General features: G+C 39.7%; 61 protein-coding genes and 2 pseudogenes (2 of these 63 running past the window's edge). 18 read left to right on the top strand and 45 right to left on the bottom strand.

The window, feature by feature from the left end:
- From PBV53_RS07295 to PBV53_RS07285, 3 genes are all read right to left on the bottom strand, one after another.
- Positions 1-882: the beginning of an FAD-binding and (Fe-S)-binding domain-containing protein gene (locus PBV53_RS07295; RefSeq protein WP_270096490.1), read on the bottom strand. 2,166 nt of this gene lie to the left of the window's left edge; only the first 882 of its 3,048 coding nucleotides appear in the window; it begins with the start codon at positions 880-882; its stop codon lies beyond the left edge, outside the window.
- A 110-nt stretch (positions 883-992) separates the two neighbouring features.
- Positions 993-1,610, bottom strand: coding sequence for a 4Fe-4S binding protein (locus tag PBV53_RS07290; RefSeq protein WP_270096489.1), 618 nt, complete (start codon positions 1,608-1,610; stop codon positions 993-995).
- Complete coding sequence (locus PBV53_RS07285) at positions 1,611-1,958, bottom strand: MarR family transcriptional regulator (RefSeq protein WP_270096488.1); 348 nt, start codon at positions 1,956-1,958, stop codon at positions 1,611-1,613.
- Positions 1,959-3,050: 1,092 nt separating this feature from the next.
- Between PBV53_RS07285 and PBV53_RS07280 the strand changes: the two genes are divergently transcribed.
- Positions 3,051-4,043, top strand: a complete 993-nt coding sequence (locus tag PBV53_RS07280; protein ID WP_270096487.1) for a hypothetical protein — start codon at positions 3,051-3,053, stop codon at positions 4,041-4,043.
- Here PBV53_RS07280 and PBV53_RS07275 read toward each other — a convergent pair.
- The gene (locus tag PBV53_RS07275) at positions 4,018-4,887 is read right to left on the bottom strand and encodes a hypothetical protein (protein WP_270096486.1); all 870 of its coding nucleotides are present in this window, start codon (positions 4,885-4,887) and stop codon (positions 4,018-4,020) included. The genes PBV53_RS07280 and PBV53_RS07275 overlap by 26 nt on opposite strands.
- A 268-nt stretch (positions 4,888-5,155) precedes the next feature.
- The gene (locus PBV53_RS07270; RefSeq protein ID WP_270096485.1) at positions 5,156-7,573 is read right to left on the bottom strand and encodes a retron St85 family RNA-directed DNA polymerase; all 2,418 of its coding nucleotides are present in this window, start codon (positions 7,571-7,573) and stop codon (positions 5,156-5,158) included.
- Between the two features lie 697 nt (positions 7,574-8,270).
- Here PBV53_RS07270 and PBV53_RS07265 point away from each other — a divergent pair.
- The gene (locus PBV53_RS07265; protein ID WP_270096484.1) at positions 8,271-8,642 is read left to right on the top strand and encodes a VOC family protein; all 372 of its coding nucleotides are present in this window, start codon (positions 8,271-8,273) and stop codon (positions 8,640-8,642) included.
- Between the two features lie 42 nt (positions 8,643-8,684).
- Here PBV53_RS07265 and PBV53_RS07260 read toward each other — a convergent pair whose 3' ends face one another.
- The 14 genes from PBV53_RS07260 to PBV53_RS07200 all read right to left on the bottom strand — a co-directional run bounded on the left by PBV53_RS07260 (position 8,685) and on the right by PBV53_RS07200 (position 17,044).
- Positions 8,685-9,254 carry a YdeI/OmpD-associated family protein gene (locus PBV53_RS07260; RefSeq protein WP_270096483.1) on the bottom strand — a complete coding sequence of 190 codons (570 nt, stop codon included), beginning with the start codon at positions 9,252-9,254 and terminating at the stop codon, positions 8,685-8,687.
- Complete coding sequence (locus PBV53_RS09660; RefSeq protein ID WP_369123349.1) at positions 9,251-9,418, bottom strand: hypothetical protein; 168 nt, start codon at positions 9,416-9,418, stop codon at positions 9,251-9,253. Before PBV53_RS09660 ends, PBV53_RS07260 begins: the two co-directional genes overlap by 4 nt.
- A gap of 273 nt (positions 9,419-9,691) precedes the next feature.
- Positions 9,692-9,883, bottom strand: coding sequence for a hypothetical protein (locus tag PBV53_RS07255; RefSeq protein WP_270096482.1), 192 nt, complete (start codon positions 9,881-9,883; stop codon positions 9,692-9,694).
- A gap of 229 nt (positions 9,884-10,112) precedes the next feature.
- Positions 10,113-10,514: a hypothetical protein gene (locus tag PBV53_RS07250; protein WP_270096481.1), complete on the bottom strand. Its 402-nt coding sequence runs from the start codon at positions 10,512-10,514 to the stop codon at positions 10,113-10,115.
- 24 nt (positions 10,515-10,538) lie between these two features.
- On the bottom strand, positions 10,539-11,096 hold the full coding sequence (locus PBV53_RS07245; protein WP_270096480.1) for a hypothetical protein: 558 nt from the start codon (positions 11,094-11,096) through the stop codon (positions 10,539-10,541).
- Positions 11,097-11,165: 69 nt separating this feature from the next.
- Entirely contained in the window at positions 11,166-11,570 is a 405-nt protein-coding gene (locus PBV53_RS07240; RefSeq protein ID WP_270096479.1) for a pyridoxamine 5'-phosphate oxidase family protein, read from the bottom strand.
- A 524-nt stretch (positions 11,571-12,094) separates the two neighbouring features.
- Entirely contained in the window at positions 12,095-12,382 is a 288-nt protein-coding gene (locus tag PBV53_RS07235; RefSeq protein WP_270096478.1) for an ArsR/SmtB family transcription factor, read from the bottom strand.
- A 613-nt stretch (positions 12,383-12,995) separates the two neighbouring features.
- On the bottom strand, positions 12,996-14,102 hold the full coding sequence (locus tag PBV53_RS07230; protein ID WP_270096477.1) for a winged helix-turn-helix domain-containing protein: 1,107 nt from the start codon (positions 14,100-14,102) through the stop codon (positions 12,996-12,998).
- A 26-nt stretch (positions 14,103-14,128) separates the two neighbouring features.
- Entirely contained in the window at positions 14,129-14,539 is a 411-nt protein-coding gene (locus PBV53_RS07225) for a flavodoxin family protein (protein WP_270096476.1), read from the bottom strand.
- Complete coding sequence (locus PBV53_RS07220) at positions 14,536-14,991, bottom strand: (2Fe-2S)-binding protein (RefSeq protein ID WP_270096475.1); 456 nt, start codon at positions 14,989-14,991, stop codon at positions 14,536-14,538. The genes PBV53_RS07225 and PBV53_RS07220 overlap by 4 nt, the downstream gene beginning before the upstream one ends.
- A gap of 56 nt (positions 14,992-15,047) precedes the next feature.
- A complete protein-coding gene (locus PBV53_RS07215; protein WP_270096474.1) occupies positions 15,048-15,374 on the bottom strand; it encodes a TfoX/Sxy family protein in 327 nt (108 codons plus the stop codon).
- 35 nt (positions 15,375-15,409) lie between these two features.
- Complete coding sequence (locus PBV53_RS07210; protein WP_270096473.1) at positions 15,410-15,847, bottom strand: hypothetical protein; 438 nt, start codon at positions 15,845-15,847, stop codon at positions 15,410-15,412.
- Between the two features lie 85 nt (positions 15,848-15,932).
- Positions 15,933-16,436 carry an SRPBCC family protein gene (locus PBV53_RS07205; protein ID WP_270096472.1) on the bottom strand — a complete coding sequence of 168 codons (504 nt, stop codon included), beginning with the start codon at positions 16,434-16,436 and terminating at the stop codon, positions 15,933-15,935.
- 155 nt (positions 16,437-16,591) lie between these two features.
- The gene (locus PBV53_RS07200; RefSeq protein ID WP_270096471.1) at positions 16,592-17,044 is read right to left on the bottom strand and encodes a DUF3795 domain-containing protein; all 453 of its coding nucleotides are present in this window, start codon (positions 17,042-17,044) and stop codon (positions 16,592-16,594) included.
- Positions 17,045-17,340: 296 nt separating this feature from the next.
- On the opposite strand from PBV53_RS07200, the gene PBV53_RS07195 reads away from it, so the two are divergent.
- Complete coding sequence (locus PBV53_RS07195) at positions 17,341-18,009, top strand: winged helix-turn-helix domain-containing protein (RefSeq protein ID WP_270096470.1); 669 nt, start codon at positions 17,341-17,343, stop codon at positions 18,007-18,009.
- A gap of 64 nt (positions 18,010-18,073) precedes the next feature.
- Here PBV53_RS07195 and PBV53_RS07190 read toward each other — a convergent pair whose 3' ends face one another.
- Positions 18,074-18,571 carry a flavodoxin gene (locus tag PBV53_RS07190; protein ID WP_270096469.1) on the bottom strand — a complete coding sequence of 166 codons (498 nt, stop codon included), beginning with the start codon at positions 18,569-18,571 and terminating at the stop codon, positions 18,074-18,076.
- A gap of 519 nt (positions 18,572-19,090) precedes the next feature.
- Here PBV53_RS07190 and acs point away from each other — a divergent pair.
- The gene (gene acs / locus PBV53_RS07185) at positions 19,091-20,980 is read left to right on the top strand and encodes an acetate--CoA ligase (protein ID WP_270096468.1); all 1,890 of its coding nucleotides are present in this window, start codon (positions 19,091-19,093) and stop codon (positions 20,978-20,980) included.
- 306 nt (positions 20,981-21,286) lie between these two features.
- Here the strand turns inward: acs and PBV53_RS07180 are convergent, their stop codons facing one another.
- Both PBV53_RS07180 and PBV53_RS07175 read right to left on the bottom strand, forming a co-directional pair.
- Complete coding sequence (locus PBV53_RS07180; RefSeq protein ID WP_270096467.1) at positions 21,287-21,943, bottom strand: flavodoxin family protein; 657 nt, start codon at positions 21,941-21,943, stop codon at positions 21,287-21,289.
- 84 nt (positions 21,944-22,027) lie between these two features.
- Positions 22,028-22,303: an MTH865 family protein gene (locus PBV53_RS07175; protein ID WP_270096466.1), complete on the bottom strand. Its 276-nt coding sequence runs from the start codon at positions 22,301-22,303 to the stop codon at positions 22,028-22,030.
- Positions 22,304-22,493: 190 nt separating this feature from the next.
- Here PBV53_RS07175 and PBV53_RS07170 point away from each other — a divergent pair, with 190 nt between their 5' ends.
- From PBV53_RS07170 to PBV53_RS07160, 3 genes are all read left to right on the top strand, one after another.
- Positions 22,494-23,246 carry a winged helix-turn-helix domain-containing protein gene (locus tag PBV53_RS07170; protein WP_270096465.1) on the top strand — a complete coding sequence of 251 codons (753 nt, stop codon included), beginning with the start codon at positions 22,494-22,496 and terminating at the stop codon, positions 23,244-23,246.
- Positions 23,247-23,689: 443 nt separating this feature from the next.
- Positions 23,690-23,959: a winged helix-turn-helix domain-containing protein gene (locus tag PBV53_RS07165; RefSeq protein WP_270096464.1), complete on the top strand. Its 270-nt coding sequence runs from the start codon at positions 23,690-23,692 to the stop codon at positions 23,957-23,959.
- Between the two features lie 178 nt (positions 23,960-24,137).
- Complete coding sequence (locus PBV53_RS07160; protein WP_270096463.1) at positions 24,138-24,269, top strand: hypothetical protein; 132 nt, start codon at positions 24,138-24,140, stop codon at positions 24,267-24,269.
- Between the two features lie 35 nt (positions 24,270-24,304).
- On the opposite strand, the gene PBV53_RS07155 is transcribed toward PBV53_RS07160, so the two are convergent.
- Both PBV53_RS07155 and PBV53_RS07150 read right to left on the bottom strand, forming a co-directional pair.
- Entirely contained in the window at positions 24,305-25,444 is a 1,140-nt protein-coding gene (locus tag PBV53_RS07155; RefSeq protein WP_270096462.1) for an RNA-guided endonuclease InsQ/TnpB family protein, read from the bottom strand.
- A gap of 312 nt (positions 25,445-25,756) precedes the next feature.
- Positions 25,757-25,960 carry a hypothetical protein gene (locus PBV53_RS07150; RefSeq protein ID WP_270096461.1) on the bottom strand — a complete coding sequence of 68 codons (204 nt, stop codon included), beginning with the start codon at positions 25,958-25,960 and terminating at the stop codon, positions 25,757-25,759.
- 182 nt (positions 25,961-26,142) lie between these two features.
- On the opposite strand from PBV53_RS07150, the gene PBV53_RS07145 reads away from it, so the two are divergent.
- Both PBV53_RS07145 and PBV53_RS07140 read left to right on the top strand, forming a co-directional pair.
- Positions 26,143-26,376 (top strand): hypothetical protein, encoded by a 234-nt coding sequence (locus tag PBV53_RS07145; RefSeq protein ID WP_270096460.1) that lies wholly within the window; start codon positions 26,143-26,145, stop codon positions 26,374-26,376.
- A gap of 243 nt (positions 26,377-26,619) precedes the next feature.
- Positions 26,620-28,560, top strand: a complete 1,941-nt coding sequence (locus tag PBV53_RS07140; RefSeq protein WP_270096459.1) for a PAS domain-containing sensor histidine kinase — start codon at positions 26,620-26,622, stop codon at positions 28,558-28,560.
- 346 nt (positions 28,561-28,906) lie between these two features.
- Here the strand turns inward: PBV53_RS07140 and PBV53_RS07135 are convergent, their stop codons facing one another.
- Entirely contained in the window at positions 28,907-29,074 is a 168-nt protein-coding gene (locus tag PBV53_RS07135) for a hypothetical protein (protein WP_270096458.1), read from the bottom strand.
- A 98-nt stretch (positions 29,075-29,172) separates the two neighbouring features.
- Positions 29,173-29,352, bottom strand: a complete 180-nt coding sequence (locus PBV53_RS07130) for a hypothetical protein (protein ID WP_270096457.1) — start codon at positions 29,350-29,352, stop codon at positions 29,173-29,175.
- A 270-nt stretch (positions 29,353-29,622) separates the two neighbouring features.
- Here PBV53_RS07130 and PBV53_RS07125 point away from each other — a divergent pair, with 270 nt between their 5' ends.
- From PBV53_RS07125 to PBV53_RS07105, 5 genes are all read left to right on the top strand, one after another.
- Positions 29,623-30,081, top strand: coding sequence for a pyridoxamine 5'-phosphate oxidase family protein (locus PBV53_RS07125; RefSeq protein ID WP_011499207.1), 459 nt, complete (start codon positions 29,623-29,625; stop codon positions 30,079-30,081).
- Positions 30,082-30,126: 45 nt separating this feature from the next.
- A complete protein-coding gene (locus PBV53_RS07120; RefSeq protein ID WP_270096456.1) occupies positions 30,127-32,064 on the top strand; it encodes a hydantoinase/oxoprolinase family protein in 1,938 nt (645 codons plus the stop codon).
- Between the two features lie 135 nt (positions 32,065-32,199).
- Positions 32,200-34,005 carry an indolepyruvate ferredoxin oxidoreductase subunit alpha gene (iorA, locus tag PBV53_RS07115; protein ID WP_270096454.1) on the top strand — a complete coding sequence of 602 codons (1,806 nt, stop codon included), beginning with the start codon at positions 32,200-32,202 and terminating at the stop codon, positions 34,003-34,005.
- Positions 34,002-34,592 carry an indolepyruvate oxidoreductase subunit beta gene (locus PBV53_RS07110; RefSeq protein ID WP_270096453.1) on the top strand — a complete coding sequence of 197 codons (591 nt, stop codon included), beginning with the start codon at positions 34,002-34,004 and terminating at the stop codon, positions 34,590-34,592. The genes iorA and PBV53_RS07110 overlap by 4 nt, the downstream gene beginning before the upstream one ends.
- Positions 34,593-34,654: 62 nt before the next feature.
- Entirely contained in the window at positions 34,655-35,494 is an 840-nt protein-coding gene (locus tag PBV53_RS07105) for a DNA-3-methyladenine glycosylase family protein (protein ID WP_270096452.1), read from the top strand.
- A 9-nt stretch (positions 35,495-35,503) separates the two neighbouring features.
- Here the strand turns inward: PBV53_RS07105 and cca are convergent, their stop codons facing one another.
- Complete coding sequence (gene cca / locus PBV53_RS07100) at positions 35,504-36,844, bottom strand: CCA tRNA nucleotidyltransferase (RefSeq protein ID WP_270096451.1); 1,341 nt, start codon at positions 36,842-36,844, stop codon at positions 35,504-35,506.
- A 259-nt stretch (positions 36,845-37,103) separates the two neighbouring features.
- Between cca and PBV53_RS07095 the strand changes: the two genes are divergently transcribed.
- Positions 37,104-37,634 carry a ferritin gene (locus tag PBV53_RS07095; RefSeq protein ID WP_270096450.1) on the top strand — a complete coding sequence of 177 codons (531 nt, stop codon included), beginning with the start codon at positions 37,104-37,106 and terminating at the stop codon, positions 37,632-37,634.
- Between the two features lie 6 nt (positions 37,635-37,640).
- Positions 37,641-38,000 (top strand): carboxymuconolactone decarboxylase family protein, encoded by a 360-nt coding sequence (locus tag PBV53_RS07090; protein WP_270096449.1) that lies wholly within the window; start codon positions 37,641-37,643, stop codon positions 37,998-38,000.
- 60 nt (positions 38,001-38,060) lie between these two features.
- Here PBV53_RS07090 and ahbC read toward each other — a convergent pair whose 3' ends face one another.
- From ahbC to PBV53_RS07060, 6 genes are all read right to left on the bottom strand, one after another.
- Entirely contained in the window at positions 38,061-39,269 is a 1,209-nt protein-coding gene (gene ahbC / locus PBV53_RS07085; protein ID WP_270096448.1) for a 12,18-didecarboxysiroheme deacetylase, read from the bottom strand.
- Positions 39,270-39,306: 37 nt separating this feature from the next.
- Positions 39,307-40,107, bottom strand: coding sequence for a uroporphyrinogen-III synthase (locus PBV53_RS07080; RefSeq protein WP_270096447.1), 801 nt, complete (start codon positions 40,105-40,107; stop codon positions 39,307-39,309).
- A gap of 30 nt (positions 40,108-40,137) precedes the next feature.
- Positions 40,138-40,890 carry a uroporphyrinogen-III C-methyltransferase gene (cobA, locus tag PBV53_RS07075; protein ID WP_270096446.1) on the bottom strand — a complete coding sequence of 251 codons (753 nt, stop codon included), beginning with the start codon at positions 40,888-40,890 and terminating at the stop codon, positions 40,138-40,140.
- A gap of 206 nt (positions 40,891-41,096) precedes the next feature.
- A complete protein-coding gene (locus tag PBV53_RS07070; protein ID WP_270096445.1) occupies positions 41,097-41,495 on the bottom strand; it encodes a DUF1699 family protein in 399 nt (132 codons plus the stop codon).
- Positions 41,496-41,652: 157 nt separating this feature from the next.
- Entirely contained in the window at positions 41,653-42,933 is a 1,281-nt protein-coding gene (gene hisD, locus PBV53_RS07065) for a histidinol dehydrogenase (RefSeq protein ID WP_270096444.1), read from the bottom strand.
- Positions 42,934-43,015: 82 nt separating this feature from the next.
- Positions 43,016-45,256, bottom strand: coding sequence for an ATP-dependent DNA helicase (locus PBV53_RS07060; RefSeq protein ID WP_270096443.1), 2,241 nt, complete (start codon positions 45,254-45,256; stop codon positions 43,016-43,018).
- A gap of 117 nt (positions 45,257-45,373) precedes the next feature.
- Between PBV53_RS07060 and nth the strand changes: the two genes are divergently transcribed.
- The gene (nth, locus tag PBV53_RS07055; RefSeq protein WP_270096441.1) at positions 45,374-45,985 is read left to right on the top strand and encodes an endonuclease III; all 612 of its coding nucleotides are present in this window, start codon (positions 45,374-45,376) and stop codon (positions 45,983-45,985) included.
- A gap of 94 nt (positions 45,986-46,079) precedes the next feature.
- Here nth and PBV53_RS07050 read toward each other — a convergent pair whose 3' ends face one another.
- From PBV53_RS07050 to PBV53_RS07040, 3 genes and pseudogenes are all read right to left on the bottom strand, one after another.
- On the bottom strand, positions 46,080-47,384 hold the full coding sequence (locus PBV53_RS07050; RefSeq protein WP_270096440.1) for a TrpB-like pyridoxal phosphate-dependent enzyme: 1,305 nt from the start codon (positions 47,382-47,384) through the stop codon (positions 46,080-46,082).
- An 81-nt stretch (positions 47,385-47,465) separates the two neighbouring features.
- Positions 47,466-48,392, bottom strand: a pseudogene (locus PBV53_RS07045) (IS5 family transposase).
- Positions 48,393-48,574: 182 nt separating this feature from the next.
- Positions 48,575-49,144 carry a calponin homology domain-containing protein gene (locus tag PBV53_RS07040; RefSeq protein ID WP_270096439.1) on the bottom strand — a complete coding sequence of 190 codons (570 nt, stop codon included), beginning with the start codon at positions 49,142-49,144 and terminating at the stop codon, positions 48,575-48,577.
- Positions 49,145-49,595: 451 nt separating this feature from the next.
- On the opposite strand from PBV53_RS07040, the gene hmgA reads away from it, so the two are divergent.
- Positions 49,596-50,840 carry a hydroxymethylglutaryl-CoA reductase (NADPH) gene (gene hmgA / locus PBV53_RS07035; RefSeq protein ID WP_270096438.1) on the top strand — a complete coding sequence of 415 codons (1,245 nt, stop codon included), beginning with the start codon at positions 49,596-49,598 and terminating at the stop codon, positions 50,838-50,840.
- 6 nt (positions 50,841-50,846) lie between these two features.
- Here the strand turns inward: hmgA and PBV53_RS07030 are convergent.
- The 9 genes and pseudogenes from PBV53_RS07030 to PBV53_RS06990 all read right to left on the bottom strand — a co-directional run.
- A pseudogene (locus PBV53_RS07030) lies at positions 50,847-50,963 on the bottom strand (IS5 family transposase); the annotation flags it as partial.
- A gap of 145 nt (positions 50,964-51,108) precedes the next feature.
- Positions 51,109-51,897 (bottom strand): ABC transporter ATP-binding protein, encoded by a 789-nt coding sequence (locus PBV53_RS07025; RefSeq protein ID WP_270096437.1) that lies wholly within the window; start codon positions 51,895-51,897, stop codon positions 51,109-51,111.
- 1 nt (position 51,898) lies between these two features.
- Positions 51,899-53,020 carry a FecCD family ABC transporter permease gene (locus PBV53_RS07020; protein WP_270096436.1) on the bottom strand — a complete coding sequence of 374 codons (1,122 nt, stop codon included), beginning with the start codon at positions 53,018-53,020 and terminating at the stop codon, positions 51,899-51,901.
- A 99-nt stretch (positions 53,021-53,119) separates the two neighbouring features.
- A complete protein-coding gene (locus PBV53_RS07015; RefSeq protein ID WP_270096435.1) occupies positions 53,120-54,337 on the bottom strand; it encodes an ABC transporter substrate-binding protein in 1,218 nt (405 codons plus the stop codon).
- A 59-nt stretch (positions 54,338-54,396) separates the two neighbouring features.
- Positions 54,397-55,011: a hypothetical protein gene (locus PBV53_RS07010; protein ID WP_270096434.1), complete on the bottom strand. Its 615-nt coding sequence runs from the start codon at positions 55,009-55,011 to the stop codon at positions 54,397-54,399.
- A gap of 36 nt (positions 55,012-55,047) precedes the next feature.
- A complete protein-coding gene (locus PBV53_RS07005; protein ID WP_270096433.1) occupies positions 55,048-55,194 on the bottom strand; it encodes a hypothetical protein in 147 nt (48 codons plus the stop codon).
- Positions 55,170-55,811: an ATP-binding protein gene (locus PBV53_RS07000; RefSeq protein ID WP_270096431.1), complete on the bottom strand. Its 642-nt coding sequence runs from the start codon at positions 55,809-55,811 to the stop codon at positions 55,170-55,172. Before PBV53_RS07000 ends, PBV53_RS07005 begins: the two co-directional genes overlap by 25 nt.
- Positions 55,808-56,659, bottom strand: a complete 852-nt coding sequence (locus tag PBV53_RS06995) for a class I SAM-dependent methyltransferase (RefSeq protein ID WP_270096429.1) — start codon at positions 56,657-56,659, stop codon at positions 55,808-55,810. The genes PBV53_RS07000 and PBV53_RS06995 overlap by 4 nt, the downstream gene beginning before the upstream one ends.
- 915 nt (positions 56,660-57,574) lie before the next feature.
- Positions 57,575-57,671, bottom strand: partial view of an ATP-dependent DNA ligase gene (locus PBV53_RS06990; protein WP_270096428.1) — the 3' portion only. The gene runs 1,589 nt beyond the window's last position; 97 of the gene's 1,686 nt are visible here — the last part of the coding sequence; the start codon falls outside the window, past its right edge; its stop codon occupies positions 57,575-57,577.

Below are 57,671 nucleotides of genomic sequence, written 5' to 3'. Positions count from 1 at the left end.
ATAAATGAAGTTACAAATATATGACTTAGGCAATTCCGGTCTGTCCTCGACAACCGGTTCCCCATGATGGGTAGAAAATGGCATTTCATTTTTCATGCCTGCCCAATCGGGATTTATAAATGCGATAGACCACAGCGGCACTTTTGCTTCTTTTACCGCCTGGAGAGCTTTCTGCATGGATGCCGGATCAGCAAATTCCGCAGAGATTATAGCGGTATCTTCTTTATTTCGTATATTAAGGGTGATCTGTGTGATGATGCCTATGGTACCCATACTTCCAATGATGGCATCCATCTCATCGCCTGAGAAATCCCTGATCTCACCGTTTGGCAATACTGCCCTTGCAGAGATCATTGTATCCTGGGACCAGCCGTATTCATAGCTGCCATAACCGATACCGTTCTGTGCAAGCCAGCCACCGACCGTTGCTGCCGGAGCACTTGAAGGCATGGCACATACGGAGAGGTTCTCTTTGTTGAGCTTTCTTTCAAGGCGTTCCCAAACGAGACCTGCTCCAACGGTCACTGTCATGTTCTCAGTATCAATGGATACAATATCATTCAGCAGATTGACGTCTGCAACGATACCACCTTTTGTAGGAATGACACCACCATAACCGGATGATGCACCTGCACGGGGGACAATAGGAATAGAATATTTTCGCGCGAATTCCATCAGTTTGACAATATCATCCTCATTACGCAATTTTACAATTGCTGCAGGATCGGTATTGCCTAACATCATCTTTGCCATTGAAGGCAATGCACCGACATCATGGCAGTAGAAGTGTCTTTCTCTTTTGCTTAAGTTCACACGGTCGCCAAATATGGCGGCAATTTCTTCCTGCTGAGAGGAATTCAGATCTGCTGTGTTTATTACCATATGTTCTCCCCCTTATAGGTTGGGTAGTCATTCAATATAAACTTTTTAAACATGATATGGAGATCTTGTCCAATTTAAAAAAAAAGAAATTGGAAACAAATCATCTCCAATTAAAATGACAATGAATCCTTGGGACAGATCTCAATGCATCGACCACATTTGATACAATCCGGGTTATTTCCGATATCACGAACCTTAAGTTCCATCGGGCAGACCTTTTCACATTTCTTGCAGTCAATGCATGACTCATGATCCATCTTAAGCTGGTATTTCTTACCGCCGATAAACCTCTGCATCGTTCCCATTGGGCAGAAGTTACACCAGGACCTTGTGTTGAAGTAGCCTCCAAGCATTGTACCAATGACTGTGGTCACCAGACATATTGACACAAAGATCATACCAATAAGTTCAATGGTATTCTGTGCTGCAATCGTTACTGAAATACGGTACAACATGAAAGCCATCATGAGACTGAATACCGGGATCCTGACCCACATACTTGACAGGACCTTGGGGATCTTTCTTTTCTTTGATATCTTGATGATACCGTAATCGAAGTAGCTCCCACGTGGACAGAGATTTCCACAGAACCAACGGCCTCTGAAAATACTGCTAATGAACAATGTTCCCATGACAAGGAGCATGAAGTAACCAAGCATCGGATACCAGAGACCTGCAATGGAGACTATGAGTACCGATGGACCAAGATAAGGGGTTATTTTAAGCATTTACCAATCCTCCAGTTCCTGTTCCACTTTTGCCGCCCATTTGCTGACAATTCCCATTATCAGTCCCTTGATCTCTTTCTTGTTGTTTATTTTGTAAATGAATGAATAACCGCCTCCGTCGAGATTATTCTGTGATCGTGTGAGTATACCTTTTTCATGCAACTTCTTGACAGACCTCTGTACCGTTGAAAGGTCGAGTTCCACAAGAATTGCAATCTGTTCCGTTTTGCTCCAATTATCGGGTTCTTCAAAGAAGTACTCCAATACTTTCATGTCAGCCCGTGTCAGGTTCAGAGCACATTTAATCACATCTTTAATTTTGAATTCTTTACATGCGAAGTCTATCATTGAATCACCGCCATTAATTGTCAGTACTGCTACATTATCGCAGCCGTATATATACGTGGTTAAGTACTGAGAAAAGAAGGATGGTTTTGGCAGTACCGTGGATAACTGTGTTGATCTGGCAGTTTTTCAAATTATGAAATTATGAGATGGAATACGATATAAAAATAAGAGAAACGATAGCAATCGAATTACTTTTAATATTAACAGTTCTGCATTATGAATGTTAATATTAAGATTTGAATGGGATAAATGGATTCAAATCTAATCACTCGCACAGTAAGTCGGAGATATAGATAAGTTGAAAAAACGGAACTCTTAAAATAAAAACAACAATTGCTTAAACCTATTTAGTAACTTTTTTTGAAATAGCTATATACCCACACTATTGTGCGATAATCTCCTTCTCTTCACCATCGAGATATTTATTCTCGATCAAGTTCTGAATATTTTCTGACAAGATGAACAAGTTTTCATTAAGATCCATCTTATCACTCCGTTTTTAAGTGTGCTTTACTTATTACGTTTTGTAGAGAACAGTCTATCTCTGTACACACCATCACGCATATCCTGTAATGCTGCACTGTACACAATAAACGCTCCAACCAAAACTATAGTCCACTGTATTATGTCTGGCCAGTTCATCGACTGTACTACCATATAGATATTAAAATAGATTGCGGTTTATTTTAGAAGTTCCCTTAGTCTAGGCATCGACACACCATTGTGCGGGGATATAGCTAATTTCGAAAAGTGTACGCCAGATTTATAGGGAGTTCGGATTTCATCCCTCACACAATTTCTAGGGGATATAGGTAACTCTATTTTTTTGTACGGGTTTATGTATGATGCTTGCACAACCGATACTAAAGTATATAAAAAAAGTAACTCTATTTTTTGTACGCAAATATTTTAACCAGATCTTATTCAAATTTATATTTTGAAGTTTGTAGAAATACCCGCTTTAACCGAATAATATCATTTATTCCGAAAATTCATGTGTTGTCCAAAAAATATGGTATTTATTGGACAAAGCATATATTTTAAAAAAGTATATATATGATATGTTCACCTGTTAGGTCGGAATAATCGACAATGAGTAAAATATATATTAAGCTTAAAAATTTTGTATACAGCACATATTTAGATGCTTTAAAAGATCATTTTAAAGCTATTATAGCATTTATTATTTTAGCTATTGCTGTAACACTTAAGGAATATATTTACAAAATACTTACCTACGAAATACACGTTTGGAAGGTAATTACGTTTGTTCTAATTTTAGTATTAATTTATATGTTAACCATATATTTACTAAATCATGAGAAATGTATTCTAAATAGACACGGTTTTATTTGGAAAATTAATCTTATTGGCAATAAAATAATATATCTCAGTGATCCTCTATGCCCAAATTGCGATTGTGATCTTTTAGAGACATCCAACACAACTTCAGAAAAAACACTCATGTGTACAAAATGCCATAAAGTTTATGGAATAAACCCGCCTTCTATAAAAAATCTACAAGATAGTGTAAAGCAAATTGTTAAATCTGACTTAAAATCAAATAAAAGTTTAGACGTCAACTGGTCTATTTACTTCAACAGGTTTATTTACGATTACCCATCGAGCAAATTATCTATCAAAAACAAAGGAATATTTGATGTTGACGATGTTACTATTACCATAAATGTCGAAGCAGATGATAAAAGAGACTTTGTTAAAACATACGAGTTGGGAATAATAGGCTCGGAGTCATCCAAAAAAGTTTCTGAAAATGATCCAATGGGAGAAGTGTTAAAAATACTTTCAAAGTGGAATCTACTTCGTGTATTTGAACATAAAAGACCAATCAAATCTACTGATGATTTTGGCGAAATATCAGAAAAAGATGAATTTTATTATACTCGTTATGCCATGAAAGAATTCACAGCAAAACTTTTTGTCGATATAACTTATTCCATCAAAAATAAAACAAAAAAACAAAATCTCATTTTCCACCTTAAACCTAAATTCATTGACTTGAAGTCATGGCATGATAACTATGACCATACAAATTGCATTATTGATATTGTAAAAATTGATTAATGGTCATATTAGTAAAAATCTTTCTAACATTCCTAGCTTTTAAATTCAAACTTCCTTCTTTTGCTTTTTTCTTCAAATAAGCCAAAGCACTCCTATGTTTAATTCCAATTTCTCTTGCTTTCTCAGGAGTAAGCTTCAAGATATAATCATAAACTAACTTCTCATTAATAAACTCCTGAGCCTTCTTCACATCCAATTCCTGTTCATCAATATTGTTAGCTTCCTTTCCAATATAAATCACAGAATCAGCATGAACATGCTTTCTCTCAAGAACACCAATATCCCCATCAAACTTATGCTCAAGATGATCTACATATTGCATAATTGTCCTGCTCAACGGTTTGAAATAATGAGATCCTTCTTTAAGCTCTCCAGTTGCATAATCAATAAACGGTTCATAAACAATACTCTGAGGATCATTTGAGAAAGGAGATAAAGGCTTGACTGCCTTGCCATCATCTTCAGTAACTTGAAACCCAACATGATAGAAATTGAACGGTTTAATCTGATCTTTCCATTCTTTCTCTTTATTGATAGCATCAAATCTGTGCAACACGTTTGCAGTTGAAACAGTGAGCCTTGAAATAGCATACACGTTTGAATACTTCTCTTCAATATCCAATTCAGAGATCATTCCATAATGAAGTTTAACAATGTCTTCCCATATCTCAGCCTGCCAATCCTCTACATCCTTTGGAAATGGATTTGTTAAATGTCCAAGTCCATGCAATTTGAAAGATCTCTCCCCTTCCATGAACTTAATCTTTCCATTCTCAAAAGTATAAAGTGCATACCGTTTTGAAGAGATTCCATAAAACCACATATCGTCTTTTTCAGGCTTCAATTAATCAATATCAAGGCTATAAGGATTGAGGGGTTGAAAATAATCAATGACCTCCTGAGCATGTTCAGGAGTGGCTTCCATGTATGATAATGGTTACTGAAAAACTTCCATTAACTTTCACAAAGTAAAAGTGCTGCCTGTCGGGAAAGTATATATCAAGAGCAAATTTCAGATTGAATATTAATGAAAAGTTGTTTTCCTCTCAATATTCACGTTATGTAGGGGTCGGAAATGTGAGAAGAAATTAATTTTTGGATAAGCTCATGAATTAAAACTCAATTAATTTCTTATCTATATTTGAAACTGGTTTTATTTCTTCAGCTGGATCAGCTGGCATTGGATTCTGAAGTGACTTATGGATTAAGTTGAAATCAGCAATAACAAATCCTTCTTCTCCTTTTCTTAGTTTGCATAATTTATTTTGGCGATCATTTTCATCTTTGAAACCTCTTCTTACAAGGGCACCCTGAGATTCAGGGCGAATTAAACCAAATACTGAAGTTCCTCCATAAAGAGATGTATTTGATATAACAATGTATACAGCACTATTAGTAGTGTGGTTATGTGCATCGTCATAGAATCTTTCTGTTGCTGAATTATAAGAAGGAATAAAAATAATGTCTGGTTTTTGGTTTCCTCGAAGCCTATCTCTTAAATTTAAAAAATCTCTGCAAATGAGTATAGAAATTTTTCCAACCTTTGTATTATAAATATATAACTCACTCCCAGGGACCATATTTTCGTCCGTTATTCCTGGGTTCTCAAAAGGTGAAGGGGTTATTTTCATTTGTAAAGGAATAGATATGTTTGAATCAACTATCAGTTTACAAACATTGTGATTTTCGTTATCATAGTAACTCCCTGCTACAATCACCATATCCGTATATGTATTTTGGATGCCTTCAATCCAATCTTCGCGTACACAAAGTTCTGGCAAGCAAACAATATCAGCTCCTAAATCAAATGCCTTAGCCAGCGCATTCAAAACTTTTGTTTTCAACCTATTTTCATCAATAATCTGAGGAGGAAACTCTTCAGTGGACAATTCATAAGCAAGCTGTACAGCTATAATTTTTACAACTCTTTTTTCAGTATGTGAAATATTGACAGTCGAAAAATCACGATGCTTAGAAACATTAGCTGAAATTTTTGAAGCAGAAGATTTATTGGATACATCGATTAAAATTGACTCTATCTTTAAATTATCCTTCTCGTTAACTTCTTTTGTATTTTTTTCCAGATGTTCGACCATCTCGGATTTGCTCTTATTAGTTGGTTTTTCAAAAAATATTCCATTTTTATCTTTAAACCACATAACAATAAAGAGTCCTGATTTAGAAGAACTTGTTTCCATATATGAAGGTAATTTTTTAGTTAAACTATTTTCTAATTGAGCGTCATGGGCTAATTCCAGTCCAGTGGAAACGTTCAGCTCTATTCTTTTTTGTGTAGTAAACAAAAACTTAAAGCCAAAATATTTAATTTCTTCATCAAACTCTTCTATAGTTTGAATATTTTTGTGTAATAGACGCTCTTCAATAAACGAAAAAATTATTTTATGAACACTTGATTGTATTTTAGGAGTAGGAGATACTTTATGTTTAGTACCATCTAATATCACAAAAGATTCCTCATTCCAAAATGTCGGATAAAACTTTTGTCTTTCCATACCAAGCTTCATTTCTGCAATGACATCACAAATAACTTGTAAGAAGTCACCTTCTGAATCAATAGGTTGATCATAAGTTTCAGGGTTGATTTTACTATTTTTCTGAAGAGATCGGACCACAAGTTCCGTTTCCCTTGGATTGCTTAACTTTTTGTTGTAATTTATCCAATCTAAACTTTTAAGCTTCTGTATTAAAGGATTTGCAAAATCAGGGTCGACCATTTTAACAAATGCTAATTCCCCAAAAATCTTCTCTTTGAAGAAAGGATTGTTTTCTCTATTCTCCATTTCGGGACCATTTTTAAGGATATTGTGTACAGTCGCTCGTATATTCTTTTTCCTTTTTCTACCGATGCTCACTTTGTCATTAACAACTAATCCAGTTACTTTTTGTTTTGAACCTTGTGAAAACATTCTCGTTTTATCTTCATTAACGATAAAACCATTTTCTTCAATAATTTCTATTATAATTTGTTTATGTTTTGGAAGATTAGAACCACCAGAAATGGTGATATCATCTGCATATCTTGAATATTTAAAATTTATTTTTGCGCAATATGCATCAATTTTTTCATCAATTTTTAAAGCCACTAAATTAGAAAGTGTAGGACTTGTTGGAGCACCTTGGGGTAATGTACGATGATGGGTGCATATGTCAGCTAGTAACGAAGCAACTTTTGGGGAGTATCCAGCAGATTTGAAGATATTACGAACAGAATTAAATTGGATATTTGGGAAAAAGTCTTTGAGATCGATTCCTAGTACTAAATCTTGATTAACATGAATAGACGCATTTGTCACAATTGATTTGCCTGGAACAAAACCATGAGAAAAATCTCCAACGTCTAATTTATATAAAATATGATCAAGAATCCATCTTTGTACATATTTCATTGGTTTTGCAGGAGCACTAATCTCTCTCAAACTACCATTTTTTTTGGGTAAATTAAACGTAGAGTAAGCTTTTTCTTTTTTAGATAAAAAATAACCAATTTGTTTTGAAGATGAATTTGACAAACTACAAAAATGATCTCGGTCGTATATGTATGGCAAATTGTTAATATACAATTTTTTAAATGAATTAAAATTATTTATATATTCATTGCTACTTAACTTCGGAATAATACCTATTTCAATATAATGATTAAACTAAATTTGTAATTTATTATCATTTGGTAATTTATCCATCAATTGCCCACCAAACACAACTTAGAATACGATTTTGAAAAATAGTTGTCCTCACAAAAGCGGAACGCTTTTCTGAAATATGAAATTGAAATAGCGAAGCGGAATTTCATATTCCTCAGGTAAAGGTTTACCTTTGCTTAGTATGCCATTTGCATGATGTTACACCACACATACCTCTTTCACAAGAGATAGTTTCTGAGGACAACTTAGCTTTATAACGAAATCATCAATACAAATACTTTACCATTCAAATTAATTATATTTCAACATCAACATTTATAATCGGATGATTATATTTGGCAATTTGTAATTATAGCGTACAAAAAAATAGACTTACCTATATCCCCGCATAATCTATCGGGGATATAGGTAACTCGTAAAAATGCCACTCTTTTAATTAATTCACTTATTCTTTTGAAAAAAGCAACTTTAATTAATAGCTGCATATTTAATTAAATTTTGATAAAAATCTAAACCGGCAATATTAAATGATTGTGAATCAAATATGTTTGGGGGAGTAGTATAAATGCCAACAATTGTTTATTTTGACTTACCAGTAGATGTTATAGAACGTGCAAAGAAATTCTATGGCGAACTATTTGATTGGAAGATTGAAAAGATTCCAGAGCCATTAGAATACTACTCTATTGAAACAACAACTCTAAGCGGTGAAGAAGGCCTCAGTGGTGGGATGGCAAAAAGAGAAAATGCCGATCAGAAAATTACCACCTTTATTGGAGTTCCATCAGTAGATGAATGCATTGATAAAGTTGAAATACTCGGTGGGAAAGTGCTTGAGCCTAAAACAGCTGTGGCTGGATTGGGATTTTATGCAATTTTTAATGATACTGAAAATAATACCATTGGCCTTTGGGAAGAAGATAAAAATACGAAATAAAGAATCTTGGCAATGAATTTAAATTCTGAGAACTTAGATATTTTATTTTCCTCCAAATTTTTTATTTTGTTCTATTAACTCTACTGAGTTTTTAATTCTTTTCTGTCTAGTTTCGTCTTTCTTTGCACTATTAACCCAATAAACATAAGCTAATTTTGCTGAAGGAGCAAGGTTTTCAAAGTTATTTAGTGCTTTCTTATTCTTTTCCAAAGCTGATTTAAGATCATCTGGCACAGAAAAATCTTTACTTGATGGAACTATTTCTTGATTCTTGATTCCATTCTGAAATATCCTAAGACCTCTTTCTGTCATACGTCCTTGCTTAATCATTTTTTTTGCTCTTTCAATATTGATGACAGACCAATGGCTTTTGGATGTTCGAGGACTAAAACGCTGCATATATCTATCATCATCAATTGTCTGTATCTGACCATCAATCCAACCAAAGCAAATAGCCTCCTCAACAGCATCGCTATAAGGAATAGACAATTTTTTTGTGTGTTTTTTATAATAGATCAGCCAGACATTTTTTTCTGAAAGATAATTTTTTTGTAACCATGATCGCCATTCTTCGCGATCTTTTGAGTACATTGTCTCTAATTTTTCTTTCATTTATTCCCTCTTATCTTATCCAAATTGCTTTCTGCATTTTGATGGTTTGGGACTGAAAAGAAGCCTTTTAACATATTGCATGTTTCATATTCATCACAACTCGCACATGTGCTGAACTCCTTTCCTTTACAGCATTTCCTTATAGGACAGTTTGAACATCCTATGAAAACACTGCTTTCTGATCAGCAACCTTTACAATTCATATCTTTTAAAGTCAAACCCTTTCCAAGATATTCAGCATATAGCTTCGACCATTCTTCAGCAGTTTTTTTGTCCCAGTTTATCATCATTATTGACTGTAGCAATGAATACAGGACACTCCTCATAATTCAAGCCACAGCAACCTAAATTGTTTTTTTCATAACATCACCTCTTCAAAAATTAGTATTTTATTGTTTATAAATTCACTCAATTTGAGTAGGTTAAATACAGTATTCTTAAATTGATACTATTCGCTTTACAGCTGGAGTATTCAATTTAATGTCTCCATCCTCAAGTATCTTTTTTTTGATTCTCTGGAAAGTCTTCCTATCAACTCCCCATTTTTCAGCCTGCTTTTGAGGTAAAGCAAGTATCTTCTGCATAATGTCTTTTTTATTCAAAAATTCTTGAGCCTTCTTCACATCCAATTCCTGCTCATCAACATTGTTAGCTTCCTTCCCGATGTAAACAACACCATCAGCATAAACATGCTTCCTCTCAAGAATCCCACTCTCACCATCGAACTTATGCTCAGGGTGTTCTACTCAACGGTTTGAAGTAATGAGACCACAGTATTTTTCATGTTGTCGAGGTTAACTAAAAATAAACTGCTATTATTAAAAAATAAAAAAGTAGGTAGTTTATTTTTTTAGGTCATTAACAGCAACCAGATTTGACTTTTACTCTGCCGTCTGAATTAATTGCCTCAGACAATTCATTTTCATCAGGGAACGTCTTTGCTGCCCTGATTTTTCCGCTTTCCACGATTAACGGTAGTAGCTTTGACAATGTAAAGTCTAAATTAATATCTTTAACAGTTAATTTTTCACCGCTGTTTTCAAAGATAGTATTAAGGCGTGCGATCAGATCTTCCCTGTTTTCTTTTTCAACTTCGATCATTTTAACGTTAAAAGTCATTTCATAATCTCCATTTCCAAAATTTACAGATAGATCTGTCGGCATCATTGTATCAGCACTTTCGCAATTACAGCTACAGCCGCAACCTGCGTCACTTTGCTCTTTACCACTAACAAATATCTCAATTGATTTCTTTTCCATTTTTTTCACCTTAACCTTTTATTTTTATACTGGACATACATTCACACATTTACCACAAGCACACTTACTTAGGTCACCTTTTGCATTCGGAATCGTCCTAATAGGACATACTTTTAAACATTTCATACAATTGATACAGACATTTTCTTTCTTTTCACTTGGAATTAGTTTTGCATCAGTTAGAATTGCACTGATCGCTCCTGTTAGTCCTAAACCTTCAATTACTAAGGAATCAACAGGACTTATTCCTCCAAGTCCTGCTTCAATTCCAAGTCTGACAAGGGAAAAACCCATTTCATCCGGCTCAATTGGTATAGCTTTAAACCCGTTTTCATTGAGATGATCAATAACATCATTTTGTGCAGCTATTGTGCTAAAAATGTCATTAAACACTCCCATTTCACCACTTTCATTTCCTTCTGCAAACACTATTGCAGACTCAAATTCGGGGAATATACTTGCAGGGTGTCTTCCATTTTCCAGATCACTAAATCTTTCTTTAGTAGCGATACCAACTACATCAAAAACATCAAGTTTTTCTAAAATTTTCCTCGATATTTCTTCGTTTTTGTTATCTTTCATCCAATTACACCTTCTTACAACAACTCAAATTTTTCTAGTCCACAATTTAGAGGATGCTTTCATATATGCTCAAAGGAGCTTTTTTCCAGCCTCTGAACCGGGTGAACACTGGAAAACGTCAGTGATCTTGACGATCACGAGGCTCTTTGCAGGAAATCCTGGCTTTATGGAATGTACCCACTCCCTCATCTTCTCGTGATCAGGACCTTCTGTCTTGACCTCTGCATTTCCTTTTATCTGGAAACAGCCTCCTGTACCGGAACCCCACACATATATAGCGACCTGTGGGTTCTCCTGAATGTTTGCAAGGGTCTTGACCATGAAGTTATCAGCAAACCATATGGTCTCATCATCCCTAAGCTCGCAAAAACGCATTGGAACAACATTTGGTGTTCCTTCCTTTGATGCTGTTGCGAGTGGAAATATCATTAATTTTGAAAATGCTTCTTTCATATTTTCTGTAAGTATAACCATTTAGATCACCATTTTTAATCGATAATAGCATCTTTTTCGAGACATCAAAAGAAAATGCTGCACTTTTAAATATCTGGATACAGTGTCTGATCTTTTTCTATTATTGATGTGAAGTCACACGCACATTTGTCATAAGCTGAAAGACAACTTACAATTCTCGATCGAGTTTCATCTCCTGGAGATCGAAGAATAGTAAATACATGTGTTATACTACATATGTACATATGTGCATATATTTATACGTATTGCTTTGCAACCCTGATCATGAAAAAGATTTAAAGGTTCCACTCTGTCATCTCTCTTTTAAATTTTAAATATCCCTGAGAAATAGAGATAAATTAGCATTAAATATAGGAGTGCTACGGCTTATTTAAAAAAAATCAAGGGAAGATAAATGGAAGATTCAAGGCAGGAAGGTAAGAAAATAGTTAGTTATTTGAACAAAAAAAAGTAGAGGTAAAAACCATTGATCAGAGATATCAATTCTTTCTCATTTCTCGTTGTTTCTTATCCCATACCTTTTTTTATTGCTTCTTACAGCAAAATTCGAGTTTTTTAATTCCGCAATTTAGAAGACGTTCTCTCATTTCCTCGGTCTTTATCTTGTATATCCTGTTCCTTCCATCCTTTTCAAAATCAACTATTCCAGCTTCAAGAAGTATCTTTAAATGTCTGGATGTAGTTGTCTGATCCTTATTTGCTATTGATGCGAAGTCACATGCACATTTTTCCTGAGTTAAAAGACAACTTAAGATCAGTAACCGAGTTTCATCTCCTAAAGCATTGAAGAATTTAACTTGTTCATTCATCATTGTATGTATGCACATCTATGTATGTATTTATTTATTTTGATTGCGATCTTCATCGAGAAAAAAGATTTGATTTTTATATTTCTTGTAAAAGGTATACTCTTTTCATCATTGAATCTGAAAAAGTCGTTCGTTCAGAAATGTCACACAACAACGTGCATTTTTTGTACTTTGTGTATGCCCCAGCATAGCAATTAGGGGATATATACAAAGAAAATATGGCAACGGGATTTTCTGAGTAACTTATGAAACAATGTGATGCCTAAAAGGGCTAAACTTGATTTTTGTCAAGTTGATGAGTTTCTGGATTACCAGCCACATTCTCTTTTACGAATTTGCAATCTTTTCTTTATTTCCTGTCTGTGTCATATATGTTACTAATGAACTCACACCTTATGATTGGTAAAAAGATTATGGCATATAAATATATAAAGACAAAAATCAGTAAAATTTACAATCATTGGATTAGTACAGAAATATACCATAATAAAGAATCATTGCAAACTCTATTATCAACCGAAATTCACTTCATCAAGCTGTCGATTACAGTTTGCAAAACTGGTTTAAAGTTGGCAGGGGAGGTTCTGTGTAACCGGAGACTGCTACAGTTATTAAACTACATAAAAGATACAAGTTCTTTGTACAGGGCGAGGGAAAAAGCGTCGGTTTTTACGAGCCAGGGTTCCAATGCAAGATGATAAATATGCAGTAGTGATTTATTTTTATCGGATTTGCAGTCCATTCGTGCAACCAGTTTTCCATCCCATAAAACGGGCAAAGAGAAATATCCGTATTGACGTTTTGCTTCAGGGACATAGCATTCGATCTGATAATCAAAGCCAAACAGTGCCTGCATGCGCTTGCGCTGAATGAGCAGATTGTCAAACGGTGAGAGAATTTTAAGTTTACTACGAGACAGTGGTTTTTTCAGTAGCTCCAATGAAGCTGACAACGCATAATAGCTATTACCGCCGACACTGATCAGTAGCAATTCTCCGCTTGAAACCATTTCCTGTAAGGTAGCGGAAACAAGCGGTTTGATGTTTTTCAGTAAATAGGCTATTTCGGTAGACTGTCCCAGACCGTTTGATTGCAGGTATCGGATGATCAGAAAACGGGCATATTCTTCAGGAGTGGGCATGGAAGTGTCTGTGTCTTCGGGCAATACCCGATCGGTGAGATCATAAACCTTGTGAAAATTAACCCGATAAGAAACCATAATATCACCCTGCATAAACAGAGATTCCAGGGCGCGTTTGGAGGGTTTGATCGTCCATTCGCCGGTATTTTCACCGACGTCCTCAAAGTCTTTGGCCATCAATGGCCCTTCGGTAGCAATGCGCTTGAGCACTGATCTCATCAGCTGCTCATCGCGTTCATACCAGTGATCCTGATCCCCATTTGCTATGGCCTGTTTGCGAGGTAAGCTGTAGCGGTAGTCACTCATAGGCAGGTAGGCGGCAGCATGAGACCAGTATTCAAATATCTGTTTGTCTGCAAGCAATTGATCGAGGTGGGATGTTTTGTAACGAGGATTGCGATTCCACAGGGTATGATGGTGAGCACGCTGAACGGCTGAGATCGTATCGATCTGAATATAACCAAGGTGTTCAATAGCTGATAGCGTGGCTGCAATTGCACTGCCGGTTTGATTTGCCGGAGGCAGTCTCTGTGACAGCAGCACCAGTTTTCTAGCTTGTTGAATGGAAAGTGATCTTGTCATTTTGTTATTGGAAAATTTTTAGTAGATCAATATTGTACGATCTCTTTTGCAAAGATAGCAGCATTTTGGAGGTCATTCTTGTCTGGTTTGCCTTTGTTCCTTTGGCCATAAGAACCCAGACAATGATATTCTTTCTCAGACATTTTAATTCCCTTTTCATCTGCAAGCTTTTTTACTCGTTCGTATGTAGATTTGGACTTTGCAGCAGTACTGAAATTTATAATTGTTCCAATAGAGCAGTCAATCGAAGCGATGAATTTTTTAACATCAGCTGCAACTCCCGATGCATAAACAGAACTTCCCAGAAAAAGGATATCCACATTCTCGGTAAGCGGCTGAATGATTGGCAACGCTTTTACTCCAACTGCTTCCGCAATCGATTCTGCAAGCTTTTTTGTGTTTCCTGATCTGGTATAGTATCTAACGGCTATTTTCATATCCGTTCTCCTTTGTTCTTTATGTCCATACCTTTTTTTATTGCTTCACTAAATACCTTTGTACAACGTTTTCCGGTAGGGTTGTTGGTCTTGCATCGTATTCTAGCTTTACCATTTATCGAAACAATGATATCCCTCATGTTACCAAGACCCTTATTGGCCACTGCATCGATTACCTGTTCTTCAGTTATGTTATTGCAATAGCATGCATACTTCGGGTCAGCATCTTTCTTGAACCATAGCGGCACTTTGATGTCTTCTTTATTGAATTTTGTACCTGATCCGGTGTAGTATGAAACTTCGCATTCCTCACTCATGCAAAGCCAGTGATCATCCACACTCACCTTATCTACAAGTTCTTCTTTCACCATTTGTTCTACTGTTAAAGTTTCAACAGGAACTCCAGTTTTGTCACAGATCGGACAAGGTACTTCCTTTTTCTTTTTGTCCACTTTTTTAGCACTCCTTGATACAATTTTCAAGATGGTCGTTTTTGCTGTTTAAAAAATCATTTCTTTTTCTTTTGAATGAACAGCGATTCTTCTGCCCATTCTATCAGTTCATCGGGATTTTCTAGGATTTCCGGAGGTATCTCAAAGTATGACAAAACCGTTGGTCTATTTGGGAACGGTTTGAGTGGTGCAGATCCTGCCAATAAAAATTTGTCCCTATTTGTTTCATCAACCTTCAAATAGGCAATATCTTTAGAAACAATGCCAAATATATCGTCATCAAGATATAATCCGGCACCACCAAACATTTTCCGTACAATGACTTCACCCCATGGTGAAAGTTGGTCAAGAATATATTCAATGAAGTCATTTGATACGGCCATGTAATATTTCCCCCCAGCTCCTTCAAACCTTGGTGTTATGTGCTTTTTCTTAAATACAATTTTGAAGCAATGTAAGATGCTACTACTGTTTCAAGTAAAGCCAGAGGCAAGATAACTAGCAAAGAACTCCAATCCGCAAGGTTCATATTTGCATTAGCAACCCAGTATAGGACAAAGAAAAAACACCAGGACATAATAGCACTGCCTAAAATAGATTTGTTATTATTGCCAAAGGTCTGTGCGAACAACCAGAAAAGATATACAAATAAAGCCGTAAGCAAGGTATCCCATACTCCCCAGATGAGAAGTGTTCCCAGATCATTCATGGGAGCTACATTTGGAAGGGCAGAGAAGAAATTCACTAGTTCCGGTTTTGCATAAGCGAAGAACCTGAATAATTCGGAAATGTTTACCCATATACTGGTAATTAATGTGATGATTATAAAATCTTTAACTACAAATTTATTGTTCATCTCTATAACCCCCTTTTCTATAAACCTCATTTTTATGTATTCTTAATATGTGTTCAATATACTAAACGATTATTGGAATTTGTTGTTATTTCGAAAACATTGAGTTAGAACCAAATTGATTACGTTTAACTTGATTACCTGTTTCTGCATAGTACGCGAAGCCTTCCAGAATTTGAAAGAGATATTGGCCATAAACAGGTCTCATTTTGAATTTAAGCAAAGCCCATCTGATAGGGAAGGGGAACTTCTTGATAAAGTTAACTTGGCCGGTGATTCTAAGGATACATCTTTGATCATCTATTGGAGTTATTCTCCAAATAGCTGTATTTTCACGCTTACCGTTCTCAGTAACGCTCAGATCATAGCCAACACCCTCTATCCATTTAGTGACCACCCTATCAAATTCAAAACCACTATAGTAAGTCAGGTGATCTTTTGAGCCAACACCATTCCAGCTCTCAGCTATATTTGCTTTCATGAATGGATGCCAGTGATTTAAACCACCTGGCGTAGAAATTATATCCCAAGCTTTTTCAGCAGAAACCGCAACCTCTTTTTCAACATAAATATCTTCTTCGTAGTTAGACATGGTTCAATCTCCTTTCAATAATAGTTTTATACTTTATTTAAGTATATTTTAATAGTCTATGTGGCTTAAGAATATAACACCAAGCTAGCAGTTTTCAAACAAGCATCCCCCGTTCTATCAGTCAACTTGAGAGACTTGTTTGCTTTATTTTCATTTTATTCGGACTGTATGGTATCTTCCCCTTCATAGGGACCTTTTCCAGGAGCAAATTTACCTTTGAAATATTTTTGCTGAATCATACCTGCTTCAGCAGCCCATGCTTCAAGACCATTTAATTTGATTCGGCTTAGATTGTACAACTTGGTATTATGTGGGAAAATATTAGCTTGATCTGCAACAGGCATCTGGTTTTCACAAGGGAATTCACTGCATTCAGAGCAATTATGCAAACCTTTACTTTCAACACATGTTTTAGTTGGACAACCTGTTGTGCCTAAAAAAATACTGCCACGTTCACTTCTACACCCATCACATGGCACTACATCTTTAGCTTCTATCCCTAACATCCCAGCAAGAGACTGAGCCATCTCATCAGTAATGTTATCTTTATATACTCCACAGGCAAAACAACCCATTCCACAGGGTGAAGTTAGTTCTTTTATATCCATTGTATTTCTCCTTTTGTTTTAGATAAATCTTCCATTTTTAGTGATTTGGAATAATTAAGTCGCCAAAACTAATTAATACGTACATGAATATATACTGATTTGTCATAAAAATATACCAAACGTGTTTTGGTCATAAAAATATACCAAACATACGTATATATAACCTTAAAACAAACTACTGTAAAGGAGGAATTATTATAAGCGAGTTAATATCGGCATCATCAAGTGCTTCTTTATTACAAGAAGAAATCCGTGCCCTTCGCTTGGAACTTAATAGGTTCAGAAGTGAAGTTACCATGAACAAAGCAAATTCGTTACTCAGTGAGTTCAAGAATCAATGCGCTGAAAATTTTCTTAATGGTTCTCGGGATAATAACTTAAATATCATCAAAAGTGAATCAAATGATTGTACTATGTGGGAGCACTGTGAGCCCATCTATATTGATTACTTTGAAAGTTTATCTGATTATGCAAAAAACGGGGAGCTATCAGATGATAATATTTCAATTTTAAGGAACAAGTTTGATAGCATGAAGGAACTTGCATCGGAATCGAAGCAGTGTTCCAATTGCTTGCAACATGCTGAAACATGTTTTGAAAGTCAGATTGAAATGTTGCAAAAAATGAATTTCTACCAACCCGATAGCAACGAGCAAATACAAGTTCAAGATCTTCCTGAAGAACATATCTCCATTTTGATCGGGGATGCATTAAGTAGTGCTGTTAGAGTCCAGATTCTAAAAGCATTGTATGATGAAGGCAAATCATTTACTGCACTTTCAAAACTTACAAAACTTCGTGGCGGAAATCTTCTGTTCCATCTGGATAAATTACAAAGCAAAGGATTGATACACCAACGTGAAGAGCGAGGTGAATATCAGATCAGTTTGCAGGGTCATAATCTCCTCAATTCTCTACTAGAAGTTGTAAAAGCATTAAACATTGATAAGAGGAAGAAGGATTGAAGTCAATATTTATTTAAGGACAATGTTAAAGGATTTAAAAAAAAGAAAGATCAGACATACTAGGTCACTGGACCTTTGCCTGAATTTCCTTTGCAAATTCCTTTGCTTTCTGAAGATGGGCTTCATCAGGCTGTCCTTTTGCGCCAGGACCCAATTCGGCAAATGCCTTCATTTCAGGATCATCGGACTTTTCGAGCATATCAAGAACGTTCTGTGCAATTTCACCCTGACATTCAAATGTACCAAGTAAATTACCATCAGCTGCAATATCCTTTATTGATCCGGTCCATGATTTAATGGCCTCAAAACCTTCAGGAACACCATGTGTCATGAAGAATGCTATGTCCTTGCCAGCTGCATTTTCTGAAACAAATTTTGAAACATTCGGCGGAATGGTGAATTGAATTACCGGAAAGCCTACAAATACAAGATCATAAGATTCAAAATTACTTACATCCTTAATGTCTTTGATATCCTTTTCACCAGCAACTTCACCATAAATAGCTTCTGCGATCTTCTTTGTGTTTCCTGTCTGTGTCATATATGTTACTAATGTTTTCATTTAACCCCACCTTATGATAGATATGATAATTGGGTTCTACTGATTTATATACCCGACTCTTAGTAAAATTTAGGACCATGGGATTAATGCCAAAAAATATACCATAATAAAGGATCATTGCAAACTCTATCATTAACAGAAATTCTCTGTACTCATCCTTGCAAAACCTACCGACCCTAGTTGTTGGGGTTTACATGATCAGGATGTTTTTGGGAAAGTACCTTAAGCATATTTACAAAGATTTTTTTCAATGTTCTTTGAAAATCCCATCTTCTTCATTTCGATCCAGAGACCACAACAGGCATATACATCTACCATTATTATTCATGATGGATGGGAACTATTAACCTGTGGTTTCATTATCTCTTCCTTATTTGGTTCCATGAACATCCATATCAACCGGCTTAATTTTCACCTGGTGGAGTTTATTCTATGGTTCCAGAACTGAGTTCAATTGGTCTGAAACTAGGTCAGGTCATGTGAAATATATAATGAATAATAGTTAGGAATGAATAGAACATGTCTGAAAAATTTGACGTTAAGATGGACAGTAAAAGCTATTATCCTGATCCATCGGTAAAAGAAAATTCCTGGATGCAGGATTATGAAAAGGTTTATAGTGAATCTATCAAGGATCCTGAAAAACACTGGGAAAATGTTGCAGAGGAACTTGAATGGTTCGAAAAGTGGGATAAGGTGATGGAATGGGACCATCCCTATGCAAAATGGTTCACCAATGCCAAAATGAACATCACCCACAATTGCCTTGACCGCCATGTCTTCAACGGGAAAAGGAACAAAGTTGCAATGATCTGGGTGGGTGATAATGGAGAAGAACAGGTTATCACATATCGTCAGCTTTACCGCGATGTCATGAGATTTTCCAATGGTCTCAAATCTTTGGGCGTTGGGAAAGGTGACACGGTATGCATATACATGCCACAGGTTCCTGAACAGATCGTGGCCATGCTGGCATGTGCACGTATCGGTGCGATCCATAGTGTCGTGTTCGGAGGGTTTGGTGCCAAAGCATTGCATTCCAGGATAAAGGATGCACAGGCAAAGGTCGTCATTACTGCAGATGCAAGCATTCGGCGTGGTAAGCGCATTGACCTGAAATCCCTTGTGGATGATGCCGTGGTCAATGCCTCATGCGTTGAGAAGATAGTTGTCCTGAGAAGGATGACACCTCAAATGGAACTCTTTTCTGAGATAGAGGTGGACTTCTATGAGATAATGGAAGATGTGGAGAAGGAGTGTGAGCCTGAAATAATGGATTCCGAGGACCCTCTGTTCATTCTCTACACCAGCGGAACAACCGGTCCTGCCAAGGGAATAGTTCATACCTGCGGTGGCTACATGGTAGGTACATACTACACCACAAAGAACGTTTTAGACCTCAAGGAAAATGATGTCATGTGGTGTACTGCAGACCCCGGATGGATCACGGGTCACAGCTACATTGTCTATGGTCCTCTTTCCATGGGTGCAACGATCCTCATTTCAGAGACAACGCCCGACTATCCCGATCCAGGTGTCTGGTGGAGCATGATAGAGGAGTTCGATGTGAGCGTCTTCTATACGGCACCAACAGCGATACGCATGTTCATGAGGATGGGAGAGGAATGGCCCGGGAAGTACAACCTTAGTTCCCTGAGGATCCTGGGTTCGGTTGGCGAACCTCTGAACCCTGAAGCGTTCAAGTGGTATTATCGTGTGATCGGCAAGGAAAAATGCCCTGTTCTGGATACCTGGTGGCAGACCGAGACGGGCATGCACATGCTCACCACAGCGGTTGGAGAACCCATGAAACCGGGATTCACGGGAAGACCTGTGCCAGGTGTGGTTGTTGATGTTGTAGATGAGAATGGTGACCCGGTGCCTGCAGGAACAGGTGGTTTCCTTGTAATAAAACAACCCTGGCCTTCCATGATGAGGACCGTTTATGGTAATGATGAAAGATATCGCCAGTATTGGACAAAGATCAAGAATTACTACAGTGCGGGTGATCTTGCCGTAAAGGACGAGGATGGCTATATCATGATACGGGGACGTGCCGACGATGTCCTTATCGTTGCCGGTCACAACATTGGAAGTGCAGAGGTCGAAAGTGCACTTGTATCCCATGAGTCCGTGGCTGAAGCCGCTGTAATAGGAAAACCTGATCCTCTTAAAGGGGATTCCATCAAAGCTTTCGTCATACTTCGCATGGGCTTCAACTCTTCCGACAAACTGAAGCTTGATCTTTTATATCATGTAAGGATGAACCTGGGTCCAATTGCAATGCCTTCTGAGATCGAATTTGTTGACTCGCTACCAAAGACCCGCAGCGGGAAGATCATGAGAAGGTTGCTTAAGGCACAGGAGCTTGGAATGGATCCTGGGGATGTGTCCTCATTGGAGGATTGAGTTCCTGCAGCCAGATCATTCTTCTGGAGTGCGAAACGAGGTGATGAGTGTAGCTTATCACCTCACTGACAGCAAAACAGAGCTCACAATAGTTGAATCAAAATCACAAACCCAAAGCTCTTCATCGCGAACTTCAGAAGAATAGGAATGTGGCGGAGTTGTGCTAATTTGCTGCACAACTCGATTTTTTTCGTGTTGAAAGTAAAGAAAAAATAATCATTTTGAAAATTTTTTCGGTTCAAACAATAATACAATAAGCATTATGTGCAATGTCTTAAAAAATGTATACTGAAGTCATTTTTCGATTTATTCTTTTGACTTCAGGTGTTCTGCAATATTCTTACCCAGTTCTTTTGCGGCTTCGACCGCTTCTGGCTGGTCTTCAAATCTGTTAATTCCCACAGAGGCTTTTGTTGCATCTGGACCGAACATCATCTTGATACCGCTCATGTCACATTCGTCTCCAAATATGCACCTCACACAGGGATTATTTCCAAGAACAATAACAGACCCTACTGACTCCATTCCTTCTTCCATCATATAATATGAAATTGCATTGATGCCGTTATCACCGGCTGGTGGCATCATTTCCATTCCTTTGGGAATTGCAGATGTTACTATAGCACCGCCTGGTTTTCCTCGCATGAATCCATATCTGTGACGAAGTGGGTAGAGTCTTTCAATGAATGCCTTTGTACGTGAGTCAAGGGTAGAATATGGGGTAAACCCTGCAATAATAAGAGCATCTGCCTCTTTAGCTTTTTCTGCTAAAGCAATGCCGTCGTCTTTAATTACACAGACATTAGTTTTTACACATCCCAGACAGGCTTTGCAGGGAGCAACGGTATAATCAATAAGCTTAACAAATTCGTAATCCATGCCTGTTGCTTCAAGGGCTGCTTTCAGAGCACGATCAGCATTGCTGTCTTTGATAGGGGAACCTGATACACCAAGAACTTTCATTATTATCCACTCCTACAAACAATCAGCTTATAAATAATTTAAATGTTGTGCACAAAAGGGTGTGGGTATCACAACCCTATCCTTTCAGCAGTCACATCCACAGCATTTTCCTGCTTTACATGCGGTTTCTGCCCTTTCAACGAGGATGTCAGCGATCTGCTTTGCACTTTCGATTGGGAAGTCTTCTGCCGTAAGAAGTTTTCCTGCTTCTCCTGCGGTTATTTCAAAATCTCCTGACTTGCATGTGGTATCTGCACCTGCAGGGAATGCTGCAAGTAGATCTTCAGGTGTGTTTATAGGGAATGTTGCATCTGCAAGTCCGCCAACGATCTGGGAATGAATATCTTCTTTTACGCTCATATTTATAACTCCTTTATGATGTTTTTATGGTTGAATGTCCTTCGAAGACATTGAACTACAATAGAACATAGGTTGGTTCCTGATATATACTTAACAGTCACTGTACTATACATAGTACATTCGAGTAACTCTAATAACTTTTAAGGTCTTGTCAGGAACCTATATAAGGCATGCATATAAATTCCCTATTATGAATGAAAATTGCGATTCTGAGATTGTCGATATCAATGTAAAGCTCGATGAGATCCACAGGGATATCAGGACATTTATCGAAGATTCCAATAGGCAACATCTGGAATCCATTCTGGCCTTTGTCAGAAGTGATTATTCCGATGTACTGGAAAAACACCTTATTGCCGATACGGAGATCGGACTTTCAAAGAACATGGTCAAAAAATGTGACCGTCTTGACCAATGCAGACCCGTTTTCACAGATATGTTACAGAAGAATGCATCACTCATCAAGCAGTCTTCAGTAGATAGTGAACTTATTGATAACAAACGCGTTGAGCTCAAAACTTTAAGGAAAGGCATGCCATATGATAAATGTGACATCTGTTTTTCCGAAGTTACAGACCTTTTCGAAAAACAGGTCGATCTAATGCAGTCTTTGAGGGTATATGAAACAAAGAAAGACAGTAAACAGAACATATCACTTGTCCCATCACAATCAGTGATCGATGATGTGCTTGACCCTCTCTGCCACCCCAAGAGGTTTGAAATATTAAAAGCAGTCTCTGCTCAGTCAATGAGCTTTTCTTTCCTTTCCAAGCTTACGGGCCTTCGTGGGGGTAACCTTTTGTTCCACCTACAGAAGCTCTCTGATAGCGGGATGATAATCCAGCCCCATGAGAGGGGGGATTATATGATCACAAGCAAAGGCTTCAAAGTAATGGAAAGTGTCAGTGAGATGTATTCTGTCCTTATTCCTGAAGAAAATTGATCTCAAGTAAACCAAAAGGTATATGCCATTATATTTTTTGAAAATGAAGTGGTGATGATCGGGGAATATGTTTCCAGGTCAGACAACTACATTACTAAAGTGGATTATTTTGCTAAAAAGGCCAATGACACTGAAATTTTCACTTACTAAGCAAATAATTTGCCGCGATCCAGCAGTCCTTGCTTCGTTCAGACTTCTGGGAAAGTAGACAACACCAGATCATATTCCTATTACATAATGATGATTATTATAACATCCGAATTATATTCGATAAGTTAATATGCTATTAATATATTATTATATATTAGGAACTATGTGTCATTCACGACTCCGGTGGTACGGTCTGAAAACACGAACGCTGTGGTGGTGGTAGTTCGACTTAATAAAAATTTGGGAGTGGGGATGTCATTCTTCCTTCATCCCCTCTGAAAACTTTAGGTGGTGTGGGTACGAGAGATAAATTAGAAATAATGGTGGATATATTGAAAGTCTTAAAAGGATCTGAAGTAACTAAAACTGCAATAGTTTATAATGCAAATTTAAATTTTAAAAGAGCGGATCAGTATCTCGACATGATGATGCAAATAAATTTGGTGGAAAAACCTTCCGACAAATACAACATTACAGAAACTGGTAATAACTACCTCAAAATGATGAATGAAGTTAATTCAATCATTGTCGACAAAAATCTTTGTATTGCTAACACTAATTGAATCAATCTTAATCAGTTGACTTCTTTTTTGCTACTTATTCATTTTTTATTATTGTTAGACACTCATTAAGTATGCCCTAAGAGGCAACATGTTTATTCCATGTTTCATCAATCGACTGTATAATATTCATTTCTATTTACACGGTAGCCGATATGAATCAAAAATGCAAGCTGAAGCAATGAATCTGATAATAGACTTCGATTCAGCTCACGTGGGATATATCGCAGGAGCGATTGCTGTTGTTGTTGGAATTTACGCATTGATGCTTTATTTCTATCTGGATATTGTAAGAATGAGAAAGGACGATTAATGGTTATTAATGATGTTATCGTGAACTACCACCCATTAAAATGAGTGGCTTCCTGCTTCATAGCCCAGACCAACGTCCATGACTCCACAGGCTCTTTCCGTAGTCCCTACGGTGCATCGATTAAGAATATTGATTGCAGCATTAACATCTCTGTCAAGTTCAAGCCCACACTCAGGACATTTGTGAATCCTGACCGATAGACCTTTCCTGACGATGTTTCCACAACTGCTACATTCCTGTGATGTATTGTAGGGGTTAACCAATTCGACAAACTTGCCAGCTTCTTCCGCTTTGCTTTTTGCCATCTGGATCAGTTGACCCCATGCAACATCATGTATTGATTTTGCAAGATGATGATTCTTAACCATATTCCTGATGCTCAGATCCTCGAACACTATCCAGTCAAACCTGTCGACAAGAGCCCTGCTCAACTTATGGTTAAAATCAAGTCTCTGGTTACGTATCTTTCTGTGAACCTTAACAACTTTGAGTTTTTGTTTAAGACGGTTTGATGAACCTTTCTTCTTTTTGCTCAGTCTCTTTTGTTGAGCTGCAAGAGATCTCTCTGAATTTCGGTAATATATAGGGGAATTGAATTGTTCCCCATTGCTCAACGTGACACATGAGTTAAGCCCGACATCAATACCTATGGATGTAGCTGGATCGATCTTTTCAGGACTTGCACCCATATCAACAGAAAAGACTGCATACCATTGATCCACTTCACGTTTGATAGAACCTGTCTTGATCTTGCCTTCCATCTCTCGGTGTTGTTTGATCTTGATACTCCCGATCTTGGAAAGTTTCAGTTTGTTATCTTCAATTTTGAAACCAGATTGAGGATATGTGAAACTGTTGTACCTGTCTTTCCCTTTGAACCTTGGATATCCCGGGGTTTCACCCGTTTTACACCTTCTGAAAAAAGCATCAAATGATTTTCCAAGTCTTCGCAAAATATCCTGTTTGACCTGTGAGAATACTTCGGTATTGAGTTCAAGATACTTGACCTGATTTATCTGGTCAAATGTTGTTAATCCTTGATTACATCTTTCATACGCATTCCTTCTGTCCGCAAGAAACTCGTTGTGGAGGTATCTGCATACATCAAGAGTTTTGACCAGGACAATCTCCTGTTCTTTGGTCGGGTACAGACGGAATTTGTAGGATTTCCGCATATTTTTGTATACGTTTTGATACTACTAATATATATCAGAACCAAGAACAAACAACTGTTTACGCAATTCATCCACTCATTGAAATGGGTGGTCTTCTTGCTTATTTAATTATAAAGCCTTTTGAGCATTGCAATCTCTCACTCACATGAGTATTAAGAGTATACGGATTATAATTCTTGGCATTCTGTTTCATGAAATACGGAAGGCAACAGACAGCATTTGTATTTCGTGGAAGCTTGAATTTCAAAACAAAAAAAAGAATGGCTAAGCATGCCATTATACCGTTTATGACCTGCTTTGTGTCTTGCTTTATCATTGGAAAATATAGTATGTTAGATTCATACCAAAAATAAGGCCACCCACCGTCCCCATGGGTGCATATACTGGATCAATATTTAATGCTATTTTTGTTCCTGCCGTCATTATCAACAAAAGAATAGCTAATATACGAATATTTTTTTGATTCTTGCTCACTAGCTCGACAATTCTTAAATTAAATTTTTGAGTAAAAACCATGTTTTTGAACCCCCACCCTTTAATTTGGTTTATGGCATATAAAAATACCTCAAATGACCATTATGCACAAAATGACGGGGTAAATTATAAATAACACATAATTAATTGTATACAAAAAAACTATGAAACTTTATTACAAATGTGAATACTGTCATGAATGTGGCAGAAGGAATAAATGAAAAATGAAACACGAAATAAAAGTAAAAACGATTATCATTTCATTAGTTGTAATTTCTTTGTTACTAATATACAATTTAAGTTCTCTTTTAGGAAGGACTATAAGTTCACTGACAACGGTTCTTTTACTTTTAAGCACAACTGCACTTATAACATTCTGGATAATCTATTTGTTGGAGATTAAGAGGTCTAAAGCGGAAAACACCGATAATGAAAGCAAAAGTGTTGACGGTCTTTGAGCGATGCTAATACGGAAGAAGAAGTTCTCGTCATATGCTGTGTTGCGATAACTATTACAGAAACTGGTAATAAGTACTTCAAAGTGATGAGTGAAGTTAATTCAATTATTATCAATCAAAAATCTTGATTATAGTTATAATTAGGGCAAAAAATGAACTGTCATGATTTTGTTGCAGACCGTACCTTAAATATGTCAACAAATTTAAATTAAAATCACATTCATTATAATTGAAGAGAGATAAATGATCGAAGATGATTTGAATCGGTTGGTAAAACAAGAGACTAAAATCTCTACCCTTGAAAAAACAGGTATTTTAAACGATGAATGCTATCATGCACTATTCGAATCATCTTCTGACGTCTTTATATTAATGGAAGAGAAAGGATTCATCGACTGTAATAAAGCGGCTCTGAAGATGTTCGGTTTCTCAGAAAAAGAAGAATTTATTGCATTACATCCATCCGAAATATCACCTACAAAACAGCCAAATGGGGAAGATTCGTGGAGTTCTGCACAAGATCGAATCTCAGAGGCATTCAAAAATGAATCTACCAAGTTTGAATGGGTTCACCGCAGACAAAATGGAGAGAAATTCACTGCTGAAGTGTGGCTAACGCGCTTTTTGTTAAAAGATAAACAGATTCTGCAGGTTACTATACGAGACATCACCGAGCGCAAGCAGATGGAAGAAACTCTACGTAAGAGTGAGGCCAGTTTGTCCAATGCACAGCGTATTGCCCATCTTGGTAATTGGGATTGGGACCTCGTCAAAAATAAGGTGAAATTATCTAACGAGATCCATAAAATCCTTGGGCTGGCACCCCAGAGATTTGAAACTACTTTTGAGTCTTTTCTAAAGTACGTCCATCCTGATGACGAGTTGTTTGTTCAAGATAATATAAATAAGGCAATATATGAACATAAACCGTATAGTATTAACTACCGCATTCTTTTGCCCGATAGCTCAGAATGTATTGTTCATTCGCAAGGTGAGGTTACTTTTAACAAAGCTGGCCAAGCTATTTGTATGTCTGGAACAGTGCAGGATATTACTGAACGCAAGAAAATGGAAGAAGCCATTCAACAGTATGCATACATCTTTGAGAATGTGCGAATAGGGCTTTATGTCTATTATTTAGAGAACTTAGATGATGATAGAACTCTAAGGCTGATAGCTGCAAATCCAGCATCTTCTGATTTTACAGGTGTTCCCAATGAAGTTATCCTTGGAAATACTTTAGATAAGAATTTTCCCAGTCTCAGAGAGAAGGATATTCCACAGGCTTTTGCCGAAGTTGTTCGGACTGGTCAGTCCAGGGTCTTGGAAGATATTTACTATGGCGATGAACAAGTTCTTGAGAATACATTTTCAGTCAAGGTGTTTCCCTTACCAAATAATTGTGTAGGGGTAGCATTTGATAATATTACCGAACGCAAGAAAGCAGAAGAAGCAATGATCAATGCAAAAATTATGGCGGAAGCTGCCAACCGTACCAAGACCGAATTCCTCGCAAATATGAGTCATGAGCTACGGACGCCTCTTAATTCCATCATCGGCTTCTCACAGTTGCTAAATAGCAATACTTTCGGCAACCTGAATGAAAAAGAGATCAAGTATTCTGGAAATATTTTGGATAGTGGGAAACACTTATTGAACCTTATCAATGACATTCTAGATCTTTCAAAAATAGAAGCAGGAAAGACGGAACTTTTGGTTAAAGAATTCAATTCCATGGATGCCATTGATGAAGTTTGTTATTCTTTGATGCCTCTTATTCTTAAAAAGAACCTTAAACTGAATTTATCTGTTGATGAGGGTATGAAATGGATATTCGCTGATCTTACAAAGTTCAAACAGATACTTTATAACCTACTCAGCAATGCTGTTAAATTCACTTCAGAAGGTGGTTCTATAACAATTAATGGTTCAATTGTTGGAAGTGAGAATCATTTCAGTGTTGAAGATACTGGCAAAGGTATTGGGTCTGATTCCCTTTCTTCTATCTTCGAACCTTTCTTACAAGTCGATAAATTCGAAACAAAAGTGGAAAAAGGGACGGGGCTTGGCCTTGCACTTGTCAAAAAATTTGTTGAAATGCATGGCGGGGAAATCTGGGTTGAAAGTGAAGTTGGAAAAGGAAGTACTTTCACATTTACAATTCCTATAGCGGGCAAAGTATAATAAAATACTTTTCAGGAGTATTAGTGATATTATTATCGGTTATATAGCACCTGACTACTAATATAAGTAATATTTATAAACTCCTCTGTTGCTACCGATATTGCCTTTCATTATGCAATACCTGTTACTGCTATTGAGTTTACATGTAAGTTATCCATTTACATTAATCCCGTTGTCCCAAGTCTTCAATCTCTCCCTCAAATGAGCATTGAGAGTAAACTGTTTATAACTCTCAACATTACCAGCTGTCTTGCTTCGTTCAGGCTTCTGGGAAAGTAGACAACACAGGATCTTATTCCGATTTCATAATGATGAGTATTATAACATTTAAATTATATTCGATAAGTTAATATGCCATTAACTTATTATTATATATTAAGAACCATGTGTCATTCACGACTCCGGTGGTACGGTCTGAAAACACGAACGCTGTGGTGGTGGTGGTTCTAATTGGGAGTGGGGATGTCATTCCTCCTTCATCCCCCCTGTTTTTGAGAACTTCAATTTCAGTCATAGATAAATTTAGGACACTTCTTCAGGCATTAATATTTCTATTTAATATCAATTTTAGAGAAAGCTATCAATTACTTTCCTTATCCCTTAGTATTTAGACTATAATCCCCCTTCTCCAACTCTGTCCTTCAGTTGTTTCAACGTACTCCTGTGTTCAATCCCCCCTTCCCGAACATCATCGAGAGTCAGACAAAGCACCCATTCATGAAATTTCTCAATATTCAAGTATGATCCAACCATATCCCCTTCAGGCTCCTGCATATCAATATTGTTTGTCACCTTGCCATCAAATTTATGTTCTGGATGTTCCACATACTGCCTTATTGGTTCTGAACAATTGTCAAAATATAATAGTGATAGAGCATTAATCGCATCACCCTTCTTTCAGATAAAGGCCTAAATTTGAATATATTTTTAAAATGGCACATATACTAACACTACTGGAAAAGGCACATGCCTTTGGAAAATACCAATAGCTTAGGTAGATATAAAGAAAGAGAGTAATTTTCTTATTTGTAAAATTGTATTAGAGAAAGTGGATTTGGTATAATGGGTAAAAAAATAAGAGATAACAAAGCACTTGAAGACATACTTTTAGATGCACAATACCTAAGGTTGGGACTTTGTAGTAATGAAAAGCCTTACATCGTACCAATCTCATTCGGATACAAGGATAATACCATATATTTACATAGTTCCCGAAAAGGTACTAAGATCAACCTTATAAAACAAAATAAAAATGTTTGTTTTGAAGTGGATACTTTTTATGAAACTCTTCCATCAGATGAACCCTGTTCATATTATATGAAATACCAAAGCGTTGTAGGCTACGGAACTGCAACAATTCTGGAAGATGAAAAAGAAATAAAAGAAGGTCTTAAGATCATTATTGATCGCTACCACAATAAAGAATACAGTATTGATGATCTAGACGTCAAGGGAGTGGCAGTCATCCGTATTGACATAGATGATTTGCATGGCAGACAATATGGAATGAATGATGAATAATCAGATAAAGCCAATTGTTTTTATGAAGAAGTAATGGGGGACAGTATGAAGTACGGACTTGGAATTGATGCCGGTGGCACATACACCGATGCTGTGATCGTGAGAGAAGACGATGGCAAAGTAATAGACAGTACAAAATCACCCACTACATATCCTGATCCACTTCCTGGAATTCAGAATGCTCTTGATTCTTTGAACCCTTCTTATTTGAATAATGTATCAAAGATCTCTGTATCTACAACTCTTGCAACAAACGCCGTTCTTGAAAATACTGTTTCGGAAAGATCATCAGGACATGATGTTGCACTTATCATGATAGGTGATGTAATTAAACCTACAGATTCTAAAATTCCTTACACCATTAATGTTCAGGGCGGTCATAGCTCAAATGGAATGGAGATACATTCTTTAGACACTAAAAACATCAGGGATTTTATTCTCGAAACAAAGGACAAAGTAGCAGCTTTTGCGGTTTCTTCTCATTTCAGCATCAGGAATCCAGATCATGAACTAAAAACTAAAGAGATCATAGAAGAAATGACAGGATTGCCTGTAGTTTGTGGACATGAACTTTCGCAATCACTAGGATCCTATGAAAGAGGAGTAACAGCTTACATTGATGCCCAGTTGGTCCCCATTTCCACGAAATTCATGAATGCAGTGGTTTCAGAGATCGAAAGGCGTGGAATCGATGCTAAAATCATGATGCTAAAATGTGATGGTTCTGTTGTGGGTATTGTTGAGGCCCTCAAACATCCGATCGAATCTGTATTTACAGGACCGGCCGCAAGCCTCGTTGGTGCATCATATCTTTCAAAAATGAAAGATTGTATCGTCATCGATGTTGGCGGCACCAGTACTGATGTTGCAAAAGTGACTGATGGAATCCCAGAGATCACGGATGAAGGGGCTGTCGTTGGTGGATGGAAGACGAAAGTGAAAGCTATACGCATGGAAACTTCAGCAATGGGGGGCGATAGTCACATCTGGATCAAAAATGGAAGAATAAGTGTTGGACCACGCAGAGTTATCCCAATTTGTATGGCTGCAACAAAATGGCCTGCAATAAAGGAAAAATTAAAGAGAACATCTATTCCTTCAAAAATACAATTATGCGAAAATATACAGCCAACTAAATTCTATGTACGAGCAGGTCACAAACCCGACAGGATGAGCAAAACAGAAAAAAAATTGTTTGATCGCATCGGTGATGAGCCAACCTCAATCAATGAAATTTTCACTGATGGGCTGCCATCATCTGTATTTCTAGACCTTTTGATCAAGAAAAAAATTGTTCATGCAATTGGATTTACTCCAACCGATGCTTTACATGTTCTCGGGGATTATACGGAATGGGATTGTGAAGCTTCCAGAATTGCAGCCGGAATTTTATCCAAAATGACCCATTCAGATCACACAACATTTTGTGAGGAAATTAAAAATGTTTTTGGTGAAAATATGGCTGTTTATGTCATGTCATACCTGTTGAGAGAAATTGATCATGTCCATATCAAAAAAATAATTGAGAATAAAGATCAATACATCACAAAGTTCAAGGTAGGAGTGCCAGTGGTCTTACTTGGAGGTCCAGTTCAGGCTTACGTTGATAATATACGGGGTGCAATTGATGCAGAGATTATTTTACCTGAATATGCAGAAGTTGGAAATGCTGTTGGTGCTATAGTAGGCAAAGTCACTAAGAGAGTTCAAATACTTATTCGTAACGTGTATGAGGGAAATAAATCAATCACAATGATGTTTACCCCTACCGGTAGAAAGCGATTCAGAACTTACCCCCAGGCTCTTGAGGAAGCAGACATTGAGGGAAAGCGGCTTGTCATGGAGTACCTGAATAATTCCGGTCTTCAGATAGAGGATCATAAAATAGAGGTCATAAAACAGGATATCAAAATGAATGATGCCGATATTTTTCCGATGGAAACTAACCTTGTTTTCGTAGGGGTGGGAGATGTCGAAAATTGATACTTAAAAAGATGAGATTATAATTACATATACAACAACGTACAACAACCGACATCCCAAAAAACAAGCTCCTGCACGATCTCACCCACATATTTATTAATAATGCCTATTTATGAGAATGGCAGGAGATAAAATATGAACACACGCGAGTATATGCTTGGGAACGTAGCGATCGCACGCGGTATCGTGGAAGGAGGAGGACGTGTCATTTCCGGATATCCGGGTACGCCTTCTTCTGAGATCGTCGATACGTTGTCCAAAATGAAGGAACGCGACTTTTATGTCGAATGGTCCGTTAATGAAAAAGTTGCAATGGAAGTTGCTACAGGAGCTGCCATGACCGGTGTGCGTTCTGTGGTCACCATGAAACACGTAGGTCTGAACGTTGCAGCAGACCCTCTTATGACACTGTCCTATATGGGAGTCAAGGGCGGAATGGTCGTCATTGTGGCTGACGATCCGGGATGTCACTCATCCCAGAATGAACAGGACACACGCAAATATTCAGAGTTCTCACTCATGCCATGTCTTGACCCTTCCACCCCACAGGAAGCAAAGGACATGATACCTTATGCCTTTGAACTTTCCGAGAAGTTCGAGCTTCCGGTCATATTCAGACCAACCACCAGAATATCACACGGCAAGGCAGATATCGAACTTGGAGAGATCACTGAACACAGAGTGCAAGCCAAGTTCGAGAAGGACACATCCCGCTGGGTAATGGTACCAAGCAATGCTGTTGTCAGGCATCCGCACCTCCTTTCAATACAGGATGGCATCAGGGAAGAGCTTGAGATATCCCCCTGGAACGAACTTACCATCAAGGAGGACTCCAAGATAGGGGTCATCGCAGCAGGTATCGCTTCGGTCTATGCAAAGGAAGCCATTGAGAACCTGGGAGTATCCGCATCATACTTGAAGATCGGTGCATACCCGGTCCCTGAAGGTCTTATCAAAAAGATGTACGAGCAGGTCGATACAGTTCTCGTCATCGAAGAGCTTGAGCCCATTGTGGAAGACCGTTGCAAGATCATTGCAAAGGACATGGAAAGCAGCGTCAAGATCATCGGAAAGACAGATGGCACTGTTCCAAGGGTCGGCGAACTTAATGTTGACCATTGCGTGAAAGCGCTCGCTGATGTTTTCGAAATTGAATCAGGTCTGCCGGAGATCAAGGAGATCGAGATGGAACTGCCACCAAGGCCACCTGCAATGTGTGCAGGCTGTTCCCACCGGGCTACCTACTATGCCATGAAAAAAGTATTTGGCAAGAATGCGGTCTTCCCAAGTGATATTGGATGTTACACACTGGGCATACAGAATGGGACCGTGGACACCACCTTGTGCATGGGAGCTAGTATCCCGGTTGCATCAGGCATCTATCACTCTGGTGAAAAGCAGCCTATCTGCTGTTCAATTGGAGATTCAACTTTCTTCCATACCGGAATGAACGGATTGCTCAATGCAGTATATAATAAGGCGAACATCACAGTAGCAATTCTGGACAACCGCATCACCGCAATGACCGGTCACCAGCCAAACCCTGGAATGGGACTTACATCCACAGGTGAGGTCACAAAGGAGATAAATCTTGAGCAGCTCTGTCACGGACTCGGTGCTGAATTCGTCGAAGTTGTTGATTCATTCGATGTGAAAGCAACGATCGAAGCGTTCAAACGTGCAAAGGATTACGAAGGCACATCCGTTATCATTTCAAAACAGCCCTGTATCATCTACGCACGCAGAACCGGCGTCAGGCTAACACCATTCAAGGTTGACCATGACAAGTGTGTAGGCTGTAGGATGTGTGTGAACCTTGGTTGCCCTGCAATTGAATTTGACAAGGAGACCAAGAAATCCACTATCAATACAACGTGCACAGGATGTGGACTGTGTGCAGAAGTATGTAAATTCGATGCGATAAAGGAGGTTCAGAAATGAGCAGTAAAGCATCTAAGTTCGATCTTGTAATATCAGGTGTCGGTGGACAGGGAGCGATCCTCGCTTCAGACATCATCGGAAAATCCGCAGTTCTTGAGAACTACAACGTTCGTGCAGCGGAAACTCACGGAATGGCACAGCGTGGCGGTTCAGTGGTTAACCATGTACGTATCGGCTGTGACCTTGGATCCATGATCCCCCTCAAAGGTGCGGATTGTCTTCTTGCACTTGAGCCGGTAGAAGCACTGCGCTATATCGATTCCCTTGCAGACGATGGTGTTGTCATCATGAACACTGAAGCAGTTCATCCGGTAACAGTTACCACTGGAAAGGCAGAGTATCCTGATGTGGAAAGCATCGTAGCGGAACTCAGAAAGACCCACAGAGTAATTGCGTTCAACGCGACCGAGAAAGCGGCCGAGGCTGGAAGCAGACAGGCTATGAACGTAGTCCTTGTAGGAGCAGTCTCCAACTTCCTGCCGATCAAGACCGAAACACTGCTGGAACGCGTAAAGGAGATGGTACCTCCAAAGACCATCGACACCAACGTGAAGGCCTTTGAGATGGGAAGAAGTATGGTCGAATAAGACCATAACTTCACATTTTATTTTTACATATATTTACTATAACAAGTGGCAGTTGTTCACATATGTACACCATCAAAACAGAAGATCTCAACCTTGAATATACACTGGACTGCGGTCAGGTATTCCGCTGGGACAGGGACGGAGACTGGTGGACAGGCGTTGTCAATGGTGCTGTTGCACGCATAAGCCAGGACCCTGAGACAGGTGACCTTCTGGTAGATTCCTCTCTTGATGAGGACTTCTTTTATAGTTATTTCAGACTGGATGATGACCTGCCGGCAATATTCAAACAGATCAACAAGGACGAGCACATGGATATCGCCATCAACAAATATAGAGGATTGAGACTTATACGCCAAGATCCTTGGGAATGTCTGATCTCCTACATGCTCGCAACCGCTTCGAACATCCCTCGTATAAAGAAGAACATATACATGCTGTCAGCTCTCTTCGGGGAAGAACTTGGAAACGGCCATTACAGTTTCCCGAAGACCGAAGCTCTCGCATCAGCCACTTGCGAGGATCTTTTTGAATGCAAGATGGGATTTCGCACAGCAAGGATAATCAAAGCTGCGAATGCTGTCGCCAATGACGATATTGTGCTCGAGGAACTGTTCAAGCTCGACTATGGCGAAGCTCAGAAAGAACTGATGAAGCTGGAGGGTATCGGGGAAAAGGTGGCTGATTGCATACTGCTCTTCGCTTTTGAGAAAATGGAAGGATTCCCTGTGGATACCCATGTCGAGAAGATAGTCAAGGCCTATTACGGAAACGACCCCTATTTTAAAGGCAATCCAACTAAATCAAAAATTGGAAAATGGGGAAGACACTATTTCGGAGAGTACTGTGGCTATGCCCAGCAATATTTGTTCTACCAGAAACGGCTTGAAGGCCTGGTCTAAACTTACGTTTCACAACCAGCCATTGAGGAAGCTTCTAAACCCATCCTCTTTCAGTTCAAGTACCTGCTTTCCTTCGAGAATATCAAAGCCAGCCTTTACACTTTTGGAGATGTGCTTTCCAAGGGAACAGTTCGCAAGTTCTTTTTCAAGAAGCTCTACTGCTGAGACATGTTTTCGTGGAATTTCAGCCACATAGAAACCGTCCTTGATGGTAAATGAGTAAGCATCCTCATTGTCAACGTATTTGTCCCTGAACTTCTCGGCATGATCACGTACCCATACAGGAGGACCTCTGTGCATTTTGACATTCGGCAAAGTGCCCGACATAAGCTCCAGCATCACAACAGAATCCTCACCACTCCATTTTCCAGCCTTGAGTACGGTAAATTCGTTCTTATCAAGCATTGGGACCACCGAATTCTCCATTTTAGCGAACTGGGGATAGAATATATCATCGACCACATCCGGTGTTTTGAAGACGATGGCCAGCAGTGAGGAACCTTTCTTTTCCAGCCGTTCAACTATCTCAATGTCAGATATTGGTGGAATCAAGGATGAGAAGAACATGCTTTCGTCCGGAATGCCAAGGAAACTGCGAGCCACATCAACAAATGTGCAGAACTTGTCAAGAGAGAGTGCAGCCGCCACATTCCGTTTCGGGTCTGTGGGGTCAATGACCACCAAAGGGTCATCGAACTTCAGTGTCCCGTGTTCCAGAATATCGAGAAGCAGACCCGGTCTCCAATTAGATGCTGCTTCCAGTACCTTTTCGAATGAGCCGTAATTGATGACCAGAAGTTCGGTCAGATAACCTGAAAATCCTTCGGTCTTGAGCTCTGAGCCATAAACTCCAGTACCTCTCATGAACTGCTTGAGAAGCAGAACATCATCCTCAAGACCGTTCAGATTGGCCTTGATGAACTCGTTGTGGAAAGGTGTCCTGTCCACTGCAGAGATAATTGAACTTGCACTTGAAACCCGATAGCAAGGGACCAGATCGACATCGAAACCCTTGTATCGCATCTTCACGTATGGATGTTCAGCATAATGCTCATCCCAATATTCCGCCTCCTTTGCCACCTGCCTGCCAACTGACAGCCCATAGCTTTCAAGGTCTTCACGGCTGGTATCATCCGGAAATGTTATGAAAATATCAAGGTCATGTGTACCGGAGATCCAGGTACCTCTTGCAGCAGAGCCTACAAGCTGTGTTTTTACACCTACCAGACCGACCTTGAATGTAAGGCAATCGATCTTGTACATCAGCTCATCGGCCACTTTGGTCAGGTGTTCCCTTTCCTTTTCAGTTGGCTTTATCTTTTCCAGAATGCTTTTTTTGAGGGATTCCATGTTAATTCTCTCGATTATCGTGTTCTTAGGGGTAATATCGTTCAAAGGTATAAACCATTTGAGATTCGAAATCGATTGAACAAAAAACACCCCATACTTCCCACAGATAATCATTTATACAGACGATAACTAATATTCTACTGTTAGCCACAAAGCTAAAAACAACTACCCACAGGCTTTTATGGGGAATTAACCACATTAATTGTGGAGCCTGTTTATCAGATAGTAATTCTATTTACATAACAAAGGAGTGAATCACATGATCAGTGAAAGAATGGTTAAAGCATTGAATGGTCAGATCAACAAGGAAATGTATTCCGCTCATCTTTACATGGCAATGTCAGCCTACAGTTCGAATATCGGGCTTAGCGGATTTGCCAACTGGTTCATGGTACAGTATCAGGAAGAGATGCTGCATGCCATGAAATTTTACAACTACATTATCGATCAGGGAGCACAGGTAGAGCTTCAGGCAATTGAAAAGCCGGCAAAGGAATTCGGCACCACCCTTGACATGCTCAATGCGACCCTTGAACACGAAAAGTTCATCACTCGTTCCATCAATGACCTGGTAGACCTTGCCATTGAAGAAAAGGACCATGCAACCAACATTTTCCTCCAGTGGTATATCACCGAACAGATAGAAGAGGAAGGCAATGACAATGAGATCATTGACAAACTTAAACTTGCAGGCGAGGAAGGTAACGGACTTTTCATGATCGACAAAGACCTTGCTGCAAGAGTGTTCAACCCTCCGGCAAACGTACCAAACTGGACACAGATCAGGTGATAATAAATGACAGAAAATATAGAAAGCGTTAAGCAAGTAAAAGGAACCATGCCAAAGGCCATCAAAATGGCCAAACAGATGGATGATGACTTCGGGCAGGGAGTTGCAAGTTTCTACAAGGCTATCTGGAAGGACAGGGAAGACGGGCTTTCAATGAAGAACAAACACCTGATGGTCTTCACCATAGCATGCTCAAAGAACAACACCAACAGCGCAAAGAAGATCCTTGTGAAACTCAAAAACCATGGTGCAACAAGGGCAGAGGTATTGGACGCAATGATGATGGCAGCATGGGCCGGTGGCATACAGAACTTTACCGATATCAGCAGTGATGTACTGCCGGAAATGGAACAGATTGGATTTTAAGGCTTTAATTAAGCCTTTGCCATTTTCTTTTTAAAAAAACAAGAATAGAAGAGTGATAACTCACTCTTCCCCATCTTCATCGTAACCGATCTCTTCTTTTGTCAGATAGCATGCAGGATCATCTGCCCAGACATTGCCATACACGGCTTCAGCCCGTACACGGAAATTAGCGTTGCAGACATCGAACCACTTGCACTTTGCACATCTGTCAGCGTTCACTTTGATAAGGGGTTTTCTGTCCTTGAGACCTGCCATGAGCTCATCGCTCAGGTCGGTCCATATCTCACTGAACTTCCTGTCCTTCACATTACCAAAGGTGTAATGCCTCCAGAACTGGTCAGGGTGAACTGCGCCATCCCATGAAACACAACCAAATCCAATGCCAGTGGAATTACCGCGGTTCATCTTGAGAAGCTCATAGACCTCTTCTGCACGTTCGGGGTTCTCTTCTGCAAGCCTCATGTAGATGTATGGACCGTCACAGTGATTGTCCACTGTCAGAACTTCCACAGGAGTTCCCTTCTCATGAAGCTGCTTTGTGCGGTCCATGATAAGGTCAACTGTCTTGCGGCTTTCCTCATGGGAGAGGTCCTCTTCCACAAGTTTGGTTCCACGTCCGGCATAGACCAGATGGTAGAAGCATATACGTGGAATATCCTCTTCCTCGATCATGTCGAATATAGCAGGAATATCAGCCACGTTCTGTTTATTTATAGTAAAGCGAAGTCCGACCTTGATACCTTCTTCCCTGCAATTGCGAAGCCCTTCCATTGCAGCATCGAAAGCTCCCTCGACTGCACGGAACTTATCGTTGGTCTCTCGCAGACCATCTATGGAAATTCCGACATAGGACAAACCGATCTCCTTGAGCTTCTTTGCCATTGGTTTATCGATAAGTGTACCATTGGTGGATATCACCGCACGCATACCCTTGGAGATCGCATACTCAGCAAGTTCCGGCAGGTCCTTGCGCATCAGCGGTTCACCGCCGGAGAACAGCATCACAGGAGAACCGAACTCTGCCAGATCATCTATCAGTTCCTTGCCCTGCTCGGTGGTCAGTTCGTTCTCGAACTCCATGTCCTTTGCGTGTGCGTAGCAATGTATACATTTAAGATTGCAGCGACGGGTCACGTTCCAGACGACTACCGGTTTCTTGTCTTTGGAGAATTGAAGCAAATGTGACGGAAGTTTACTTGAATCACGCTCATATCGAAGAGCATCTGACGGTTCAACAGTTCCGCAATAGAGTTTAGATATTCCTATCATAATTATCCTCCTGAAATTAATTCGTTTTTAGATCAATTTAGTTCTCAAGAGCTTCTTTTGCAACCCTCAAGATTTCCCGGAAAGTGTACTCATCCGGAGTAACGTTCACTTCCACATCAAATTCCTTCAACGTATTGGCAGTTGGGATACCAATAGCAGCAATAAGACTGTTAGCAAGAACTTCCTTTATAGACTCACCTGCACCCAAAGCTTCAGCACGGTCGAAAAAGCTCCTGACCATCATGGAACTGGTAAATGCAAATACATCGATCTCACCGTTGACACTTTTATTAATAAGCTCATCCTGCAATGCCCCTTTTGGCAGTGTCAGAGTGTAGACCTTGGTCTCAAGCACATTGGCACCACAATCCCTCAGACCAGATATCAAAAACATGGAACCGTAAGCGCTCCTTGCAGTATCTATCTGTTTACCCTTAACATCAGGACAGAGATATTCCACAAGCCCTTCTGAACTGTAAACGCCAGGCATACCCATTACTTCGATCCCGATATCTTCAAGCTGTTTACGGGTTGTCGGACCGATGGCTACCACATTTGTCTTGTTAAGAGCATCGATGAAATCGCTGTGCTTGTCCTCAGGTATCTTGGAAAGAGTGTGATCAATCCCATTGGCACTGGTGAATATAGTATAATCGGATGTTCCGGAAAATATGTTCTCTGCAAATGCATCGAAATATTCATCCTTCATACCTTCAATTTCTATCATTGGGATAGCCACAACTTCAAAACCAAATGATTCCGCAAGTTCACGTGACTTTACCACATAACTCTCAGGCCTCATAATAGCTATTACAGGCTTCTTTCCGTTTTGATCCATCTTATCACCATCAATAAAATAGCAATTTCATCAGATCTGGGAACCCAGTATATCATGAAGCTTGACAACATCGCCGATAACAGTAAGTGCCGGAGCCTTTACCCCTGCATCCTTTGATATCTGTGCGATAGTCTCGATAGTACCGATGGTCACACGCTGATCTGGACGTGTTCCCCTCTCCACCATTGCAACCGGGGTCTTGGGGTCTTTTCCGTTCTTTATCAGCTCGCCCATGTTACGTTCGAGCATCTTGACACCCATGAAGATAACTATAGTACCTCCAAAAGCAGCAAGTGTCTTCCAGTCAAGGGCAGTTTCCTCTTTTGTAGGGTCCTCATGGCCGGTTATGAAAGTGACCATTGAAGCATGGTCCCTGTGTGTAACAGGAATACCAGCATAAGCCGTAGCTGCAAGAGCAGATGTGATGCCCGGAACTATCTCGAACTCGATACCCGCTTTCACCAGTTCTTCAGCCTCTTCGCCGCCACGTCCGAACATGTAAGGATCTCCACCTTTGAGACGGACCACCATCTTACCTTCCTTTGCTTTTTCCACGATAGCATCGTTGATCTCACTCTGGGTCAGAGTGTGTTCCCCTGCGTGTTTACCTGCATCGATCTTCTCTGCAGTTTCAGGCATAGAAGCCAGTATCTTTTCCCCTGGAAGCTGGTCAAAGACGATAACATCAGCAGTGTCAAGAAGCCTGCGTGCTTTCAAGGTCATCAGTTCAGGGTCTCCGGGACCGGAGCCTACAAGATATACTTTTCCGTATTGTTGAGCCATATTACCAGATATCCTCAATTAGTGTTTTGGAGATGTAATTACCTGATATAATAAATAGATTGATATGTGTTATTTTTCCATCTCAAAAATGTCCATAAAGAAGCAGCCAAAAAAAATGAATCACTGATAGATAAGACATCGAAATAAGATATATAATGAATAAAATGAGAAATGTTGCCAGATCATGGGCAACAACTGTGATATGATCAGCTCTGGCTCAGAATATAAAATAGCATTTCCTTTTTCAACTTTCCTTCACGTGAAAGTTTTTCAGCTATAATCTCATCTGATATCCCTTCAGACCTCAAAGCATTGATCCTTTCAGCAATAGCCGGAGATACAGTATAATATTCATTGATATCCTTTCTGTGACCCCAGACATCCCCTTCAATAAGCTTGATGTTCTGCATCTCCATGAACATTTCAATTGATTTGGATACAGTACGCCTGTATGAAGTCGGGATCTGAATTACCTCAACATCTTTACATCTCTTTACAAGATTAAAGATATCTTCATTAGAAGGTCTGAATGCAAGATGGATGATCTTTTCGTCCGTATCAAGTTTTTCAATTTCTTCCCTTTTGCTTACGACTCTAATTTTCATAGGAACACCTCGTTATATTCAAACGGTCCGCGTATACTTAGTAAATTAATTGATACAAAGTAACCTATTAAATAATTGACGATTGAAACGTTTTTTTAAGTTTGGGAATCTCAAATTTGCCCCCACGAAACTTCTAATTTGATGCCCTCGAAACAGATCAATCATTGAGGCGAATTTTTACAGAATCGGCATGCGCCTGCAACCCTTCTTTTTCAGCAAGGGTTATTATCGTATCTCCGATGGAGCTTAAGCCTTCCTTCGTTATCTTCTGTATGGTGGAATATTTCAGGAAATGGTGAATATTCAGACCGGAATATATCCTGGGATAACCGGCTGTGGGGAGGACGTGATTCGTACCCGATGCATAATCACCTGCTGCAACCGGAGCATAATTACCGATAAAGATAGAACCTGCATTCTCGATCCTATCGAGAACTGCATCATCATCCCTAACCATGATCTCAAGGTGTTCCGGTGCAAAAGCATTGGATATTCCTATACACTCATCCATGGAATCCGCAACGAGGATAGCTGCATTCTCAAGAGATTGGTCAACGATCTCCCTGCGTACAGCAATGGCAGCTTGCTTTTTGACCTCGGCGTTGGTCTGTTCTGCAAGTTCAGATGATGTGGTCACAAGCACGGACACCGCTTTTGGATCATGCTCTGCCTGTGCAAGAATATCAGATGCTATCATAGCAGCATCCGCAGAATCATCTGCGATAATAAGCACTTCACTCGGACCTGCCGGGAAATCGATTTCCGCTTTATCCCGAACCATCATCTTGGCAACGGTCACGAACACATTTCCAGGTCCCACGATCTTATCAACGCTTAATACCGTTTCAGTACCGTAAGCCATTGCAGCGATCGCCTGAACTCCACCGACCTTATAGATATGATCCGCACCAGCCACCTTACCTGCCACGATAGTAAGCGGATTTACCTTTCCATCGGAACCAGGGGGAGTACACATCACGACATTCTTCACTCCTGCGACCTTTGCAGGGATTATGGTCATGAGTGCAGTCGAAGGATAAGAAGCACGACCGCCTGGAACATAAGCACCTACCGATGCTATCGGAGTGGCCATCTGACCAAGTTTAATCCCAGGGGACGGTTCGATGTACCATGTCTTCTGCGGAAGCTGTGCTGTATGGAAGTTCCTGATGTTCTCTGCTGCGATCATAAGATGTCTGAGAAGTTCTGCATCGACCTCTTTCATTGCCTGCTCGATCTCTTCGGAACTGACCTCAATGTCATGAATGTCAGCCCTATCGAACTTCTTAGTATATTCACGCAGGCCTTCATCGCCTTTCTCCTGCACATCCTTTAGAATTGATGAAACAGTATCAGTAACGTCCATCATATCTCCAGTGCGGCAGAGGAGCTTCTCCATCTCTTCGTCAGTGACTTCCGATAGGTGTTTATACAGCATATGATCATCTCGTTTTAACCAGTGACAAAAAACAATAACAATTGGCATTTACGAACAGAAACCAAAAATGGATAGTTCAACATCACTGGAAATCATTGAATGTCTTTTGGTTTTTGTCCAGTATTGTATCTAGAGTATTTGAACTTATAGGTATGCTTTCAAAGTGCTTGTCCTTGACCCGAACACCGATACCGGACAGTATATTGTAAGCGACCTTAGGCCCGACAAGTTTTGATAATATCGACATGTCAGCACCCTTAAGTTTTGCAACCGAAACAAAGCCCGCATTGTACAATTTACGTGCCCGCACACGTCCAACACCCCTTATACCGACAAGCTCCATAAGATCAAGCCCTGAACCATATCTTATCCTTTTTTCAAGACTGTAAGCATGTGAAGAATATTCCACACCCAGCAGGTCCGCCAGTTTTGCAGCAGCATGCATCAGCCATTCCGAGGTATCAGCAAGGGCATGAATATCCCCTTCCCCCACATTGAAATGCCGGGTGATGTCCTCAGCAGAGACCTCGGTGACCCACTCTTCAAGAAGCATGGCGGTCTTCACCTCACCCATGAACCATTCATAATCGGTCTCCTTGAACTGATCAGGAATATCATGGAATTCATCACTGTGAACCATAATATAGTCGTTCACTATAGTATAGTCGGCATTGCGAAGATAGAGCTGCCTCATGTCAGGAGTACTACAAACAAGATGCAGAAGGGTCATGTCTGTCACTTTGACAGCATCCTTACCCACATCCCTTAAACCATCGACTATCTTTGAACCTGAAAGCGGGTCAATATAAAGCATGGATATCAGACCGCCAAGGCGGGTACCTCTTAAAATAAGCTTACTTGCATCTTCGATATCCTCGGTTTCACTCACCATGTCATTATCGATGAGGAATTCCAGACAGTCATTGATGACCTCTTCCAGCATCCATGCATCCTGCTGGTAAGCAAAAAAAGTAGCTCCAAAAAAATCGAACAACTCCTGCCTTGTGGAAGCAAAACCGTTCACGATCGTGGACAGCACATGAGTTCGCAGTGCGTTCTCTGTCCCAAGCTTCGACCATATATCTTCCGCATCAGCTTCAACATAGTTCTCCATGAGCTGTGCAAACTCGTCATAGGTCTTTGCGATAAGAACCGATTCCCCATACGGATCAAGATGAGGGCGACCTGCCCTTCCCGCCATCTGTTTATATTCGAGCACCGGGATTGGCTGCATACCAAAATTGGAATCGAACCTGCGATAGCTCCTTATGATGACACGTCTTGCAGGCAGGTTCAAACCCGCGGCCAGCGTAGGTGTGCTGGAAATAAGCTTGATGAGATTTTGCCTGAAACCATTTTCCACAAGCTTCCTGTGGTTCGAGTTCAAGCCAGCATGGTGAAAAGCGACACCCTTGCGTATGCAGTTGGCAAGTACGATGGCAGTATCGGTCTCACCTGTGGACTTCACTTCCTCAGCTATCCCTGCCAGCTTGATCTTTGCATCATTATCGAGGATCTTCGCAACCTTTGAAGATGCGGTCTTTGCAAATCCCGCACAATTCCGCCTGCTGCTTTCAAAAACAAGACATTGCCCTTCTGCTCTGATAGTATCCAGAACAAGGTTCACAGCATCGTCCTTATCGAGCCGGTCTATTTTCTTCTGGCTTCCGGGGAAGTTGATGGCCTCTCCGAAGAACACACCTTCATGAAGGTCAGTGGGTCGCCACTGACTAATCACAAGACCCGCACCGAGCCAGTCTGCCATCTCCCGTGCATTTCCCACGGTGGCAGAGAGTGCCAGTACCTGTGCATCCGGATTTAGTCGCATCAGCTTGGTGATAGTGACCTCCAGTGTAGGTCCGCGGTTCTTAGAATCCAATAAGTGTATCTCATCAACAACAACAGTGGTGATCTCATCCATCCAGGAAGTGCCATTGCGTAGAAGGGAATTGGTCTTTTCGGATGTGGCAACAATAATATCGTTAACTCCGAGCCAGTCAGCCCTTGAATCCAGATCCCCCGTGGAGATCCCAACCTTGATACCAAAGGGTGCAAGTTCTCTGAAACGCTCGAACTTTTCAGAGGCCAGTGCACGAAGAGGAACGATATAGAGAGCTTTACCACCTTCACGAATAGACTTTATCATTGCAAGTTCCGCAAGGAGCGTCTTACCTGAAGCTGTGGGTATGGCTGCAAGGAGATTCTTCTTTTCAAGCAGACCCATCTCTATTGCTTCAGCCTGAGGAGGATACAATTCCTTAATGCCGGAATCCTCATAAAATCCAATAATATCCTCTGGAATGTCAAGCTCTCGTATCATCATAGAAATTTCACATCACTGTTAGAACGTTTGCTTCAGTATTGTATAAGTAATTTCTTAAAACTGGCAAAGGACCATCTATTACAAAAGGTTAAATAATCTGGGATTTTACGCTATTTGATGTACGTCAAAGAGATTATATCCCGCCTTAAGAAGTTGTACCCAAAAGGCTATTTCCAAATTAACAGTGACCCTTATTATATTCTAATTTCCACCGTATTATCCCAGCGCACCCGGGACGAGGTCACGATACCGACAACCCAGAAGCTATTTTCAGTTTTTGATACACCTCAGAAAATGGCAAATGCTGATGTGGATGAAATACAGGAACTAATAAGGAATGTTGGATTCTATAGGGTCAAATCACAGCGCTTAATAGAGATATCCCGTATGCTTCTTGATGAATATGACGGGATAGTTCCAGATGATATCAACGAGCTTGTTAAACTGCCCGGAGTAGGCAGGAAGACAGCCAATTGTGTACTGACCTATGCTTTTGACAAAGATGCCATTGCGGTGGATACTCATGTACATCGCATATCCAACAGGATGGGACTTGTTAAGACCACTAATCCCGAAGAAACGGAGATCGAGCTTGGAAAAGTGGTCGAGAAGGAAATATGGAAAGATATCAACGGGTTGATGGTACTGTTCGGTAAAAGCATATGTAGACCAGTATCACCAAAATGTGACGAATGTATTATGAATGACATTTGTCCGAAACTTATCTGAAGATCACATCTTTTAAAAAGAAACTTTCCGCAATAAGGTTGCAAAGTAAAAAAGAAAGTATGAGGAATACGGCTTTAAAAGCCGCTTTCCCGGATCATTCGTTGCTGAGTCCACCACTGAAATACTTGTCGTAGGAATACATATCGAAATGACCGTGTCCGCTAAGGCAGAACAGGATGGTTTTCTCTTCTCCGGTCTGCTTGCACTTAAGAGCCTCATCGATAGCGCATTTGATAGCATGGTTTGACTCTGGTGCTGGTGGAATACCTTCACTGCGAGCGAACATGACGCCTGCTTCGAATACCTCGATCTGATGATAGCTGGTAGCTTCCATGAGTTTATCTGCGGTCAACTGACTGATTATCGGTGAGCAACCGTGGTATCTTAAGCCCCCTGCATGGATGGCAGGTGGCATGAAATCGTATCCGAGTGAATACATCTTAAGGAGAGGGGTCAGTTTTGCCATGTCCCCATAGTCATACTGGAACTTGCCGTCACAAAGGGTTGGACAGGCAGACGGTTCCACAGCGATGATACGTGGATCATGGGTGCCCTCGATCTTATCCCTCATGTATGGAAGGCTGATACCTGCGAGGTTACTTCCGCCACCACAGCAACCGATAACTATATCGGGATATTCCTCGACCTTATCGAGCTGTTTCTGGGCTTCAAGACCTATAACTGTCTGATGCAACATGACGTGGTTGAGCACACTGCCAAGGGCATATTTGGTATTGTCGTGCTTCACAGCATCCTCTACAGCTTCTCCAATAGCAATACCAAGACTGCCTGCAGTGTCCGGATATTTCTCAAGCATGTGACGTCCGAACTCAGTATCAGGACTTGGCGAAGGTACTACCGTTGCACCCCAGAGATTGATCAGGGATTTACGGTATGGTTTCTGCTCGAAGCTTGAGCGTACCATGTAGACCTTACATTCGATATCAAAATAATTACAGCTAAGTGAAAGTGCACTGCCCCACTGACCAGCTCCGGTCTCGGTGGTTATCCTCTCTGTGCCTTCCTTCATATTATAGTAAGCCTGTGCAACAGAAGTATTTGGTTTGTGACTGCCTGCAGGACTGACACCCTCATACTTGTAGTAGATCTTTGCAGGTGTGTCAAGTAATTTTTCAAGCCTGTGTGCACGGTATAAAGGAGCCGGTCTCCAGAGCTTGTATATTTCAAGAACCTCTTCCGGAATATCAATGTATCTCTCACTGCTCATTTCCTGTTTAATGAGCTCCATCGGGAAAAGAGGAGCAAGGTCCTCTGGTGCCAGTGGTTCATTGTTTGCAGGATTAAGTGGAGGAGCCAATGGAGTGGGCATATCCGGAAGGATATTATACCATTTTTTTGGCATCTCGTTTTCATCAAGTAGGATCTTAGTCGGTTCCATAGATATTCCTCATATAATGCACAAATAAGTACTATGATGTAGATTAAATTATGATATATAGATGTTGTGTTCTAAGTTGTATCAATAGCTACAATTTATAAAATAAAACAAAATTGGCTCTGTAGAAATCCTCATCCAAACAAAAAACACAGTCTTGACATACTTGTCAAGATTGTGTAATATCACTTTGAATTTTACTTCTTTCACTTGATTTCTATACTTTCTTGCACGTAAGTTCTCTCCATATCTCCTTTTCAATACTGAAAACATCGTTTCACTCAGATTTCGCAGAGGATATATTTTATCATCAAATTCATGCACCATTTTCTTTCTATATCTTCCCTTGATGCTTTTTCTTTTACGTTGTCGAAGTGGAACAATTGCTATTGATCCGAGTTTTTCCCTCGTCAATTCATGAATTTTCTCAGAGTCATATGCCTTATCCATCACATAATATTTTGATCTTCTATTGTGATGAGATTGCTAAAGCAATGTCCTTGCATGTTTTGCATCGTGAACAGGTTTGCCAGATATCTTGTACCCAGTTACGATAAATTTAGTAACATCGACTGAAATACTGGTTTTTATGAAACTATGCCTCCATTTCCCTATTCTCTTGGAATAATACCGACTACAATACCCGCTCGTAAAGCCAGTGGAATCAATTGCAGTAACTTGAATTGAATCGCCTTTATTGTAAAATAGATCCAATGTTCTCTTGAATATACGATCAAGTATTACTGAGTAAAATCGGCTGACAAATTTTTGAAGTGTAGTATAATGTGGTACTTTAGTTAATTCGAGTTTCGATTGGACAGAATCCATGATTTTAATAAGATCAACAAAATCTCGATAATCTTCATTTAAATAGTCTTTAAACAAAACCAGTGACAATAGCTGATGTTGTGTGTAGGTTTTCTTAGAATATTTGCAGCTATAAAGCGATAAACGTGAATATCTTGTCATTTGTAGAGCGATATCGATAAATTTTAAGTACTTGTTAGACAAAACAGTATCATCCCCTTGTGGTTTTTGGACGAACACACACAGGGGACTTATTATTATAAAAATTATGTGTCAATTGGGGTTAGGAAAGAGGATTTCTACAGAGCCACAAAATTACCTCTGGATGCTCTGCTTCCTCCAACTTCAGAACTTAAAAACATCCGAGCGCTTAAACCATTTAAGCCTTAGGGATTGCATCCAAGTGAGACACGCTCTTCTGGAATCAGTTCGAGATAGAAATCGATTATTTGCAGGTCATTGAAATTCTTATTATGTAAAGCATCAAAGAACCTGTCAAGAACGTAGATAGCCTTCTTTTCAATTGGTTCCAAGGACAAAAGCCCTTCAGCTTCCTTAACAAGACCTATCTTCTTTAAACTTGTAGCCATACATTCGATCGTGTTCCTGTCGTGCTTGATGAATTCTTGTCTGATGTAATCAAGGTCTACATACCCAGATGAAATTGACAAGTTCATACTTTCCGGCTTATCTCTCTCCAGTTCCCTGCAATCCCTTGCAGTTATATCGGAATAGAGATTGTTGTACCTACAGGTCAGATCTTTGTGTTTTTCAAGATACCAGGACCAGAAACCATTGTTGATCTTGTGATCTACAGCATACCTATGGTCATCTAACTGCCTGATCTTTGCATTCTCAACAAGCCCCTCCTTACGCCTCATGTTAAATTCTTCTTTAGAAGACGCAGAGCTCAAACTGAAAATATGATGCCCCATAGAACCATTCGCATCTATCATACAATAACACCCATTTAAACACGTTTTCAAATTGTTGAACATGGTACAAAAATAACAGGTAATACCATTCCTGAACGCCACATAAAGATCATTCAAAAATACATAATTCCCCAATATTCCACCAATATCCTATATATGATAACCATAAAATAAGTGGCATTTTTGTATTTAAGATCATCTACAAGAATTTAGATAGTAATCATCTTCATCAGAATTAATCCACAGCCCATATACGTATTTATAGTAAATGAAAATAAAAATGCTAAGACGTATAAGGATACCGTTTGTAATATAATAATATATAAGTGCCACCAAAACATATAAGCAGGAAGCACCATAATGGATTCAGATAATACTGGTTCATTATAAATTTTTGACCAGGTTCAATACCACTCGATAATTCATCACACAATTGATACATTCTAAAAAAATAATATTGCAGGGAACACTAATGGCATCAAAAACCGAAACCACAATGAAAGAAGATGAATTGCTTGAAAAGGTCATCTCAGGAGAAATGCCACTCCGAAAAATAGATGCATATACCGACACTGATACAGCTGTAAGGGTTCGAAAATGTGCCATTGAGAAGATGAAGGGAGTTAAGTTCGAGCACATACAAAACTATACGATCGATGCTGAAGCAGCCACCAAACGCAACATCGAGAACATGATAGGAACCATACAGATCCCTCTTGGTGTTGCAGGTGCTTTAAAAGTAAATGGTGAATATGCCAACGGAGACTTCACGCTTCCCCTTGCAACCACTGAAGGAGCACTCGTAGCAAGCGTCAACCGTGGATGTACAGTGATCACAGCTTCCGGCGGTTCAAATGTAAGGATATTCCAGGACCTCATGACCCGTGCTCCGGTATTCAAACTGGACAATGTGAACAAGGTAAAGGACTTTGTGGATTGGGTAAAAGAACCGGAAACTTTCACAAATATGAAAGAGAAAGCAGGCGAAACCACACGTTTCGGAGAACTGCTCAGTGTAGATCCATTCATCACAGGGAATACTGTATTCCTAAGGTTTGCCTATGACACCAAGGACGCAATGGGAATGAACATGGTAACCATTGCCACCGATGCTGTGCTCAACTTTATCTCAGAGGAATTCGGAGTTTACCCGATCTCACTTTCAGGCAACATGTGCACCGACAAAAAACCGGCTGCCATCAACAATATACTTGGCAGGGGAAAGACCGTTGCTGCAGACGTTACAATTCCAAAGGAGATCGTGGAGAAGAAACTGAAGACCACCCCGAAGATGATGGAAGAGGTCAATTACAGGAAGAATCTGCTGGGTTCAGCAAGGGCAGGTGCCCTAGGATTCAATGCCCATGCAGCAAACATTATCGCAGCACTCTATCTGGCATGCGGCCAGGATGCTGCCCATGTTGTAGAGGGAAGTAGTGCCATAACAACAATGGAAGTAAATGAGAACGGAGACCTTTACTGTTCCGTCACCCTCCCGTCAATACAGGTCGGAACCGTTGGAGGCGGAACAGGCATAGCCACCCAGAGAGACTGCCTTAACCTGCTGGGAGTTGCAGGAGCAGGAGAGGTGCCCGGGCATAATTCGAAGAAACTGGCAGAGATAATCGCCGCTGCAGTCCTTGCAGGTGAAATATCACTGATAGGAGCACAAGCAGCCGGACATCTGGCAAAAGCACACGCAGAGCTGGGGCGTTAACTCAGCTTAACTTATTTTAAGAAGAAACATCGGCTTTGTAGAAATCCTCAAATGAACTAAACGCACAATCTTGACATACCTGTCAAGGTTGTGTATCAATACTTTTAACTTCACTTCTTTTAGGCTTTGTAGAAAACCGATATAAATAAACATCTATAAACTGGAATTAAGATTAGAATCCAATCTCGTCCAACATATTAGATAAAGTTATTAGATCCGATTGTGATTCGAATATTAAGGATTTCTACAGAGCCCAAAACATTCTATTTTATGTAATTGCCCTCATACCAAGTTGCTTAAGAGGCATAACATAAGGCGTTTCTCCATAGTTGTGCACATGTGCTTCAACTTCGTAGACCTTTGCTATGTTCTCAGTAGTAAGTACCTGAGCAGGTGTTCCTGCAGAAACTACTTTACCATCCTTCATCATCAATATCTGATCTGAATATCTGGAAGCCAGATTAAGGTCATGTACAGCCATTATAGCTGTAACCTTTTTTACTTTTACAAGTCTTTGCACATTCTCCATAACGTCCAACTGATGCCATATATCCAGATTACTAGTGGGTTCATCAAGAAGAATAGCACCTGTATCTTGTGCCAGTGCCCTTGCAATGAGGATCTTTTGTTGCTGTCCCCCGCTCAATTCATCGAAACTACTCAATGCAATATCCTCAATTCCCATCTCCTCAAGGACCTGCCAGACTTTTTCGATATCTTTTTCATTACTGAACCAGCCAATATGTGGCCTTCTTCCCATTAGAACCGTTTCGAAGACCGTCGTGGGAAAAACCCTGTTCGAACTCTGAGGTACGTAAGCAATATTCTTGGCAACTTCCATCCGTTTCATGTTCTTTAAATTATATCCATCAATGTGTATATCGCCGGAATCCGGCACTAATATTTTGTTGATACATTTGAGCATGGTTGATTTACCAGCCCCATTAGGACCCACAATGCTCACAAAACTTGACCCATAGATATCAACCGATACATTTTCCAATATTGGTGTACTGGCATAGCCAAAACACATATCCTTAATCTTTATCTTCACCATATTACCAGAACTCCTTCTTTTTCTTTTTAAGTATAAGATACATGAAGAACGGAACTCCAAGCAGAGAGGTCATAATGCCGGTCGGTATCATTGTGGGCCTCAATAGGTTCAAACCAGTAGCATCTGCTGATATCAGTATGAGAGCTCCAAGTATTCCAGAGGCAGGGAACAGATATTTGTGGTCCGAACCTACCACCATACGTGCCATGTGGGGTGCAACCAATCCTATAAAAGCAATCGTGCCTGTAAAGCAAACAACCGTAGCTATCAGAAGACTTGCAAGAAGCATAGTGAACATTCTAACCCGATTTGTATCTATACCAAGACTTTTTGCATTTTCATCACCTATTGCCATTATGTTGAGATCATTTGCCTTCAGATAAAGTAAAGGAGTACAGAAAACAAAGACACCAAGCAGAATTGAGAAATTACTCCATGAAAAAGCAGAAAGGTCCCCCATACCCCAGCTGACCATTATTCTCAACTGTTCATCCGTAGCGAAATAACGGCACAAGTCACTGAGAGAGCTGAATAGATAGTTTATCGCAATTCCTGCAAGTATCAGGGTTTCAGAAGTTGCACCTTTAAAATTTGCAAGAGCAATTATGAACAATGCACACAGCATTGAAAAAAGGAAGGCATTTCCCACCAGCAGGTACGGACCTCCTATTACACCCACACCCATTACAGCTGCGACAGCTACACCGAAATTAGCACCTGAAGAAATACCAAGAGTGAATGGACTTGCCAGTGGATTTTTAAGAACTGCCTGCATTACACATCCGCATACTCCCAACCCGAACCCCGCCATTATACCCGCAATAATACGTGGAAGACGGATATTCCATACGATTTGTGAAGTCAGTCCTTCATTAGTGAAATAATCTGGGAACAAGCTGGAAAGTAATATTTTATAGACTTCTGTAACTGATATCTCGAGTGGACCGATCGTAATGATAAAAGCTGAAAGAAAAATTACCAGAACTAACATTGAAAAAAGGAAAAACATTTTTTTCCCGACATAACGCTGGTAACCTTCCCTTACCTGAGTATTCTTGTTCGTCCAGGAACTTTCAATATTTTCCGACTTGACATTCTGTTGTTTTTTAAAAGGATTTTGCATATTATCACCTTTTTGGGAAAAGGAGGTTCTAATCGCTGAAACTTCAAAGGTTACAGCCACATATCCTCCACAAGTTCATGTTCCAGTAAACAGACTGTCTCAATTTACTTCTATCAGGAAAGGCTGATATTCTGCCAATTCTGTATAAACACCATCAATTCCCAGAATTTGCCTATAGACCTCATTTCCTTCTGCTTCCATGTCAAGGGCACTGAACTCTTCTGGATGCAAGCATTTTGCCATGTACATCATATTCAAAAGGCTCCTGTCCAGAGGTCTACCTCTGCAGTATGGATAGATGCAGGCATAGACATCATTATTGCGTACAGCAGGGATCTCTGAAAGTTCAGCGGTCTCCATTACAAAATCGACACCGTTTGGTTCACCCAACGATGAAGTGGATGACCATGCGACAAAGATATATTCCGGCTCCCACGCAACGATCTGCTCTGCTGGAACATTAATATTCTCGCCTGTGCAATCATTTGCAACATTTATGCCACCTGCAATGTCCAATGGCTCATAAACTGATTCTGTACGAGTAAAATCCCTTCCTTCAACTGCGTCATAGAAACCTTTATTAGCACCTCGGGGTGCGAAATAGACTATTGGTTTATCACTATCATCGATCTGTGATGTCACGGATTCGATCATATCAACCTTTGAACGGACATAATTCTCCAGTTCATCAGCTCTTTTCTGCTCATCCAGAACATTCCCCATCATTCGGATGTGCTCATAGCTTTCAACAAAAGTAAAACCTGCACCTGCATCAACACATGGACAACCTACCTTCTCTTCTATCAGATCTCCTCTGTTGTACCAGGTTGCATCGAAAACTACATCTGGTCTAAGTATTGCCATGGTTTCATAATCGATCTCTTTGCGAGTATTTGTCTCCGGGAAATCATCAAGCTGACCTCCATCATATATCTGGAGAGCTTCCCATGAATTCACTGCTATTTTCTCATCATTTTCGTCTCGTGGCAATATACATCCGAAACATGTACATTCATCAGTAGCAACTATTTTATCAAGGTCACCAAGAGCAATTATCATTCTGGAATTATCGGGATTGGTAGTGATAATTCTCTCAATGGGTCTGTAGAAAGTAACTTTCCGGTCATGAGTATCAGTTACTGTTTTTGCTTTACCGTTCCAGAAAATAAGCATGTATGAAGCATCGCCTACATCATCGAGTGAATAAGAACTATCGACGAGCATGTAATCACATACTGCATCTGAAACCTCCTTTTCAGTAAGTATACCATCACCGTCATCACATGGAAGAGTTGAGGGTAACGCTGCTGCAGTCATGACTGAAACAAGTAAGCATGTAAGCATTAATGTTCCAGATAGAAACTTTGATCTTATTCTCATTTTATATCGCCTCGGGAATTAGATCTCCTGAAAACAAGCAAGCTGCCAATAATCGCCAATGAACCCATCAATGATCCAAAACCCGGTGCCTCTGAAGTCGAAGCGTAATCCGGCTCTTCTGAAACAGATGGATCACCAGCTGAAGCAGAGAATGTAGCCGGATCTGCATTCGGATCTGTGATCGGAACCCATCTCTCCTTACCTTCGTTGAGTTCCTGGGTCTGGAAAAGCATATCAACCCAATATCCTTCAAAGGAACTTCCTTCAGCTCCAGAAGGGATCACTCTGTATGTGAGCTCATCTTCATCACTCACAGAAAAAGCGATCTTGCCGGTATTTCTGTCAACCCTGAAATAAATTGCATCCGAAACATCAGGATCATCTTCAGGAAAAGAGAAACCTTCAGGTATAGTCTCTACAATACCAACCATAAAAGGAGTCTCGCCTGTAATTTCCAGTGTTATTTCAACGGTCTCTCCGAATGGTAAGCTGGAAGGAACATTGCGTGTAATCTCCATAGTATTCCCATCCATAGCAAGAGCAACGGGTGAGAATGCAGACCCTGCAAGCATGAGCAGAGCGAAATAGATAATAGATATGTTTACTTTCATTGGAATTCTCCAAAAGTTATACAGAATTTTGAAACTTTATTTCAACTTATGTTCTATCAAAAAATCAGCGATCATCTCCACCTCAGGAACAGAGATATGAAACTCATCTCCGAGAAGACCGGCTTTGAAGATGGACTCATGGATAGGAACAGTAGAGATCACCCTGTCTTCGGAATCCCACAAGATAATATCTCCCTGCTTGCTCCTTCAGCCCTGTTCAGTATATAGTAGAGCTGTTTTCCGGCATTGTCTGCAAGCTTACTGATCTTTTCAGAAAGACGTATGGATTCATAGGAAGGATCTGCCACCATGAAAATAACGTCACAGCCTTCTTCCACACCCCGGCCAAAGTGTTCGATCCCAGCTTCAGTATCAACAAGAACAAACTCGTTCTCACCTAGTTCTATGTTCTGTATCAGCTGTTTTGCAAGAGCACCCATCGGACATGCACAACCCTCTCCGAATTCATGGATCTTTCCAACTGCCACCAAAGAGAGATTTCCTTTTCTGGTGACATAACCTTCCGGTATAGTCGATATTTTCCATTTATGATCGAACAGGCTGAGTTTTTCACCCTTTGGAAAAGCTTCCATCATTTTCCCGACAAGGTTTTTCTTTCCCCCTAAGAAGTTCAAGAGATCATCTGGCAATTCCAAACCCATTTGCATGTGCAGACCGAAATTGGATTCATCGTTATCTATAACTAGGACATTGCAACCCCTTTCAGACAGGGATCTTGCAATTAAGGCAGTAAGCGTGCTTTTGCCACTACCACCTTTTCCACAGAGCAGAGTTTTCAATCGATCACTTCCTTTTCCCACCAGATCTTTACTCTGGTAGAATGACCATGGTCTACAAACTGCCCGTCCTGCTGCTCCAGTGTTTCCTCCAGATAATTCCTGAGTATCATTTCCTGTTGTTCTGTATCGATAGTATAGCGGGATCTAAAATAATCGATGGCTTCATCCATTGAACCAAAATCATTAGTGAATTCAAGTGGGAATACATGCATATCCGGAAAGATACCCATACTATAGAGCAGATTGTAAAGTACATCACACTTGGGACCGGGACTATATTCCATTCCATACATGGCCGGCCACAGATTGTAGGAATGGGCTTCCCATGGTGTTTCACCTGCAAACCAATAAAGGCATACATGCCCTGAAGACGCACTTTGCATTTTTTCTATTGCATTCCTTATATCAGGCATACCAAGTGAAAAGGAGGCAATTACAATATCATAAGGACCTTCCAGGTCATCTTCAACATTCAGGTCTTCCCACCTCTTGTTGACACAGCTAATATTGTTTATTCCATACTTGCTTATATTCTCCTGCAGAAGTTCCATCATACCTTTTCCAGGCTCGACAGCAGTTACATGAGCCACTTTCTCTGAAAGAGGTATTGCCAGACTTCCGGGACCAGACCCAATATCCAGCACTCTGGAGCCTTTCTTTATAGGAAGTTCTTTCAATGTCTTTTCGATCCTTCCCTTATTTTTCTGAGACCTCTTCCAGAAGCGTTCTGCGTTCTCCCTGCTATCCCATAGCTTTGCACAGTCACCACGTTCCTGATGGTCTGCCTTCTGATTGGCCTGCATCATTTCTGTCCAGACCATATTCCAATCAACCGAATTATTATTCATAATATCACACCACTAATTAGAGAATAAATTTATGATGATTTTTTAATAAGTACACATTTAGTAATACCGATAAGTAATATTTTTATAAATATTACTTATTTTTAGTGTTACTTATTTATTAAAACGTAATACTAAATGGATTAAATATAAACTTTCGTATTAACACTGTGACGCTAGAAATTTGTAGAATAGGTGATGCAGCAAAATGAAAATAATTAAAATTTGTTCGAATGGGTGTGAAAAATTAGAGACATCGATATATATATTCAAAAACCACAGAGAATTCGCCCATACTTCAATAGAAATATAATCAAAAGGTTGAGGTCAAGGAAATTCATAAAACGAACATGCAATTTTGGAATCCTGCTTCATATTTTGCAAAGTACTATTCGAGAAAAGCATGGTTCTTACGATCAACAGAGACAATATCTACTATTTTATGAGTATTAATGTTTGCCAACTGATGTATATGAGACTAATTATATTTATGAATAGTTCAGAGAAATCATATATTAGCTAATCGAATTTAGATTATATTGGCGGTTTTAAAAATGTGGAGTTATTTAAAAATAGACACCGGCAATCTGAAAGCTATCACTTATCTAGAAAGCAAATTCGGTATAACCTTAATTGCTTTTTCAGGTGAAAAAAATAGTGTATGCAGACTTAAATGAAGACGATGCTAAAGAAGTAAAGGATCTGCAAAAGAAACTGGGTCTTTCACTGGTAGCTCTTAAAGCATAATAAAATAACGGATTGCAATATTTTGCACCCACTCCATTCGGACAATGATCAAATTTAAAAATATTATTGAATGTGGTGCACGATATTGGATTATAATCTCAATTCCAGTCTAAGGATGTGGATTTTGAGACGTTTTCTACAGAGCCGAAACATCCTTTTAAAAAAAAGGATTTAGCCTCTCTGTGATAAATAGATGCTCTCGATACGATCTATCGTTTCAGCCTCTTCCGGAGATTTATCTTCCCTCACATTTACAAGCCGGGGGAAA

Source organism: Methanococcoides alaskense (assembly GCF_027594145.1).
Lineage (GTDB): Archaea > Halobacteriota > Methanosarcinia > Methanosarcinales > Methanosarcinaceae > Methanococcoides > Methanococcoides alaskense.
Note: the sequence above shows the minus strand (reverse complement) of the source record. Positions and strands in the feature narration are given on the sequence as shown.

Excerpts from the sequence above, each read along its gene's own strand:
- PBV53_RS07070 (WP_270096445.1), bottom strand. The coding sequence starts at position 41,495 with ATGAAAATTAGAGTCGTAAGCAAAAGGGAAGAAATTGAAAAACTTGAT.
- PBV53_RS07020 (WP_270096436.1), bottom strand. The coding sequence starts at position 53,020 with ATGCAAAATCCTTTTAAAAAACAACAGAATGTCAAGTCGGAAAATATT.
- PBV53_RS07040 (WP_270096439.1), bottom strand. The coding sequence starts at position 49,144 with ATGATAGATGCGAATGGTTCTATGGGGCATCATATTTTCAGTTTGAGC.
- PBV53_RS07080 (WP_270096447.1), bottom strand. The coding sequence starts at position 40,107 with ATGGATCAAAACGGAAAGAAGCCTGTAATAGCTATTATGAGGCCTGAG.
- PBV53_RS07135 (WP_270096458.1), bottom strand. The coding sequence starts at position 29,074 with ATGACTGAAATTGAAGTTCTCAAAAACAGGGGGGATGAAGGAGGAATG.
- PBV53_RS07160 (WP_270096463.1), top strand. The coding sequence starts at position 24,138 with ATGAATCTGATAATAGACTTCGATTCAGCTCACGTGGGATATATCGCA.
- PBV53_RS07180 (WP_270096467.1), bottom strand. The coding sequence starts at position 21,943 with ATGAAAGTTCTTGGTGTATCAGGTTCCCCTATCAAAGACAGCAATGCT.
- PBV53_RS07050 (WP_270096440.1), bottom strand. The coding sequence starts at position 47,384 with ATGGAACCGACTAAGATCCTACTTGATGAAAACGAGATGCCAAAAAAA.
- PBV53_RS07285 (WP_270096488.1), bottom strand. The coding sequence starts at position 1,958 with ATGATAGACTTCGCATGTAAAGAATTCAAAATTAAAGATGTGATTAAA.
- acs (WP_270096468.1), top strand. The coding sequence starts at position 19,091 with ATGTCTGAAAAATTTGACGTTAAGATGGACAGTAAAAGCTATTATCCT.
- PBV53_RS07170 (WP_270096465.1), top strand. The coding sequence starts at position 22,494 with ATGAATGAAAATTGCGATTCTGAGATTGTCGATATCAATGTAAAGCTC.
- PBV53_RS07265 (WP_270096484.1), top strand. The coding sequence starts at position 8,271 with ATGCCAACAATTGTTTATTTTGACTTACCAGTAGATGTTATAGAACGT.
- PBV53_RS07025 (WP_270096437.1), bottom strand. The coding sequence starts at position 51,897 with ATGGTGAAGATAAAGATTAAGGATATGTGTTTTGGCTATGCCAGTACA.
- PBV53_RS07215 (WP_270096474.1), bottom strand. The coding sequence starts at position 15,374 with ATGGCCGTATCAAATGACTTCATTGAATATATTCTTGACCAACTTTCA.
- ahbC (WP_270096448.1), bottom strand. The coding sequence starts at position 39,269 with ATGATAGGAATATCTAAACTCTATTGCGGAACTGTTGAACCGTCAGAT.
- PBV53_RS07235 (WP_270096478.1), bottom strand. The coding sequence starts at position 12,382 with ATGATGAATGAACAAGTTAAATTCTTCAATGCTTTAGGAGATGAAACT.
- PBV53_RS07230 (WP_270096477.1), bottom strand. The coding sequence starts at position 14,102 with ATGACAAGATCACTTTCCATTCAACAAGCTAGAAAACTGGTGCTGCTG.
- PBV53_RS07150 (WP_270096461.1), bottom strand. The coding sequence starts at position 25,960 with ATGGTTTTTACTCAAAAATTTAATTTAAGAATTGTCGAGCTAGTGAGC.
- PBV53_RS07200 (WP_270096471.1), bottom strand. The coding sequence starts at position 17,044 with ATGGATATAAAAGAACTAACTTCACCCTGTGGAATGGGTTGTTTTGCC.
- PBV53_RS07250 (WP_270096481.1), bottom strand. The coding sequence starts at position 10,514 with ATGGAAAAGAAATCAATTGAGATATTTGTTAGTGGTAAAGAGCAAAGT.
- hisD (WP_270096444.1), bottom strand. The coding sequence starts at position 42,933 with ATGCTGTATAAACACCTATCGGAAGTCACTGACGAAGAGATGGAGAAG.
- cobA (WP_270096446.1), bottom strand. The coding sequence starts at position 40,890 with ATGGCTCAACAATACGGAAAAGTATATCTTGTAGGCTCCGGTCCCGGA.
- PBV53_RS07110 (WP_270096453.1), top strand. The coding sequence starts at position 34,002 with ATGAGCAGTAAAGCATCTAAGTTCGATCTTGTAATATCAGGTGTCGGT.
- PBV53_RS07225 (WP_270096476.1), bottom strand. The coding sequence starts at position 14,539 with ATGAAAATAGCCGTTAGATACTATACCAGATCAGGAAACACAAAAAAG.
- PBV53_RS07015 (WP_270096435.1), bottom strand. The coding sequence starts at position 54,337 with ATGACTGCAGCAGCGTTACCCTCAACTCTTCCATGTGATGACGGTGAT.
- nth (WP_270096441.1), top strand. The coding sequence starts at position 45,374 with ATGTACGTCAAAGAGATTATATCCCGCCTTAAGAAGTTGTACCCAAAA.
- PBV53_RS07280 (WP_270096487.1), top strand. The coding sequence starts at position 3,051 with ATGAGTAAAATATATATTAAGCTTAAAAATTTTGTATACAGCACATAT.
- PBV53_RS07090 (WP_270096449.1), top strand. The coding sequence starts at position 37,641 with ATGACAGAAAATATAGAAAGCGTTAAGCAAGTAAAAGGAACCATGCCA.
- PBV53_RS07155 (WP_270096462.1), bottom strand. The coding sequence starts at position 25,444 with ATGCGGAAATCCTACAAATTCCGTCTGTACCCGACCAAAGAACAGGAG.
- PBV53_RS07060 (WP_270096443.1), bottom strand. The coding sequence starts at position 45,256 with ATGATGATACGAGAGCTTGACATTCCAGAGGATATTATTGGATTTTAT.
- hmgA (WP_270096438.1), top strand. The coding sequence starts at position 49,596 with ATGGCATCAAAAACCGAAACCACAATGAAAGAAGATGAATTGCTTGAA.
- cca (WP_270096451.1), bottom strand. The coding sequence starts at position 36,844 with ATGGAATCCCTCAAAAAAAGCATTCTGGAAAAGATAAAGCCAACTGAA.
- PBV53_RS07260 (WP_270096483.1), bottom strand. The coding sequence starts at position 9,254 with ATGAAAGAAAAATTAGAGACAATGTACTCAAAAGATCGCGAAGAATGG.
- PBV53_RS07205 (WP_270096472.1), bottom strand. The coding sequence starts at position 16,436 with ATGTCTAACTACGAAGAAGATATTTATGTTGAAAAAGAGGTTGCGGTT.
- PBV53_RS07290 (WP_270096489.1), bottom strand. The coding sequence starts at position 1,610 with ATGCTTAAAATAACCCCTTATCTTGGTCCATCGGTACTCATAGTCTCC.
- PBV53_RS07145 (WP_270096460.1), top strand. The coding sequence starts at position 26,143 with ATGAAACACGAAATAAAAGTAAAAACGATTATCATTTCATTAGTTGTA.
- PBV53_RS07210 (WP_270096473.1), bottom strand. The coding sequence starts at position 15,847 with ATGAACAATAAATTTGTAGTTAAAGATTTTATAATCATCACATTAATT.
- PBV53_RS07245 (WP_270096480.1), bottom strand. The coding sequence starts at position 11,096 with ATGAAAGATAACAAAAACGAAGAAATATCGAGGAAAATTTTAGAAAAA.
- PBV53_RS07175 (WP_270096466.1), bottom strand. The coding sequence starts at position 22,303 with ATGAGCGTAAAAGAAGATATTCATTCCCAGATCGTTGGCGGACTTGCA.
- PBV53_RS07010 (WP_270096434.1), bottom strand. The coding sequence starts at position 55,011 with ATGAAAGTAAACATATCTATTATCTATTTCGCTCTGCTCATGCTTGCA.
- PBV53_RS06995 (WP_270096429.1), bottom strand. The coding sequence starts at position 56,659 with ATGAATAATAATTCGGTTGATTGGAATATGGTCTGGACAGAAATGATG.
- PBV53_RS07195 (WP_270096470.1), top strand. The coding sequence starts at position 17,341 with ATGAACAAAGCAAATTCGTTACTCAGTGAGTTCAAGAATCAATGCGCT.
- PBV53_RS07140 (WP_270096459.1), top strand. The coding sequence starts at position 26,620 with ATGATCGAAGATGATTTGAATCGGTTGGTAAAACAAGAGACTAAAATC.
- PBV53_RS07095 (WP_270096450.1), top strand. The coding sequence starts at position 37,104 with ATGATCAGTGAAAGAATGGTTAAAGCATTGAATGGTCAGATCAACAAG.
- iorA (WP_270096454.1), top strand. The coding sequence starts at position 32,200 with ATGAACACACGCGAGTATATGCTTGGGAACGTAGCGATCGCACGCGGT.
- PBV53_RS07125 (WP_011499207.1), top strand. The coding sequence starts at position 29,623 with ATGGGTAAAAAAATAAGAGATAACAAAGCACTTGAAGACATACTTTTA.
- PBV53_RS07190 (WP_270096469.1), bottom strand. The coding sequence starts at position 18,571 with ATGAAAACATTAGTAACATATATGACACAGACAGGAAACACAAAGAAG.
- PBV53_RS07105 (WP_270096452.1), top strand. The coding sequence starts at position 34,655 with ATGTACACCATCAAAACAGAAGATCTCAACCTTGAATATACACTGGAC.
- PBV53_RS07240 (WP_270096479.1), bottom strand. The coding sequence starts at position 11,570 with ATGGTTATACTTACAGAAAATATGAAAGAAGCATTTTCAAAATTAATG.
- PBV53_RS07120 (WP_270096456.1), top strand. The coding sequence starts at position 30,127 with ATGAAGTACGGACTTGGAATTGATGCCGGTGGCACATACACCGATGCT.